54 protein-coding genes (1 of these 54 cut by a window edge) are annotated in these 55422 nt (G+C 71.4%); 20 read left to right on the plus strand and 34 right to left on the minus strand.

Going from position 1 to position 55422, the window contains the following annotated elements:
- Window positions 1–30: 30 nt before the first annotated feature.
- A complete protein-coding gene (locus ACJMNC_RS07190; protein WP_408947261.1) occupies window positions 31–1248 on the minus strand; it encodes an MlaD family protein in 1218 nt (405 codons plus the stop codon).
- 198 nt (window positions 1249–1446) lie between these two features.
- On the opposite strand from ACJMNC_RS07190, the gene ACJMNC_RS07195 reads away from it, so the two are divergent.
- Window positions 1447–1788: a hypothetical protein gene (locus ACJMNC_RS07195; RefSeq protein WP_408947262.1), complete on the plus strand. Its 342-nt coding sequence runs from the start codon at window positions 1447–1449 to the stop codon at window positions 1786–1788.
- Window positions 1789–1845: 57 nt separating this feature from the next.
- On the opposite strand, the gene ACJMNC_RS07200 is transcribed toward ACJMNC_RS07195, so the two are convergent.
- Window positions 1846–4848, minus strand: a complete 3003-nt coding sequence (locus ACJMNC_RS07200) for a UPF0182 family protein (protein WP_408947263.1) — start codon at window positions 4846–4848, stop codon at window positions 1846–1848.
- Window positions 4849–4954: 106 nt separating this feature from the next.
- Here ACJMNC_RS07200 and ACJMNC_RS07205 point away from each other — a divergent pair, with 106 nt between their 5' ends.
- Window positions 4955–5401 carry a PPA1309 family protein gene (locus ACJMNC_RS07205; protein WP_408947264.1) on the plus strand — a complete coding sequence of 149 codons (447 nt, stop codon included), beginning with the start codon at window positions 4955–4957 and terminating at the stop codon, window positions 5399–5401.
- Between the two features lie 7 nt (window positions 5402–5408).
- Here ACJMNC_RS07205 and ACJMNC_RS07210 read toward each other — a convergent pair whose 3' ends face one another.
- Window positions 5409–6461, minus strand: a complete 1053-nt coding sequence (locus tag ACJMNC_RS07210) for a PDZ domain-containing protein (protein WP_408947265.1) — start codon at window positions 6459–6461, stop codon at window positions 5409–5411.
- A 58-nt stretch (window positions 6462–6519) separates the two neighbouring features.
- Here ACJMNC_RS07210 and ACJMNC_RS07215 point away from each other — a divergent pair, with 58 nt between their 5' ends.
- The 3 genes from ACJMNC_RS07215 (at window position 6520) to ACJMNC_RS07225 (ending at window position 10330) form a co-directional block, all read left to right on the plus strand.
- Window positions 6520–7983, plus strand: a complete 1464-nt coding sequence (locus ACJMNC_RS07215) for a zinc-dependent metalloprotease (RefSeq protein WP_408947266.1) — start codon at window positions 6520–6522, stop codon at window positions 7981–7983.
- A 120-nt stretch (window positions 7984–8103) separates the two neighbouring features.
- On the plus strand, window positions 8104–9099 hold the full coding sequence (locus ACJMNC_RS07220; protein WP_408947267.1) for a hypothetical protein: 996 nt from the start codon (window positions 8104–8106) through the stop codon (window positions 9097–9099).
- Complete coding sequence (locus ACJMNC_RS07225) at window positions 9005–10330, plus strand: ABC1 kinase family protein (RefSeq protein WP_408947268.1); 1326 nt, start codon at window positions 9005–9007, stop codon at window positions 10328–10330. Before ACJMNC_RS07220 ends, ACJMNC_RS07225 begins: the two co-directional genes overlap by 95 nt.
- Window positions 10331–10393: 63 nt before the next feature.
- On the opposite strand, the gene ACJMNC_RS07230 is transcribed toward ACJMNC_RS07225, so the two are convergent.
- The 7 genes from ACJMNC_RS07230 to ACJMNC_RS07260 all read right to left on the minus strand — a co-directional run bounded on the left by ACJMNC_RS07230 (window position 10394) and on the right by ACJMNC_RS07260 (window position 21931).
- Window positions 10394–10657: a WhiB family transcriptional regulator gene (locus ACJMNC_RS07230; protein WP_408947269.1), complete on the minus strand. Its 264-nt coding sequence runs from the start codon at window positions 10655–10657 to the stop codon at window positions 10394–10396.
- A gap of 349 nt (window positions 10658–11006) precedes the next feature.
- Window positions 11007–12983, minus strand: coding sequence for an ATP-dependent DNA helicase UvrD2 (locus ACJMNC_RS07235; protein ID WP_408947270.1), 1977 nt, complete (start codon window positions 12981–12983; stop codon window positions 11007–11009).
- A gap of 37 nt (window positions 12984–13020) precedes the next feature.
- A complete protein-coding gene (locus tag ACJMNC_RS07240) occupies window positions 13021–13263 on the minus strand; it encodes a mycoredoxin (RefSeq protein WP_408947271.1) in 243 nt (80 codons plus the stop codon).
- Between the two features lie 43 nt (window positions 13264–13306).
- Window positions 13307–14221 (minus strand): NAD(+) diphosphatase, encoded by a 915-nt coding sequence (gene nudC / locus ACJMNC_RS07245; RefSeq protein ID WP_408947272.1) that lies wholly within the window; start codon window positions 14219–14221, stop codon window positions 13307–13309.
- The gene (locus ACJMNC_RS07250) at window positions 14218–15288 is read right to left on the minus strand and encodes a potassium channel family protein (RefSeq protein WP_408947273.1); all 1071 of its coding nucleotides are present in this window, start codon (window positions 15286–15288) and stop codon (window positions 14218–14220) included. Before ACJMNC_RS07250 ends, nudC begins: the two co-directional genes overlap by 4 nt.
- A gap of 42 nt (window positions 15289–15330) precedes the next feature.
- On the minus strand, window positions 15331–18645 hold the full coding sequence (locus ACJMNC_RS07255; protein ID WP_408947274.1) for a UvrD-helicase domain-containing protein: 3315 nt from the start codon (window positions 18643–18645) through the stop codon (window positions 15331–15333).
- Window positions 18638–21931 carry an ATP-dependent helicase gene (locus ACJMNC_RS07260; RefSeq protein WP_408947275.1) on the minus strand — a complete coding sequence of 1098 codons (3294 nt, stop codon included), beginning with the start codon at window positions 21929–21931 and terminating at the stop codon, window positions 18638–18640. The genes ACJMNC_RS07255 and ACJMNC_RS07260 overlap by 8 nt, the downstream gene beginning before the upstream one ends.
- Before the next feature lie 50 nt (window positions 21932–21981).
- Here ACJMNC_RS07260 and ACJMNC_RS07265 point away from each other — a divergent pair, with 50 nt between their 5' ends.
- Both ACJMNC_RS07265 and ACJMNC_RS07270 read left to right on the plus strand, forming a co-directional pair.
- Window positions 21982–22770 carry an alpha/beta fold hydrolase gene (locus ACJMNC_RS07265; protein ID WP_408947276.1) on the plus strand — a complete coding sequence of 263 codons (789 nt, stop codon included), beginning with the start codon at window positions 21982–21984 and terminating at the stop codon, window positions 22768–22770.
- A 4-nt stretch (window positions 22771–22774) separates the two neighbouring features.
- Complete coding sequence (locus ACJMNC_RS07270) at window positions 22775–23086, plus strand: MGMT family protein (RefSeq protein WP_408947277.1); 312 nt, start codon at window positions 22775–22777, stop codon at window positions 23084–23086.
- A gap of 25 nt (window positions 23087–23111) precedes the next feature.
- On the opposite strand, the gene ACJMNC_RS07275 is transcribed toward ACJMNC_RS07270, so the two are convergent.
- From ACJMNC_RS07275 to ACJMNC_RS07285, 3 genes are all read right to left on the minus strand, one after another.
- Window positions 23112–23963 carry a TIGR02569 family protein gene (locus ACJMNC_RS07275; protein ID WP_408947392.1) on the minus strand — a complete coding sequence of 284 codons (852 nt, stop codon included), beginning with the start codon at window positions 23961–23963 and terminating at the stop codon, window positions 23112–23114.
- A 71-nt stretch (window positions 23964–24034) separates the two neighbouring features.
- Window positions 24035–25237, minus strand: coding sequence for an adenylyltransferase/sulfurtransferase MoeZ (gene moeZ, locus ACJMNC_RS07280; protein WP_408947393.1), 1203 nt, complete (start codon window positions 25235–25237; stop codon window positions 24035–24037).
- Window positions 25238–25255: 18 nt separating this feature from the next.
- A complete protein-coding gene (locus ACJMNC_RS07285) occupies window positions 25256–26233 on the minus strand; it encodes a DUF3152 domain-containing protein (RefSeq protein ID WP_408947278.1) in 978 nt (325 codons plus the stop codon).
- Between the two features lie 101 nt (window positions 26234–26334).
- Here ACJMNC_RS07285 and ACJMNC_RS07290 point away from each other — a divergent pair, with 101 nt between their 5' ends.
- Window positions 26335–27000, plus strand: a complete 666-nt coding sequence (locus ACJMNC_RS07290; protein ID WP_408947279.1) for a TetR/AcrR family transcriptional regulator — start codon at window positions 26335–26337, stop codon at window positions 26998–27000.
- Window positions 27001–27016: 16 nt separating this feature from the next.
- Here the strand turns inward: ACJMNC_RS07290 and ACJMNC_RS07295 are convergent, their stop codons facing one another.
- Together ACJMNC_RS07295 and ACJMNC_RS07300 are read right to left on the minus strand one after the other, a co-directional pair.
- Window positions 27017–27250: a DUF3107 domain-containing protein gene (locus ACJMNC_RS07295; RefSeq protein WP_408947280.1), complete on the minus strand. Its 234-nt coding sequence runs from the start codon at window positions 27248–27250 to the stop codon at window positions 27017–27019.
- A 75-nt stretch (window positions 27251–27325) separates the two neighbouring features.
- Entirely contained in the window at window positions 27326–27970 is a 645-nt protein-coding gene (locus ACJMNC_RS07300; RefSeq protein WP_408947281.1) for a ferritin-like fold-containing protein, read from the minus strand.
- A gap of 228 nt (window positions 27971–28198) precedes the next feature.
- Here ACJMNC_RS07300 and ACJMNC_RS07305 point away from each other — a divergent pair, with 228 nt between their 5' ends.
- Entirely contained in the window at window positions 28199–29881 is a 1683-nt protein-coding gene (locus tag ACJMNC_RS07305; RefSeq protein WP_408947282.1) for a DEAD/DEAH box helicase, read from the plus strand.
- Between the two features lie 21 nt (window positions 29882–29902).
- Complete coding sequence (locus tag ACJMNC_RS07310) at window positions 29903–31171, plus strand: hypothetical protein (RefSeq protein ID WP_408947283.1); 1269 nt, start codon at window positions 29903–29905, stop codon at window positions 31169–31171.
- Between the two features lie 57 nt (window positions 31172–31228).
- Here ACJMNC_RS07310 and ACJMNC_RS07315 read toward each other — a convergent pair whose 3' ends face one another.
- Both ACJMNC_RS07315 and ACJMNC_RS07320 read right to left on the minus strand, forming a co-directional pair.
- The gene (locus ACJMNC_RS07315; protein ID WP_408947284.1) at window positions 31229–32023 is read right to left on the minus strand and encodes a ParA family protein; all 795 of its coding nucleotides are present in this window, start codon (window positions 32021–32023) and stop codon (window positions 31229–31231) included.
- 45 nt (window positions 32024–32068) lie between these two features.
- Window positions 32069–32497, minus strand: a complete 429-nt coding sequence (locus ACJMNC_RS07320; protein WP_408947285.1) for a hypothetical protein — start codon at window positions 32495–32497, stop codon at window positions 32069–32071.
- Window positions 32498–32563: 66 nt separating this feature from the next.
- Here ACJMNC_RS07320 and ACJMNC_RS07325 point away from each other — a divergent pair, with 66 nt between their 5' ends.
- Together ACJMNC_RS07325 and ACJMNC_RS07330 are read left to right on the plus strand one after the other, a co-directional pair.
- Window positions 32564–33532 carry a diacylglycerol/lipid kinase family protein gene (locus ACJMNC_RS07325; protein WP_408947286.1) on the plus strand — a complete coding sequence of 323 codons (969 nt, stop codon included), beginning with the start codon at window positions 32564–32566 and terminating at the stop codon, window positions 33530–33532.
- Between the two features lie 237 nt (window positions 33533–33769).
- Window positions 33770–34024, plus strand: coding sequence for a WhiB family transcriptional regulator (locus ACJMNC_RS07330; RefSeq protein WP_062393655.1), 255 nt, complete (start codon window positions 33770–33772; stop codon window positions 34022–34024).
- A 109-nt stretch (window positions 34025–34133) separates the two neighbouring features.
- On the opposite strand, the gene ACJMNC_RS07335 is transcribed toward ACJMNC_RS07330, so the two are convergent.
- Both ACJMNC_RS07335 and ACJMNC_RS07340 read right to left on the minus strand, forming a co-directional pair.
- A complete protein-coding gene (locus tag ACJMNC_RS07335; protein ID WP_408947287.1) occupies window positions 34134–35675 on the minus strand; it encodes a sensor histidine kinase in 1542 nt (513 codons plus the stop codon).
- A gap of 15 nt (window positions 35676–35690) precedes the next feature.
- Complete coding sequence (locus ACJMNC_RS07340; RefSeq protein ID WP_408947288.1) at window positions 35691–35909, minus strand: biotin/lipoyl-binding carrier protein; 219 nt, start codon at window positions 35907–35909, stop codon at window positions 35691–35693.
- A 96-nt stretch (window positions 35910–36005) separates the two neighbouring features.
- On the opposite strand from ACJMNC_RS07340, the gene ACJMNC_RS07345 reads away from it, so the two are divergent.
- On the plus strand, window positions 36006–36080 hold the full coding sequence (locus ACJMNC_RS07345; RefSeq protein WP_371865352.1) for a 50S ribosomal protein bL37: 75 nt from the start codon (window positions 36006–36008) through the stop codon (window positions 36078–36080).
- A 96-nt stretch (window positions 36081–36176) separates the two neighbouring features.
- Here the strand turns inward: ACJMNC_RS07345 and rsrA are convergent, their stop codons facing one another.
- Both rsrA and ACJMNC_RS07355 read right to left on the minus strand, forming a co-directional pair.
- Window positions 36177–36515, minus strand: coding sequence for a mycothiol system anti-sigma-R factor (gene rsrA, locus ACJMNC_RS07350; RefSeq protein ID WP_408947289.1), 339 nt, complete (start codon window positions 36513–36515; stop codon window positions 36177–36179).
- Window positions 36512–37249 carry a sigma-70 family RNA polymerase sigma factor gene (locus ACJMNC_RS07355; protein ID WP_408947290.1) on the minus strand — a complete coding sequence of 246 codons (738 nt, stop codon included), beginning with the start codon at window positions 37247–37249 and terminating at the stop codon, window positions 36512–36514. Before ACJMNC_RS07355 ends, rsrA begins: the two co-directional genes overlap by 4 nt.
- A gap of 131 nt (window positions 37250–37380) precedes the next feature.
- Here ACJMNC_RS07355 and ACJMNC_RS07360 point away from each other — a divergent pair, with 131 nt between their 5' ends.
- The 3 genes from ACJMNC_RS07360 to ACJMNC_RS07370 all read left to right on the plus strand — a co-directional run bounded on the left by ACJMNC_RS07360 (window position 37381) and on the right by ACJMNC_RS07370 (window position 39201).
- On the plus strand, window positions 37381–38118 hold the full coding sequence (locus ACJMNC_RS07360) for an SOS response-associated peptidase (protein ID WP_408947291.1): 738 nt from the start codon (window positions 37381–37383) through the stop codon (window positions 38116–38118).
- Window positions 38119–38126: 8 nt separating this feature from the next.
- Window positions 38127–38564 (plus strand): DUF5313 family protein, encoded by a 438-nt coding sequence (locus ACJMNC_RS07365; protein ID WP_408947292.1) that lies wholly within the window; start codon window positions 38127–38129, stop codon window positions 38562–38564.
- A 73-nt stretch (window positions 38565–38637) separates the two neighbouring features.
- The gene (locus ACJMNC_RS07370; protein ID WP_408947293.1) at window positions 38638–39201 is read left to right on the plus strand and encodes a dihydrofolate reductase family protein; all 564 of its coding nucleotides are present in this window, start codon (window positions 38638–38640) and stop codon (window positions 39199–39201) included.
- Here ACJMNC_RS07370 and ACJMNC_RS07375 read toward each other — a convergent pair.
- The 3 genes from ACJMNC_RS07375 to ACJMNC_RS07385 form a co-directional block, all read right to left on the minus strand.
- Complete coding sequence (locus tag ACJMNC_RS07375; RefSeq protein WP_408947294.1) at window positions 39174–40691, minus strand: flavin-containing monooxygenase; 1518 nt, start codon at window positions 40689–40691, stop codon at window positions 39174–39176. The genes ACJMNC_RS07370 and ACJMNC_RS07375 overlap by 28 nt on opposite strands.
- A 68-nt stretch (window positions 40692–40759) precedes the next feature.
- On the minus strand, window positions 40760–42130 hold the full coding sequence (locus tag ACJMNC_RS07380) for an FAD-binding oxidoreductase (protein WP_408947295.1): 1371 nt from the start codon (window positions 42128–42130) through the stop codon (window positions 40760–40762).
- A gap of 28 nt (window positions 42131–42158) precedes the next feature.
- Window positions 42159–42344, minus strand: a complete 186-nt coding sequence (locus ACJMNC_RS07385; RefSeq protein ID WP_408947296.1) for a hypothetical protein — start codon at window positions 42342–42344, stop codon at window positions 42159–42161.
- A gap of 118 nt (window positions 42345–42462) precedes the next feature.
- Between ACJMNC_RS07385 and ACJMNC_RS07390 the strand changes: the two genes are divergently transcribed.
- Window positions 42463–43635, plus strand: coding sequence for an aminotransferase class I/II-fold pyridoxal phosphate-dependent enzyme (locus ACJMNC_RS07390; protein ID WP_408947297.1), 1173 nt, complete (start codon window positions 42463–42465; stop codon window positions 43633–43635).
- 80 nt (window positions 43636–43715) lie between these two features.
- Here the strand turns inward: ACJMNC_RS07390 and ACJMNC_RS07395 are convergent, their stop codons facing one another.
- The 3 genes from ACJMNC_RS07395 to ACJMNC_RS07405 form a co-directional block, all read right to left on the minus strand.
- A complete protein-coding gene (locus ACJMNC_RS07395) occupies window positions 43716–44933 on the minus strand; it encodes an APC family permease (RefSeq protein WP_408947394.1) in 1218 nt (405 codons plus the stop codon).
- A gap of 295 nt (window positions 44934–45228) precedes the next feature.
- Window positions 45229–45711 carry an NUDIX domain-containing protein gene (locus tag ACJMNC_RS07400; protein WP_408947298.1) on the minus strand — a complete coding sequence of 161 codons (483 nt, stop codon included), beginning with the start codon at window positions 45709–45711 and terminating at the stop codon, window positions 45229–45231.
- Between the two features lie 9 nt (window positions 45712–45720).
- Window positions 45721–46107 carry a DUF732 domain-containing protein gene (locus tag ACJMNC_RS07405; RefSeq protein ID WP_408947299.1) on the minus strand — a complete coding sequence of 129 codons (387 nt, stop codon included), beginning with the start codon at window positions 46105–46107 and terminating at the stop codon, window positions 45721–45723.
- A 102-nt stretch (window positions 46108–46209) separates the two neighbouring features.
- Here ACJMNC_RS07405 and ACJMNC_RS07410 point away from each other — a divergent pair, with 102 nt between their 5' ends.
- From ACJMNC_RS07410 to rsgA, 3 genes are read left to right on the plus strand one after another with little or no spacing between them, the layout of a single operon-like run.
- On the plus strand, window positions 46210–46596 hold the full coding sequence (locus tag ACJMNC_RS07410) for a VOC family protein (protein WP_408947300.1): 387 nt from the start codon (window positions 46210–46212) through the stop codon (window positions 46594–46596).
- A 56-nt stretch (window positions 46597–46652) separates the two neighbouring features.
- Complete coding sequence (gene aroA / locus ACJMNC_RS07415) at window positions 46653–47951, plus strand: 3-phosphoshikimate 1-carboxyvinyltransferase (RefSeq protein WP_408947301.1); 1299 nt, start codon at window positions 46653–46655, stop codon at window positions 47949–47951.
- Complete coding sequence (gene rsgA, locus ACJMNC_RS07420; RefSeq protein ID WP_408947302.1) at window positions 47948–48985, plus strand: ribosome small subunit-dependent GTPase A; 1038 nt, start codon at window positions 47948–47950, stop codon at window positions 48983–48985. Before aroA ends, rsgA begins: the two co-directional genes overlap by 4 nt.
- A gap of 18 nt (window positions 48986–49003) precedes the next feature.
- On the opposite strand, the gene ACJMNC_RS07425 is transcribed toward rsgA, so the two are convergent.
- The 7 genes from ACJMNC_RS07425 to ACJMNC_RS07455 all read right to left on the minus strand — a co-directional run.
- Window positions 49004–49825, minus strand: coding sequence for a hypothetical protein (locus tag ACJMNC_RS07425; RefSeq protein WP_408947303.1), 822 nt, complete (start codon window positions 49823–49825; stop codon window positions 49004–49006).
- 82 nt (window positions 49826–49907) lie between these two features.
- Window positions 49908–50390 carry a TIGR02611 family protein gene (locus tag ACJMNC_RS07430; RefSeq protein WP_408947304.1) on the minus strand — a complete coding sequence of 161 codons (483 nt, stop codon included), beginning with the start codon at window positions 50388–50390 and terminating at the stop codon, window positions 49908–49910.
- A 17-nt stretch (window positions 50391–50407) separates the two neighbouring features.
- On the minus strand, window positions 50408–51622 hold the full coding sequence (locus ACJMNC_RS07435; RefSeq protein WP_408947305.1) for a fatty acid desaturase family protein: 1215 nt from the start codon (window positions 51620–51622) through the stop codon (window positions 50408–50410).
- Between the two features lie 74 nt (window positions 51623–51696).
- Window positions 51697–52989: a fatty acid desaturase family protein gene (locus ACJMNC_RS07440; protein ID WP_408947306.1), complete on the minus strand. Its 1293-nt coding sequence runs from the start codon at window positions 52987–52989 to the stop codon at window positions 51697–51699.
- A 196-nt stretch (window positions 52990–53185) separates the two neighbouring features.
- A complete protein-coding gene (locus tag ACJMNC_RS07445) occupies window positions 53186–54304 on the minus strand; it encodes a ferredoxin reductase (RefSeq protein ID WP_408947307.1) in 1119 nt (372 codons plus the stop codon).
- 94 nt (window positions 54305–54398) lie between these two features.
- Complete coding sequence (locus ACJMNC_RS07450; protein WP_408947308.1) at window positions 54399–54953, minus strand: DUF6912 family protein; 555 nt, start codon at window positions 54951–54953, stop codon at window positions 54399–54401.
- 7 nt (window positions 54954–54960) lie between these two features.
- Window positions 54961–55422 carry the final stretch of a wax ester/triacylglycerol synthase family O-acyltransferase gene (locus ACJMNC_RS07455; protein WP_408947309.1) on the minus strand. Its footprint extends 1035 nt past the window's final position, so only the last 462 of its 1497 coding nucleotides appear in the window; the start codon falls outside the window, past its right edge; it ends in the stop codon at window positions 54961–54963.

Below are 55422 nucleotides of genomic sequence, written 5' to 3' on the forward strand. Positions count from 1 at the left end.
GGCGTCGGCACCCTGCTGTAGCGGTTCTTCCTAGGCCTGTTCGAGTTGGACTTGGTTGAGCTTGTCCGGATCCTTCTTGGCGATGTCGTCCCACGGCTGCGGGTACGCCGGGTTGGACAGAACCGCCCGCTCACCGCCGCGCACGGACGTCGGATTGCCCACCGGAACCTTGCAGCCCGCCTCGGTGTTGAACGGGAAATCGTCGGTGTTGATGTCGAAGTCCGGGTTCTTGGCCTTGATGTCCTTGATCATCTTCGCGGTGCTCTCATAGCCCCGGGTGCACTCGGCCGGATTGTTCGTCTCCAGCACGATGCCGAAGTGGATCTGACCGTCGGGCGAGCCGGTGGTGTGGCTCGACGCCGACAGCGACGAGAGCATGTAGAACAGCATGCCGGTGGAGAAGGTTGCCGGTTCGATGGTGTGCACCGTCTCGCCGAGCTGATGGATCAGCGAGGTCGCATCGTCGCCGTGCTTCTGCAGGAACGACGACAGCTCCGTGGCGGTGAGCTGACCGTCGGAGAGGATGCGGCGCACCGCCGGATCCGACGACGCCAGCTGCGCGGTGATCAACTCCAGATTCTTCGACCAGTCCAGGATCGCGTCGGACTGTTCGGCCTGCGTGCCGAGCACCGGATCGGCGTTGCGGATCAGCGAGATGGTCTGATCCAGATCGTCCACACCGGTCTTCGACAGCTTCTCGAGCGAATCGATCAGCCGGGTCAGATTGTCGGCCTGCCCGTTGAAGGCCTTGCCCAGCTCGGTCACCACGGTGTGCAGATCATCGGTCGGCACCGACTCGGTCAGCGTGATGGCGTCGTCGACCACCTCATTGACCTGCGGCGGAGGGGTCATCCCCTCGATCCGCGAGCCGTCACGCAGATACGGCCCCGAATCGTCGGCCGGCTGCAGATCCAGGTACTGCTCACCGATCGCCGACCGGTTGGCCACCACGGCCACCGCATTTTCGGGAATGTCCCCGGCGCCCTTCTGCAGGACCAGCTCGACGTCGATGCCGTCACCGGCCAGCCGCAGGTCCGAGACCCGGCCTGCCGGAACACCGCGGTAGGTCACCTGCGCCTGCGGGAACAGACCGCCGCTGTCCTTGGCGTGCACGGTCACCGTGTACACGCCCAGACCGATCGTCTCCCCCACCCGCGCATACCGGAAGCCCGCATAGACGGCGGCCAGTAGACCGATGATCACGACGGTGACCAACTGAATCTTGACCAGACGACTCAAAGGCGGCATCGACAACTCCCGACATCGGCCCGGACCGGTGCGGCGGGCGAACCATTTGAGCCTAAATCCGGCAACTGCCACTCACCTAACGCGGACACCCCGCCGGTGAGGAACGGCCTAACCCCATCATCCTGTGATTTTTCTCACTTTAATCGATAGCATGGGGTCACCGGGCCGGCACCGGTCCGCGACCGCAAGGAGGACGTCATGGCTGCACACGCCCAGCATCATCACGAGAGTCACGGCAACCACCCGATGAGCCTCGTCGCCTTCGTCACGCTGATGACCGGCGGCCTGTTCGCTGCTCTCTGGGTGATCACGCTGGCCGAACTCCCCGACAACAAGCCCACCAACATCGCCTACGGCATCACCGCGCTGGTCCTGCTCACCAGCACCGCGGTCATCTACACCTGGCTCACCCGGCACCTGCACCATTCGCCGCTGATGCCCGACAACACGCCCGCCGAGATCGACCGCTACCTCGAGCATGTGGGCCGCGACGACGCCCCGCTGGTCAATGCGGGCGCCGCCGATCCGCAACAGCGCTGAGCGATCGCGCGATTCGTCACAGCAGTTCGGCAGGTGTCCCGACGCCGAGCGGCCCGGCTACTTGCGCAGCGCCTTGTACTTGTCGATCGCCTGCGCGAGCTGCTCGAAGGCCTTGGACAGCTGCCCCAGGTCGCCGCTGGTCTGCGCCTGCGTCACCTGATCGAGCGCGGAGTCGATGCCGTCGATCGCCGCACTGACCTCCGGGGTGTCGTCCGGTGAGCGCTCCGGCACCACGGTGGCCGGCTCGTCGTCACCGGTGTCGCCGTCCTCGGGCTGTGACTCGCTGCCGGGCTCGGCCGTCTCCCCCTTCTGGGTCGGGGTGGCCGCGCTCGGGTTGATGCCGACCTGCTTGAGCGCCTCGCCGACGGTGGCCGCGAAGCCCACCCGCACGCCGTCCACACCCGCGGCCGCGTTGTAGTACGTCAGCACCCGGTAGAGCTTGGGCATGGCCGAGTCACCGGATTTGGCTTCGGTGTACATCGGCTGCACGTAGAGGATGCCGTTGCCGCCCACCGGCAGCGCCAGCAGATTGCCGTAGGTCACATTGGTGGTGTCCTCGACCAGTTTTCGCGCATTGGCCACGGTGCCGTTGTTCTTCATGTTCTCGGCGGCCTGCCGCGGACCCACGGTCTGGTTGTCGGTGGGCAGCGTCTTCACTGTGATCCGGCCGTAGCCCTCCGGATCGGAGTCGGCGGTCATGTAGGCCGCCAGGTTCTGCCGCTTGAGGGCGGTCATCACGGTGGTGAGCTGGAACTGCGCGGTGTTCTGATCACCCGGCGCCGAGGCCGTGAAGTAGTACGGCGGCTGACTCAGGTTCTTCTGTTCATCGGTGCCCGGATCGTTGGGGACCGACCAGAAGTTGTTCGCCCGGAAGAAGGTCGGCGCATCGGCGACGTGGTACCGGGTGAGCAGCTGGCGCTGCAGCTTGAACAGATCCTCCGGGTAGCGCAGATGCGCCCTCAGATCCGCCTTCTCGTCGAGTTCCGCCTTGGGCTTGACGGTGCCCGGGAAGACCTTCATCCAGGTCTTGAGCACCGGGTCGGTGTCATCGGCCTGGTACAGCGTCACCTCGCCGGTGTAGGCGTCGACGGTGGCCTTGACCGAGTTCCGGGCGTACGAGACCTCCTCGGCGGCCTGCTGCCGTCCGGTGGTGCCCTGGTTCTCCACTCGCGAGTCGACGGTGGCGTCCTGCAACTGCATGCGCTGCGAGTACGGGTAGTTGCTCAAGGTGGTGTAGCCGTCGACGATCCACTTGATCGAGCCGTCGTCCATCACCGCCGGATAGGTCTTCGAGTCCACGGTGAGCCACGGGGCCACCTTCTTGACCCGGTCCCGCGGATCGCGGTTGTACAGGATCCGCGAGTTGTCGTTGAGAGCGTTGGAGAGCAGGAAGTTCCGCTCGCCGTACTTGAGGGCGTACAGCCCCTTGACCGCCCAGTTGCTCAGGGACACCCCCGAATCGGCGGTGTAGGTGTAGTCGGAGCTGTCGCCGTCGTACTCCTTGGCGTCACCGGTGGTGCCGACGATGGCGTAGTCCGGATCCACCTTGGCGATGAGTTCGCCGAAGTAGATGCGCGGCTGCTTGACCTTGAACGGCGCCTTGGCCTGGAACTCCGGGTTCTTGATCGTCTCGGTGTCGGCGACGATGAACACCGGCATGCCGCCGCGGTCCGAGTTCGAATCGCTGCTCGCCTCGTCGACGGTGTTGGCCTGCGCGGCGATGAAGCCGTTGCCGTGCGTGTAGACGGTGTGCTTGTTGATCCAGTTGGTCTGATTCTCCCCGAGACGCTCCGGATCGAGTTCGCGGGCGGCGACGACGAAGTCGCGCTGCTGACCGTCCACCTGGTAGCGATCCACCGCGAGCTGCGACGGGAATCCGTACAGGTTCTTGAGCGCCTGCCGCTGGTAGAACGCCTTGGACAGCACGTTCGGGTCGAGGATCCGGATATTGGACAGGGTGGCCTCGTCGGAGTTCACCCGCGCCGGATCGGCGGGAGTGCGCGTCCAGTTGGTCTCGTAGGTCACGTCCTGTTCCGGCCGGATCCGGTAGGCGTCGGTGGTGGCCGTGATGTTGCGCTGGATGTACTCGGCCTCCCGGTCCGCGGCGCTCGGCTTGACCGCGAACTGCTCCATCGCCGCCGGCCAGATCACGCCGATCGCCAGCGAGGCGACGATCATCAGCACGGCCGCCAGCGCCGGGATCCGCAGATCGCGCAGGAAGATGGCGGCGAAGAAGGCCGCCGCACAGATGATGGCGATCGCCATCAGCATGAGCTTGGCCGGCAGCAGGTAGTTCATGTCGGTGTACGTGCCGCCGGTGAAGATGTCGCCGCGCCGGTCGCTGCTCAGCAGGTCGTACCGGTCGAACCAGTAGGCGATGGCCTTGAGCAGGACGAAGGTGCCCAGCAGCACGGCGAGCTGAATCCGCGCCGGATTGCTCAGCCCGCCGCGGCGGCCGCCGCCGCCGAGCCGGATGCCGCCGAAGATGTACTGGGTGAGCAGGTTCAGCACGAAGGCGATGCCGACGGCCAGGAAGAGCAGATCGAGCAGCAGCCGGTAGAACGGCAGACCGAAGGCGTAGAAGCCCACGTCCAGATCGAACTCCGGGTCGCGGACGCCGAAGGTCTCCGCGTGCAGGAAGGCCTGGATGGTGTCCCAGGAGGCCTGTGCGACCAGCCCGGCGATGATGCCGACGATCAGCGCCGGCACCAGCGCGGTGAGCCAGGGACGCTTGCCGAGCACCGCCCGGTAGCGGGTGAGCGGATCACCCGGGCCGGTCTCCGGCACGAAGTCGGGGCGGGTGCGATAGGCGGCGTACACCGCACCGAAGATGATCGCGCCCACCAGGAGGGTGGCCACCAGGAAGACGACCACCCGGGTCCACACCATCGTCGACATGACGTTGCCGTAGCCGACGTCGGAATACCAGAGCCAGTCGGTGGAGAGCGAGACGACTCGCGGCCCGACCAGCAGCAGGACCAGCAGCACCACCGCGATGCCGATCAGGATCTTGGCTCTGCGTGACAGAGTCGGCCGGTTGATCGGCCCGCGGGCACTCACCACGTTCGTTACTCCCCTTGCGGGTCGGAGACATCGATGTCACCACCATACTGATTCGCCGAAAGCCGACACACACGGACAGCGGCCGCCGGTGGACAATGACGGGGTGAGCTACTCCGATGCCGACCTCGGCAATGCCCTGGCCCAGTGCGCTCTGTTCGCCGCCGACCGCCCCTGGGCCTCACCCGATCTGCTGTTCGCGCTGGTACCGACGTCGGAGCTGGCCGCCGCCGCTCCCGGGCTGGTGGACCCCGCCGATGCCAGCGCGCTGAGCCCGGTGCTGCAGGAGACCGACCCCGAGGCCGACCTCGAGGCGCTGCTCGCCACGCTGGCCTGGCCGGGGCAGGTGGCCGGCTGCGCGCTGGTCACCGAGATCACGGTGCAGTCGCCCGACGATCCGGAGCAGACCCAGAGGGCCCGGCTGATCGCCGGCGCCCTGCGCGGTGGCCGGCGGCTGGCGCTGCTGAGCCTGGAGAGCCTGCCCGACGAGCTGCGCACCCATCCCGAGCTCGCCCCGGACCTGCTCGGCGCGCTGGCCGCGACCTTCGAGTAGCGCTCGGTCAGCAGTGCGGACGCGGGGCGCCGGAGTCGAGGGCGCCGAGCGCGTCGACGGCCTCGCCGAGCTTCCCGACCTTGATCAGCTCGAGGCCGTCGGGGGCACCGTCCTTGGCTTCGGTGCAGTTCTCGGCCGGCACGAGGAAGGCGGTGGCACCGGCCTCCTTGGCGGCCTTGATCTTGTGCTGGATGCCGCCGATGGCGCCGACCGTGCCGTCCGGGACGATGGTGCCGGTTCCAGCGATGAACTTCCCGTGGGCCAGGTCGCCGGTGGTGAGCAGGTCGATCACCGCGAGCGTCAACATGAGGCCGGCCGAGGGACCGCCGATGCCCTCGACGTTGTAGCTGATCTTCACATTCGGATCTCCGCTGACCAGCTTGAAGGTGGTGCCCAGGTAGGCGACGGACGGATCCTCCGGCCGCGCCCCGAGGGTCACCTGCACGTCCTGCCGGCCGCCCTTGCGGTCGACGACCACCTGCACGGTGTCGCCCGGTTTGCGGGCGCGGACCGCGTCCACCAGTTCCTGACCGGTGCTCACCGGCTGACCGGCGAAGGACACGATCACGTCCCCGGGCTCGAGCCGGCCGACGGCCGGGCTGCCGTCGGCGACGGTCCGCACGCCGACGGCCACCGGGCGTTTGAGGTAGGTCAGCGCGGCCGCGGTGGCGTTGTCCTCCGAGCTGGTCATCTGCTCGGCGTTCTCCTGGTCGACCTCTTCGTTGGTCTTGCCGGCCGGGATGTACACCTCACGCGGCTGCAGCTCGTAGGTGCTCGAGAACCACATGCCGATGGCCTGGAACAGGGTGATCTCGTCCCGCAGCGAGACGGTGGTCAGGTTGAGGTGGCCGGCGTCGGCCTCCGAACGCTTCTCGTCGACACCGCCGGTCACCTCGACGACGGGTTTGCCCTTGAGCGTGCCGAGCGTGTTCACGGTGGGCCCGGGCGAGAGCGCCACATAGGGCACCCGGGCGAGCGAGCCGGCGAGGACGAACGCCACCAGGATGACTGTCGCGACGCCGATGGTCACCAGGCGACGGCGGGCCGGGTTGAGTTTCACCCCGTCGAGGATAATCGACGCACCGGGCGGTACCCCGCCGGACCGGTACCGTGGAGGCATGAGCGATCTGCCCTTCGGCTTCTCCTCGTCCGGCCGCGACGATGACGAGAACGACCGCGACTCCGGCTCCGGCGACACCTCCGGGGCCGGTGGCCGCGCCTCCGGTTCCGGCGGCGCCGGCTTCGGTTTCGATCCGTCCGTCTTCGGCGGTGCCGGCTTCGACCCGTCCCAGCTCGGCGGCGCCGGCTTCGATCCGTCTCAGCTCGGCGCGATGTTCACCCAGCTCGGCCAGATGTTCAGCGGCATGGGCTCCGGCGGCCAGGGCGGCGGCCCGGTGAACTACGAGCTGGCCGCCCGGCTGGCCCGGCAGCAGGTGGGCGACTTCAAACCGATGCTCGACAACGAGGAGCGGGCCGTCGCCGACGCGGTGCAGCTGGCCGAGCTCTGGCTCAACGAGGCCACCACCCTGCCGGCCGGTATCACCGCCACCGCCGCATGGACTCCGGTGGACTGGCTGGAGAACACCCTGCCCACCTGGCAGCGGCTGTGCGATCCGGTCGCCGCTTCGCTCGCCTCCGGCTGGCAGGACTCACTGCCCGAGGAGATGCGGTCGATGGCCGGACCGATGGTGGGCATGATGAGCTCGCTCGGCGGGATGATGTTCGGCACCCAGCTCGGCCAGGGGCTGGGGCAGCTGGCCAAGGAGGTGCTCACCTCCACCGACATCGGGCTGCCGCTGGGACCGGCCGGTACCGGGGTGCTGCTGCCCGAGGCCATCGCCCGGTTCGCCGAGGGCCTGGACCTTCCCGGCCAGGAGATCGTCGTCTTCTTCGCAGCCCGCGAGGCCGCCCACCAGCGTCTGTTCACGCATGTGCCGTGGCTGACGCAGCGCCTGCTCGGCGCCGTCGAAGACTATGCGCGCGGCATCCGGCTGGACATGAGCGGCCTCGAGCAGCTCGGGGCCGGGATCGACCCGCAGGAACTGCTGTCCGATCCGGCGAAGATGGAAGAGCTGATGGGCCAGGCGGCCAGCTTCGAGCCGCAGACCACCCCGGAGCAGCAGGCGGCGCTGGCCCGGCTGGAGACGCTGCTCGCCCTGATCGAGGGCTGGGTGGAGAACACGGTCACCGCGGCACTGGCCGACCGGATTCCGGCGACGGCCGCGCTCACCGAGACCATGCGGCGGCGCCGGGCCACCGGCGGCCCGGCCGAGCAGACCTTCGGCACGCTGATCGGGCTGGAGTTGCGGCCCCGCGAACTGCGCGAGGCCGCCGATCTGTGGCGCCGGCTGGACGAGGCGGCCGGCACGCAGGCACGGGACGCGGTCTGGGAGCACCCGGATCTGCTGCCCGACTCCGAGGACCTCGACAATCCGGCCGGCTTCGTCGACCGCGTGATCGGCGGCGGCACCAGCGCCTTCGACGACCCGATGGCCGAACTCGAACGGACCATCGCCGAGGAGCGCGAGCGCCGCGATCGCGGTGAGGACGAGGGCCGCGAGGACGGTCCGGCGTCCTCGTGATCGCAGCCTCCTGAGCTCCTCCTCCCGAACACGCCCCGGCCGCCACCGCGCCACCGCGCCGGGGCCGCCTGTGGACAACGCTCTCGACGGCGGCGCCCGCAGCTGGCAGCGTGGGCGCGTATGGGGACGATCGGGGCGGGGGACGTCGACGATGCGCAGGCCGCAGCGCTGCCGCGGCTGGCGCCCGGAGTGCCGGTCCTGGTCCGTCCCGATCATGCCGTGCACGTCGGCACGGCACTCGAGTCGGCGCTGATCTGGCCGGTTCCGCAGACTGCGGCCCCGGAGGCGGTGGCCGAGCTGATCGTCGCGCTGCGCGACCCGGCCGGCTGCGGCCGGCTCACCGAGGCCCGGCGCGCCGCCGGCCTCACCGCCGCCGACTGGACCGCCCTGCTGACCGCACTGGCCGCGGCCGGCAAGATCGCGCCCGCACCGGCGTCGTCGTCGCTGCAGATCCGGGTGAACGGAACCGGGCCGCTGGGCCGGTCGCTGCGCCGCAGCCTGAGCGGTGCCGGGCTGAGCGTGCTCGACGACCAGCGGACACCCGAGATCTTCGACGACGCGCCGGCGCGGGACTGCAACCTGCTGGTGCTGGCCGATCGCACCCTGATCGATCCCGCGGTCCGGCTGGCCCTGATGCGCTCGCGCACACCGCATCTGCTGGTGGGCACCGATGATCGCCGCGGCACCGTCGGCCCGCTGGTGCTGCCCGGCCTGAGCAGCTGCCTGCACTGTGCGGATCTGCATCGCAGCGAGATCGACCCGTACTGGCCGGTGATCGCGCCGCGGCTGAGTCAGGTGCCGCCGGCGGCCCGGCCGGAACTGTCCGAACTGACCGCGCTGCTGGCCCATCACGAGATCCTCGGAATAGCCGCCGCCCTGTCGGCACCGGACCATCCGGCACCCCAGACCCTCGATCATCGGCTGTCGGTGAGGACCGCCCCGGCGGGCACCCGGCTGATTCCCGCCCCGCGCCATCCGCGGTGTTCATGCCGCTATCCTCAAGGGGACGGAAGGGAATCCATTGAGCGAGATCACCCGCGGACAGGGCCGCCGCAATGCCAAGCTGGCCTCGCTTCCCCTCGGCATGGCCGGTCGCGCGGTCGGCGGCGTCGGTAAGCGGCTGACCGGAAAGAGCAAGGACGAGGTCAGCGCCGAGATGATGGGCAAGACCGCCGAGCAGCTCTTCTCGGTGCTCGGCGAGCTCAAGGGCGGCGCCATGAAGGTGGGCCAGGCGCTCTCGATCATGGAGGCCGCCATCCCCGACGAGTACGGGGAGCCGTTCCGCGAGGCGCTCACCAAACTGCAGGCGGAGGCCCCGCCGATGCCCACCGCGACCGTGCACAGGGTGCTCGATCAGCAGCTGGGCACCAAGTGGCGCGAGCGGTTCGCCTCATTCGACGACCAGCCGGCCGCCGCGGCCAGCATCGGCCAGGTGCATCGTGCGGTGTGGGCCGACGGCCGTCCGGTGGCGGTGAAGGTGCAGTATCCCGGCGCCGACCATGCGCTGCGCGCCGACCTGAAGACTCTGCGCCGGGTCTCCGGACTGATCCAGAAGCTCTCCCCCGGCACCGACGTGAAGGGCATGGTCGACGAGCTCATCGACCGGACCGACGACGAGCTCGACTACATCGCCGAGGCCGACAATCAGCGCGCCTTCGCCGCGGCCTTCGACGGCGACCCCGATTTCGTGATCCCCAAGGTGGTGGCGAGCGCCCCCAAGGTGGTGGTCTCGGAGTGGATCGAGGGCACCCGGCTGTCCAGGCTGATCACCGACGGCACCCGCGAGCAGCGCAACGATGCCGCCCTGAAGATGACGACCTTCGAGTTCAGTTCACCGGCCCGCGTGGGGCTGCTGCACGGCGACCCGCATCCGGGCAACTTCTTCATCCTCGACGACGGCCGGTTCGGGGTGCTCGACTTCGGCGCGGTGGGCCGCTACCCGAACGGGCTGCCGCCGCACACCGGCGAGATCCTGGCACTGGCCCGCGACCAGAAGTACGACGAGCTGCGCGAGCTGATGGTGCAGACCGGCTTCATCCAGCGAGCCTACGCCGACCGGGTGACCTCGGCGGACCTGGCCAAGTATCTGCAGCCATACATCGATCCGCTCTACACCGACACCTTCCACTTCACCCGCAAGTGGCTGCAGCGGGCGGCGGGCAAGGCCACCGACGTGACCGGCGACGTCTACAAGACGTCCCGCAACCTGAACGTGCCCAAGGAGTACGTGATGGTCTTCCGGGTGCTGCTCGGCTGTGTCGGCATCGCCGCCCAGCTCGACGCCGAGGCGCCGTACCGGGCGATCATGTACGAGTGGGTGCCGGGCATCGATGAGCAGGCCGGCTGACGAGACAGGCCTGATCGGGACCTCAACGGCAGACCCCGGGCGCACAGGCGCCCGGGGTCTGCCCTATCGGGCGTCCTTACGCGGCCGGCCGCGGGGGCGCTTACGGGCGATGACGGTGCCGCCGGAGAAGATCTCGCCGCCCCAGACGCCCCAGGGTTCGCGCCGGTCGACGGCCTCGGCCAGGCACGGCGCCTGCAGCGGGCACTGTGCGCACAGGCTTTTCGCCTGTTCGAGGTCGTCCGGTGATTCGGCGAACCACAGGTCGGCGTCGGCGCTCTGGCAGGGCAGTTCCAGGGCCGGTTTCCGGAGTTGTGGGGTGATGGTCATGTGGGGGCTTTCGCGGGAGAAGTGACTGTGGTCTTCGGTGCGAAATCCGCGGAGCCGATCCGGCGGGCGCCGGAACGAGAAAGGCCACGGGATTCGCTGGTGCGATTCGCCGTGGCCGGTGAGGTCCCTGATCGGGGCAGTCAGCTCCGTTTCCGGAGGACCTGGGAACTGCCGTCGGGCCGGGCCGCGGGGAATCGCGTGCGCGCTCGTGCCGCTGCGGGTACGCGCAGCGCGTGAGCGGCGTGCCGGTGATCGATCACGGCGATTCCCTTTCGGCTGGACAGCACAGCCCGACGACGTCGAGCTTCTTACCCCCGTCAGCGTACGGACCCCGCCGGGGGCACACAAGTTATTTTCTACCTGCGGTTTCGCGTCGGGAGGCGATCACCGAGAGCAGTTCGGCGCCGAAGGCGTCGATCCGCTCGGGCACCATCCCGGAGACCGCGGCGAGCTCGGCCGGGGTCTGCGGCAGCGACGTCGCCAGGTCGGCGAGCAGCCGCCGGCTGCACACATTGGCTTCGCGCAGTTCGTTGTCCCGGGCGTAGTCGGTGCGCCAGGCCAGCAGAGCCTTGAGCACCCGGGGATCGGGGCCGTCGTCGACGTCCCCGGCGGTGCCGGTGACCAGTCCGTCGAGGAAACGCGACCGGCCGCGGGTGGCCGACTGCCCCGCCGAGCGGGCCAGTGACCAGGACAGGTGCAGGTGCTCGCGGGCCCGGGTGATGCCCACGTAGAGCAGGCGCCGCTCTTCTTCGATCTCCTCGGCGGTGCGCGCCCGGCTCAGCGGCATGGCCCCCTCGTGCAGCCCGGTCAGCAGCACGGCATCCCATTCCAGGCCCTTCGCGGCGTGGATGGAGGCCAGGGTGACGCCCTGCCGGTCGGCGGGCTGCGGATTGCGGGCCCGATCGGCCAGCCCGGCGACCACCTCGGCGAAGCCCGCCGAGGGCTGGGCGGCGGCCAGGTCCGCCGCCAGGTCGGCCAGCCGGCGCAGCTGCTGCCAGCGGCCCCGCTCGTTGCGGCCGCGGGGCTCGTCGTCGGTCAGCCCGATCGGGCGCAGTGCATGGCGCACCGCCTCGGCGGGCGGCATCGGCGGCGGCGGGCCGTCGGCCAGCGCGGTGAGCCGGCGCAGGCCGGCGACGATCTCGGGACGTTCGAAGAAGCCGACGGCGCCGTGCAGACGGTACGGGATGCCCGCACCGGACAGTTCCTCCTCGAAGACCTCGGAGGCGGCGTTGATCCGGTAGAGCACGGCGATCTGCTCGGCCGGCACCCCCGACCGCATCAGCCGGCGGATCTCCGCCCCGACGCCCACGGCCTCGGCCTGTTCGTCCGGGTATTCGGCGAAGACCGGTTCGGGTCCGTCCGGGCGCTGTCCCACCAGCGCCAGCCTGCTGCCGGCCACCCGGCCGCGGGCCCGCCCGATGACCGCATTGGCCAGCCCCACCACCTGCGGGGTGGACCGGTAGTCGCGTTCGAGGCGCACCAGGGTGGCGTCGGGATAGTCGCGGGTGAAGCCGATCAGATAGTCGGGTGAGGCGCCGGTGAAGCTGTAGATGGTCTGGTTGGCGTCGCCGACCACGGTCAGGTCGTCGCGGCCGCCGAGCCAGGCGCGCAGCAGGTCCTGCTGGACCGGGGTGACGTCCTGGTATTCGTCGACGACGAAGCTGCGGTACCGGGACCGGAACTCCTCGGCGACCGCCGGCGCGGATTTGAGGATCTCCGCGGTGTAGATGATCAGGTCCTCGAAGTCGAGGAGCCGATCCCCGGCCGGACTCACCTTGCCGTTCTCGTAGGCGGCGAAGACGCGGGCAACGGTCTCGGCCGGCAGCGGCAGATCACGGCCGGCGGAGGCCTCGGCGTAGCCGGAGGGGCCGTGCAGACAGGACTTGGCCCATTCGATCTCGCCGGCGAGGTCACGGACGAGTTCCCGGTCGGCGGTGTCCAGGCCGGTCTCGCCCATCGCCCGGCGCACCATCGGGAACTTGGTGTCCATCAGCTCCCAGCGCATCTCGCCCATCACCTGCGGCCAGAAGTAGCGGAGCTGACGCAGCGCCGCCGCGTGGAAGGTCTGCGCGGCCACCGCACCGGTGGGACCGATCACGCCGAGGGTCCGCAGCCGGTCGCGCATCTCGGCGGCGGCCCGGGAGGTGAAGGTGACGGCCAGTACCTGGCTCGGGTTGACCTGCCCGCCGTCGATCAGGGCGGCGATGCGCCGGGTGATGGTGCGGGTCTTGCCGGTGCCGGCGCCGGCGAGCACGCACACCGGTCCGCGCGGCGCGGTCACGGCCTGCAGCTGGGCCGGGTCGAGGCCCTCGGTGATCGCACTCATGGCTTCACCGTCTCATCCGGGTCTGACAGCGCCGGGCTCACACCAGGCCGAGTGCGCTCATCACTTCGCCGACCGACGGATTGGTGGCGGTGGTGCCGTCCGCGTAGAGCACGGTGGGCACCACGTGGTTGCCGTTGTTGACGCTGCCGACGAACTCGGCGGCCTCCGGCTGCTCCTCGATGTCGATCTCGGTCCACTGCACGCCGTTGCGTTCGAGGCCGGCCTTGAGGCGGTGGCAGAACGGGCACCAGCTGGTGGTGTACAGAGTCAGCTCGGTCATGCCGTCGAGCTTACCGGCCGGTGCGCGGCGGACTCGGCCGCGGTCAGCGCTGCGGGCCGCCGGCCCAGCCGGCGATCAGGCTGCGCGCGATGGACACGCTCGGCGGCAGCAGCAGCTCGGCGCCGTCGTCGGCGCCCCACTCCCCGGCCAGTGCGGCACGCACCTGCTCGCGGTGGAACCAGCGGGCCTCGGCCAGCTCGCCGTCGACCGGGGCGATCGGCTGCCCCGGATCGGCGACGGCCTCGAAGCCGAGCATCAGTGAACGCGGGAACGGCCACGGCTGCGAGCCCAGGTAGCGCGGCGAGTGCGCGCTCACCCCGGTCTCCTCGGCCACCTCGCGCAGCACGGTCTGCTCGGCGGATTCTCCGGGTTCGACGAAGCCGGCCAGCGTGGAGAACCAGCGCTGCGGCCATACCTGCTGGCGGCCGAGCAGCACCTGGTCAGCGCCGTCGTGCACCACCATGATCACCGCCGGATCGGTGCGCGGGTACTCCTCGTGACCGGTCGACGGATTGCGTCGCACCCAGCCGGCCTTGTCGACCGTGGTGCGGCTGCCGTCGACCGGTGAGAACTCGGCGCTGCGGTGCCAGTTGAGCAGACCCAGCGCGGTGGCCAGCAGGCCGGCATCGTCGGCGCCGAGCAGGTGGGCGCCGGTGCGCAGCTCCCCGACCGGTTCGGCCAGGTCGTCCACGGCCAGCGCCCAGCGGTGCGTCCCGGCCACCCCGAGGAAGATCGCGTCGGCCGGCGGTGCGGCCGCCACCTCGGCGGCGGCGCTCCAGCGCAGTGCCCCGGCAGCGTCCACCGGATAGCGGCCGCGCCGGTCGATCAGCAGGATCTGGGCTGCGGGCCAGCCGTCGGTGAGCGCCGCGGGGTCCGAGCGCAGCGCGTCGGCCCGGTCGAAGACGGCCCGCGAGAGCAGCGGCGGCTCCGGGAAGTCGAAGGAACCGGTGCCGCTCATCCGCGCTCCCCCTGCCGCACGTAGAGCAGTCGGTCGCCGGTCTCGATGGCTTCGACCTGCTCGTCGCCGACCCGGTACAGGGTGCCGTCGCGGACCACGCCGAGCACCAGGTCCTTGGTGTGCGCCGGCGAACCGCCGGTCTCGGACGGTTCCACCTCCCGCTCGGCGATGGCGTAGCCCTCTTCCGGGCTGAGCAGGTCTTCGACCACCTCCACCACGGACGGGGTGATGGTGGCGATGCCGAGCAGCCGGCCGGCGGTCTCCGAGGAGACGACCACCGAGTTGGCGCCGGACTGGCGCATCAGATGGATGTTCTCGGATTCGCGGATCGCGGCGACCACCTTGGCGCGCGGATTGAGTTCGCGGGCGGTGAGGGTGACCATCACCGCCGTGTCGTCGCGGTTGGCGGCGATGACGATGGCGGCGGCGTGCTGGACTCCGGCCAGCCGCAGCACGTCGGCCTTGGTGGCGTCACCGCGCACGGTGACCAAGCCGTCGGCGGCCGCGGCCTCGAGGGCGGCGGTGTCCTCGTCCACCACGACGATCTCGCCGGGCCGGCCGCCGTCGGCGATGACCGCGGCGGTGGCGGTGCGGCCCTTGGTGCCGTATCCGATGACGACGGTGTGGTTGCGCACCCGGGTCCTCCAGTTCTGGATCTTGATCGCCTGACGCGACCGTTCGGTGAGCACCTCGAGGGTGGTGCCGATGAGCACGATCAGGAAGAGCACGCGCAGCGGCGTGATGAAGACGACGTTGATCAGCCGCGCGGATTCGGAGATCGGCGTGATGTCGCCGTAGCCGGTGGTCGAGAGGGTGACCGCCGAATAGTAGAGCGAGTCGAGGTAGGTGAGGGTGCCGCCTTTGGCATCCCGGTAGCCGTGCCGGTCGAGGAAGACCACCAGCGAGCACACGAACAGTGTGATCAGCGCCCACAGCACACGCCGCCCGATGGCCCGGGTGGGGCTGGTCTCGCTCTCCGGGATGCGGACGATGCCCACCAGGGCGTAGTCGGGTTTGTCACCGAGCCCGTCGCCGCGGCCCGCCGCCCGGAGCAGCCGCTCACGCATGTCGCCGCCCCGACGCCGATCGTATGGTCACAGCTTTGCAGGCTACTCGATCACCGACGGTGCGGCGGAGAGCATCTCGCCCAGTGCCTCCGCGTCGGGCAGCGACTCGGGTTCGAGCGTGTAGCCGTGGCGGACGTAGACGAAGGCCGCGCGCACCTGCGCCGGGTCCACACCGGCCAGCCGCGCCCAGGCCACCCGGTAGGCGGCGAGCTGGATCTCCAGCGCCGGGCGGCGGGCCGGTTCGGGCACCGCTCCGGTCTTCCAGTCCACCACCAGCCAGCCGTCGCCGTCGGCGAAGACCGCGTCCATCCGGCCGCGCACCACGGCCCGGCCGATCACCGTCTCGAAGCCCACTTCCACGTCGACGGGGGTCCGGTCGGCCCACGGCGAGGCCAGGAACGCCGCCCGCAGCACGTCGAGGTCGTCGTCGACGGCGGTGTCGTCGGCGGCGCCGGGAAGTTCGTCCAGGTCCAGCAGCCGGGTGGCGCCGAACCGCCGCTCCACCCAGGCGTGGAAGGCGGTGCCGCGGCGCGCCATCGGATTGGGCCGGAAGGGCACCGGCCGGCGCAGCCGGGCGGCGAAGGCGGCCTCGTCGGCCCGCAGATCCACCAGCTGGCTCACCGACAGCTGGCCCGGCAGCGGCACGTCCACCACCCCGGAGCCTGTCCGCCGGTGCTCGTCGAGCAGCCGGTCCACCTCGTCGCGCCAGGCCCGGATCTCCGGATCGTCGGTGTCGGGCGCGGCGGCGGCCCGGGCGGCGCCGACCGCGGCGGCGGCCTCGGCGAGGGCGGCCCGGCGCGGTCCGTCCGGTTCCGGCGGCCACGGCGCGGTGACCGGTTCGGCGGCCAGCGGGTTGAGCGCCCCGTCCTCGGGTGCGGGAGCGTCGACCGCGATGCGCAGCCGATGCGGCTCTCGCGCCGCCGCGACCAGCTCGGCGAGTTCGAGGTAGAAGTCGGAGCCGCCGCGCGGCTTGTCCCCGGTCTCGGACCAGTGGTGGGCGGAGATCAGCAGGGTGTCCTTGGCCCGGGTGAGCGCCACGTAGAGCAGCCGGCGGTCCTCGTCGAGCCGGCGGTCGGCGATGTCCTCCTTGTGAGCGGCCAGCGCCTCCTCGAGTTCCCTGCGGTCGCCCACCGCTCCCAGGTTCAGTGCCGGGAAGCCCGCCTCGTCGCCGTGGGCGACGTCGCCGCGCAGCTGCGCCGGCAGCTCGCGCGGCGAGCCCAGCCAGGTGCTGTCGGATTTGCCGCTCGGGAAGATGCCGCGCGCGAGATGCGGCAGTGCCACCACATCCCATTCCAGGCCTTTGGCGGCGTGCACAGTGAGGATCTGCACCCGCTGCTCGGCCACCTCCACCTGACCGGCCTCCAGACCCTTCTCGACGCTTTCGGCGGCGTCGAGGAAGGCCAGCAACCCCGGCAGGGTGGCGCCGGGCCGATCGGCGTAGCCGGCGACGTACTCGGCGAAGGCGTCGAGATGTTCGCGTCCGGTGGTCCGGCCACGCATCCTGTGTGCCCGCACCTGGGCCTCCACGGCCACCCCGATGGTCTGTTCGACGTCGGCGACCAGTTCGGGCAGCGGCTGACCGATGCGCCGGCGCAGCCGCTCGAGTTCCCGGCCGAAGGCGACGATGCGCCGGTGGCCGTCGGGGCTGTAGCGGTGCTCCTCCCCCGGGTCGGCGAGGGCGTCGGCCAGGCCGGCGGTCTCCACCGATTCGGCGGGCAGGGCGGCGGCGAGCGCCTCGTCGAGCTGTTCCCGGCTCTCCACGGCACCGCCGGCGACCACCGTGCGGGCCGCCGCCAGTTCCCGGGCCCGCCGCCACAGCGCGGCCAGGTCGGCGGCGCCGAGCCGCCAGCGGGCACCGGTGAGCAGCCGCATGGCGGCGCTGCCGGCGAGCGGATCGGCCATCAGGCGCAGGGTGGCGACGATGTCGGTGATCTCCGGGACGTGCAGCAGGCCGCCGATGCCGACCACCTCGGCCGGGATGCCGCGTTCTTCCAGGATCGCGGCCAGCGGTGCCGAATCGTCGTTGCGGCGCACCAGGATCGCCACGGTGGGCGGGGCCTGTCCGTCGGCGTCGGCGGTCCGGTAGCAGTCCTCGATGCGGTCGGCGATCCAGGTGCGTTCGTCGAGGACGGTCTCGGTCAGGGCCAGCTCCACCCGTCCGTCGGGGGCGTCGGGGCGGGCCCGCAGCACGCTGACCGGCACCCCGCGCGCCCGCAGCGCCGCCGACGCCTCGTTGGCCAGGTACAGCGCGCTCGCGCAGTTGCGCCAGCTGGTGAGCAGCTCCCGGCGGGGGGCCGGGCGCCCGTCCGGGCGCGGGAAGTCGTGGGCGAAGCGCGGCAGGTTGGCCGCCGAGGCGCCGCGCCAGCCGTAGATGGACTGGATCGGATCGCCGACGGCGGTCACCGCGACCGGCACCTGCCCGCTCGGCGGCAGCCCGCCGAAGAGCGCCGAGAGCAGCACCCGCTGACTGTGCCCGGTGTCCTGGTATTCGTCGAGCAGCACCGCCTTGATGCCGGCCCGTTCGGCGGCCACCACCTCGGGATGCCCGGTGACCAGGCGGGCGGCCAGCGACATCTGGCTGCCGAAGTCCAGGGCGCCCTGTTCGGCCATCACCGCACGCAGCCGCTGCACCAGCGGCAGGAAGAGCCGGCGTTCGTCGATCACCGCCTGCACGTCACGCAGCTTCTTGCTCGGTTCGGCCCGTTGCCGCGGTCCCTTGGGCAGGGTGTCGATGAGCCGGTGCAGGTCGTCGCCGGCCGCGGCGAGCGCCTCGTCGTCCACCAGATGTTCGGCCATCTCCGAGTACAGGTGCAGCACGGCCTCGGTGACCGTGGCCGGCACCTTGGCGGTGTCGAGTTCCTCCGGCCAGGAGGCGACCACCGAGAACGCCAGCTGCCACAGTTCGGTCTCCGAGAGCAGGGTGGCCGACGGCTCCACCGGCAGCAGCAGGCCGTAGTCGGCGATCAGCCGGCCGGCGTAGGCGTGGTACGTGCTCACCTCGGCGTCGGCGCTGCGCAGCACCGCGGCCAGTTCACCGTCGGGATGCCATTGCCGCAGTGCCGGACTCGCCGCCAGCATCGACAGCCTGCGGCGGATGCGGGCACCGAGCTCGCTGGCCGCCTTGCGGGTGAAGGTGAGACCGAGGATCTCGTCGGGGGCGACGATCCGGTTGGCCACCAGCCACACCACCCGCGAGGCCATGGTCTCGGTCTTGCCCGCGCCGGCGCCGGCGACCACCAGCATCGGTTCGCTGGGAGCCTCGATCACCGCGACCTGTTCGTCGGTGGGCGGCGGCAGGCCCAGGGCGGCCGCGAGGGCCCGGGCGCCGATGCGCGGGCCGGGGACGGGGTCAGTCATCGGTGACCGCCTTTCCGCGCAGCTGGGCCGGGCAGGAGGTCTGCAGGGCGCAGTGGGTGCAGCCGGGGTTGACGGTGGCGGTGAACCGCGGACCGATCCCGGCCCGCGCCGCCGAGCGCACCACCCCGATCCACTCGTCGACCTGCTCGGGGGTGAGCGGGTCCTGGCTGCGCTGGGCGGCGCCGGTCTTCTGGTTGGGCTGGGCCACGTAGACCAGCCGGCCGCCGCCGGCGGTGCCGGCCGGCACGCCTTCGACCCCGCCGAGCAGCAGGGCCAGCTGGTAGGCGGCCAGCTGCGGATGCTCCTGCGCGTCGGCGGCGGTGATCACCGTCTTGCCCGTCTTCACGTCCACCACCACCGGCCGCCCGTCGCGATCGGTCTCCAGCCGGTCGATGCGGCCGATGAGGGTGACGGGCAGTTCGTCACCGGGTTCGCCCGCCGGCACGGCGGCCTCCAGGCCCACTTCGACGCCGAGTTCGCTCAGCTCGGCCCGGGAGGTGGTCAGCCACTGCCGGAAGTTGACCAGCATGGTCTCGGCGCGGGCCAGTTCACGGGCGCTGAACCAGGCGGCCGGCGAGTCGACCCGGTCCCAGATGGCGCGCAGCGCGGCGGTCACCTCGGTGTGGTCGAGCCGGCCGGCCACGGCCTGCGCGAGGGTGTGCACCAGCGTTCCGGTGACCGCCTGCGCGGCATCGCCGTCGCGGCCGCCGTACCGTTCGAGCATCCAGCGCAGCGAGCAGCGGCTCAGCGATTCGACGTTGGACGGCGACAGTGCCAGCGGCCCGTCCTCGGGCCGCCACAGCGGGGCCTCGGTGCTCACCGGCGCCAGGCCGTACCAGTCGGCGGGGTCGGCGCCGGGCACCTGTTCGGCGGCCAGCCGGGCCAGCAGCCGCGCGGCCTCGCCGCGGCGCGGACCGGCCGCATCCGGGTCGGCGAGCACCGACCGCAGCTCGGCCACCATCGACGGCAGCGCGAGCAGCCGCCGGATCCCGGAGTCGACCGGCACCTGGTCGGGTGTCTCGCCGTGTTCGTCGGCGCCGTCGCCGTAGCCGCCGAGGGCGTCGGCGATCTCCGGGACGAAGCGCGACGGCGAGGCATCGCCGGTGCCGTCCTCGACGGCGGTCACCAGCAGCCGGCTCCGGGCCCGGCTGCACGCCACCAGCAGCAGCCGGCGTTCCTCGGCCAGCATCACCGCGCCGCGGGAGACGGTGTCGGCCCCGTCGGGCGCGACTCCGTCGAGCAGGTCCATCAGGGCCGGGGTCGACAGCACGCTGCCGCGGCTGCGCAGTGACGGCCACAGTCCGTCGAGCACCCCGGCGACGGCCACCACCTCCCATTCCCGGCCGGCCGCCGAATGCGCGGACAGGATCGACACGGCCTCGCCCGCCACGGTGGGCACCCGCGACTCCCGCGGGATCTGCAGCTGCCGCAGGTAGTGCAGGAAGCCGCCGATCCCGGCGGCCGGGGCGGTGTCGGCGAAGGCGGCGGCGGCCTCGAAGAGGGCCATCACGGCGTCGAGGTCGCGGTCGGCCTGCTCCCCGGACCGGTCACCGCGCAGCGAGCGGGCGGTCCATGTGCGTTCGAGTCCGCTGGCCTGCCAGGCCGCCCACAGGGTCTCTTCGATACCGGCGCCGGAGCGTTCGGCGCGCCGCGCCGCCTGCACCACCGCCGCGGTCTGCGCCAGCGGCCGCACCTCGAAGTCGGTGAGCCCGGCCAGCGCCGTCTCGAGCCGCTGCGGATCGGCCAGCGCTTCGGCGAGCAGGGTGAGCGAGTCGGGGGCGTCGTCGCCGGCCAGCCGGCGCAGACCCCGCCGCAGCCGGCGCAGCTGCCCGGGGTCCGCGCCGCCGATCGGCCCGGACAGCAGCGTGGTGGTCTCCTCCGGCGGCAGCGGCCGGTCGTCGTCGGCGGCCTGGAGCGCCAGCATGAAGGCCTCCACGGCCCGCTGCCGGTGCAGCGGCAGATCGCTGGCCGGAGTCACCACCGGCACCCCGGCGGAGCTGAGCGCCCGGCGCAGGGCCGGCAGCGCCCGCGGGACCGACCGGACGATCACCGCCATCTCCGACCACGGCACCTGGTCGAAGAGGTGGGCGCGGCGCAGGGTGTCGGCGACGGCGGTGGCCTCCTTGGCCGCCGAGGCGAAGACCCGCACCGCGGCGTGACCGTCGCGCTGCGGGCCGCCGCCGGCCGGCACCGGATACGGGTGCCGGCGCGCACCCGGCAGCCGGGCCGCGAGCGCCGCACCGGCCGCGGCCACCCGCCCGGTGCTGCGGTGGCCCACGGTCAGGGTGAGGTCGCGGTCGGTGCCGGCGGTGGGCAGCTCGTCGACGAAGGCATCGCTGGCACCGCGGAAGGAGAACACCGACTGATCCGGGTCGGCGGCGATCACGGTCAGATCGGTGCCGGTGCCGATCAGCTGCACCAGCCGGGCCGCCTGCGGATCCAGATGCTGGGCGTCGTCGACGAGCAGCACCCGGATCCGCGCGCGCTGCCCGGCCATCAGCGCCGCGTCCGTGAGCAGTGCCGAGAGCGCCGAGCCGACCAGCTCGGCCGGATCGACCGCGGCGGTCATCGCCTCCGGGGATTCGTGGCCCACCGCCGCGCGCAGGAGCATGGTCTGCTCGTACTGGGCGTAGGCCCGGCCGGCCGCCACCCATTCGGGGCGGCCGTGCCGGCGGCCCAGGGCGCGCAGATCCTCCGGGCCCAGGCCCCGTTGGGCCGAGCGCATCAGCAGATCGCGCAGGGCCTGGGCGAAACCGTCGGTGCCCAGGGCGGGCCGCAGCGACTCCGGCCAGTAGCCGGCGCCGTCCTCGATGTCGCCGGCCAGCAGCTCGCGCAGCACCACGTCCTGCTCGGAGCCGGTGATCAGCCGCGGCGGTGGATTCCCGCGGTCGGAGGCCTGCAGCCGCAGCACCGCGAAGGCGTAGGAGTGCACGGTGCGCACCAGCGGCTCGCGCAGGGCCGCACCGGTCTGACCCCCTCCCCCGGCATCCGTCAGCAGCCGGGCGGTGATCTGCTCGCGGACCTCGGCGGCGGCGCGGCGGCTGCCGGTGAGCACCAGCACCGATTCCGGGTCGGCACCGGCGGCCAGCCGGGCGACCGCGGTGTCGATCAGCAGGCTGGTCTTCCCGGTGCCCGGCCCGCCGTGCACCAGGTACGGCTGCCAGGGCGTCTCCGGCGAGCCGCTGTGCGGTCCGGCGATCAGTGCGGCGACCGGCTCCGGCCACGACCGCGGCGCCGGCGGCGGCGGTGCCGGCGCGGCGACGAGGCGGGTGGTGGTTCTGCTCACGCCCCCATGGAAGCACGGGCCTGCGACAGGTCCGGGATTAGGCTGACCACATGCTCCACACCCATCTCTTCGGTCCGGACGACGGCCCCGCCGTCCTCGCCCTGCACGGGCTCACCGGGCACGGCCGGCGCTGGGAGTCGCTGCAGCGCGAGCAGCTCCCGCAGGCCCGGGTGATCGCCCCGGATCTGCTGGGCCACGGCCGTTCGCCGTGGACGCCGCCGTGGGGCCTGGCCGATCACGCCGCCGCCGTCGGACAGGTCCTCGACGCGCAGTCGCGGCCGGACGAGCCGGTGGTGATCGTCGCCCACTCCTTCGGCGCACTGGTGGCGCTGACCCTGGCCCACGACCGGCCCGATCGCATCGACGCCCTGGTGCTGCTCGATCCGGCGCAGGGACTCGACCCCGAGCACGCCGGGGCGATGGCCGAGGCGACCGTCGCGCACTGGGGCTATCCGGATCCGGCGGCCGCGGCCGCCGCCAAACGCGCGGAGGGCTGGGGCGCGGTGCCCGAGGCGGTGCTCGCCGCCGAGATCGACGAGCATCTGGTGGCCGGGCCCGACCGGCACATGTGGCGGGTGTGCGTGCCGGCGACCAGCGTGGCCTGGTCGGAGATGGCCCGTCCGCCGCTGCTCCCGCCGGCCGGGGTGCCCACCGACATCGTGGTGGCCGACCGGGTGCAGCCGCCCTTCCTCTCCGCCGATTTCCTCAGCGCCGCGGCGCAGCTGCCCTCGGTACGCGTTCACCACGTGGACACCGAGCACATGGTGCCGCTGCTGGCCCCGGAGCGCTGCGGCGAGCTGGTGCGGGCCGCGCTGACTGCCGCAGCCGCGCGGAGCTGAGCCGATGGCGGCGATCACCGAGGAGCAGGTGGAACTGGTGCGGGCGCTGATCGCGGCCATCCCGCCGGGCCGGGTCCGCACCTACGGCGACATCGCCGACGAGGCCGGCCTGCCCAGTCCGCGGCTCACCTCGTGGGTGCTGCGGACCGACGGCGGAGATCTTCCCTGGCATCGGGTGATCACCGCATCGGGTCGGCCGGCGGCCCCAGTGCGTCGACGTCAGCTCGAACTGCTTGCCGCCGAAGGGGTTCCCATCGTCGACGATCGAGTCGTGTTGCGCCGGTGCCGGATCGGCGTCGACGGCGATGGTCCGTAGCCGGACCGGTCTCGGCGGCGAGGGCTCAGACGAGCAGCCGGACCTGGTCCACCACCCGCAGCAGGCCGGGCAGCGCACCGGCCGTCGACCGCGGGTGCAGAGCGTGCACGGCGAGCCGGAACATGGTGGCGCGCAACAACATCTGCGGCCAGTCCGGATGATCCGTCCAGCGCTCGATGAGTTCCTCGTCGGCACCGCCCCAGGCCAGCGCGTCGACGACGGTCACCGCCGCCCCGTACGACGCCGGCCGCCAGTACGGCACGATGTCGGTGATCGCGGGGGCCGCGGCACCGGCGAACAGCACCGTGCCGAACAGATCCCCGTGGATCACCTGCGAGGGCAGCTCGACCGGCCGGCGCAGTCCGGCCAGGGTGCTCAGCACCGCGACCGACTGCCGGCCGTCCTCGCTCTCCGGCGGCGCGATCCCGGCCGCCCGCGCCGAGCGCATCGGGTGTTCCTCCCAGGCGGCGCGATCGGCGGCCACGAAGACGTCGACGTCGGTGAACGGCGGCGCCGGCGGCTGCAGCAGGAAGCGCGGGCGCTCGAGCTTGGCGAGCGCCTCGTGCAGACGGTCGGCCACCGCCACCACCTCGTCGTGCCGCGGCTCGGGACTGCCGGCCACATAGGTGTCGGCCCGCCAGCCGGACACCACGTAGCGGCCGTCGGTGGCCCGGATGGGCCGCGCGATCCGCATCCCCTCGACGTACAGGTTCTCGCGGACCGTCGCCGACCAGGCCGCACGCGCACGGTCGGGCACCATGGTCAGGACCACCTCGCCGACCCGCCAGCCACCCAGACCGCTGCCGTCCATCGCGATCGGCGGATGTGCGGTCAGGCCGAAGGTGGTGAGCACCTGGGCGGGCGGTTCGGCGATCATGGTCACGCGGTCAGATTACCCAGGACAACGCCCTGTTCCTGGTAGCGACACCGCGACAGCGGCCACGCCGCTCAATAGGCGGGCAGCCCCGGGTCGACCTGCGCGGTCCAGGCGGCGATCCCGCCCTGCAGATGCCGCACCTGCCCGAAGCCTCGGCGGCGCAGCTCCGCGAGCGCCTCGGCCGAGCGGATCCCGGTCTTGCAGTAGAGCACGATCGGCCGGTCGTGCGGCAGCTCGCCGAGCGCCGCGCCGGAGAGGATGCGGTCCCGCGGGATCAGCCGCGCCCCGTCGAGGTGCACGATCTCCCACTCCACCGGTTCGCGCACGTCGATCAGCACCGGCGGGTCGGCGGCGGCCAGCTCGGCGGCCAGCTCGCGCGGGCTCAGCGCGGCGCCGTCGGCTGCGGCGGCCACGTCGTCGGGGACCACCCCGCAGAAGTCGTCGTAGTCGATCAGCCCGGTGACCGGGGCGCCGCCGGGATCCTTGCGCACCGTCACGGTGCGGAAGCTCATCGCCAGCGCGTCGTAGATGAGCAGCCGGCCCAGCAGCGGCTCCCCGATCCCGCAGATCAGCTTGATCGCCTCGGTGCCCATCACCGAGCCGACGGTGCCGCACAGGATGCCCAGCACGCCGCCCTCCGCGCAGGACGGCACCATGCCCGGCGGCGGGGCCTGCGGATACAGATCCCGGTAGTTCAGGCCTCGGCCGTCCGGGGCGGCCTCCCAGAACACGCTGACCTGACCGGTGAACCGGTAGATCGAACCCCACACGTAGGGGCGTCCGGCCAGCACGGCCGCATCGTTGACCAGATACCGGGTGGCGAAGTTGTCGGTGCCGTCGAGGATCAGGTCGTAGCGGGAGAACAGGTCGACGGCATTCTCGGCATCGAGCCGCTCCTCGTGCAGCACCACGGTCACCAGCGGATTGATCGCGGCGATCGACTCACGGGCGCTCTGTGCCTTGGGCCGGTCCAGGTCGGCCACGCCGTGGATGATCTGCCGCTGCAGATTCGATGCGTCGACGACGTCGAAGTCGACGATGCCCAGGGTGCCGACGCCGGCCGCGGCCAGGTAGAGCAGGGTGGGCGAGCCCAGGCCGCCGGCCCCGATGACCAGCACCCGGGCGTTCTTCAGCCGGCGCTGCCCGGTGGTCCCGACGTCCGGGATGATCAGGTGCCGGCTGTACCGGGCGATCTCGTCGCGGCTCAGTTCCGGGCCGGGCTCGACCAGCGGTGGCAGCGCGGGCACCGGCGGCGGTGAGGGGACGGGCGGCATGGCGGGCACGGCCACCGGCTACTTGTCCGGGTAGGGCCAGGCGTTGGGCCGGCAGGTGAGCGAGCGGTCGGCCGCCATGTCCGTATCGAGCGCCATGATCTCGCTGTTGGCGGTGCCGAAGGTCTGCTGCATCATGATCGGCGCGAGCGCGCCCTCGTGCTCGCACGGCCGGTGGTGCTCATAGCCGATACCGTGGCCCACCTCGTGGTTGATCAGATAGCGCCGGTAGGTCAGGTCGTCGCCGCCGAAGGCGGTGGCCCCACGGATCCACCGGGCCTCGTTGAGCACCACCCGCCCCTCCGGCGGATAGAAGCAGGAGGTCTCCAGCTTGATCTGGTAGCCGCACAGTTCGCGGGCCGTGTCCGTCGAGATCAGTGAAATCCGCAGATCCGGCTCGCCGGAGTCGATCCGCCGGAACGCCACCTTGCCGTCGCCGATCCAGCTCTTCTGGTTCGACAGGGTGGTGTCGACCAGCTTCGCGAAGGCCTGGTTCCCGCCGTAGTCGGTCGGATCGAGGCCCTTCTCCACCTCGACGGTGTAGGTGTAGACCTCGCTGCCGGTACCGATCTTGCCGGTGGTGCCGCGCACCACGCTGTAGTCCTTGTCTCCGGCCCGGGTGAACGGCCCGCCGTCGGGCAGCTGCCCGGCGGGCAGCGCCGCATCGTTGATCGGACCGGTGGGTGCGCCGATCGCGGTGGTCTCGGTGGTGACCTCGGTGTTGCGCAGGTTGGGGTCGGTCGGCGCGGCCTCGCTGCCGCCGTCGTCTCCGGCGTTGACGGCGGTGACCACGATCAGCGCCACGGTGAGCACCGCGAGCACCGGTACGGCGTAGGCGCGCCAGCCGAAGTCGTGGAAGAAGCGCACCACCGGATTGCCGGCCCCCGACCGCTCGGCGGCGTCGTCGCGCTCGGCGATCGGGTCCCAGCGGGCGCGCAACGGCTGGTCGGGCCGTGGGCGTCGGGGCCGCGTCGGCCCAGGCTGCGAAGTTCCGGTCACTTCACAACTGTCTCACAGCCGCCCCCTCGTCTCACATGAGCATCCCGATGGCGGGGGTGCGCGGGGGCCGGGCCTCACCGGGCACCGAGTACGCTGTCTCCATGCCGACTGCCGATTCCACGGCTCCGGGCGCCTCCTCCGGTGCCCGTCCGAACACCCGCCTGCCCCGCAGCGCGCGGCGCCGTCAACTGATGGAGGCCGCCAGCGAGATCTTCGTCGAACGCGGATACCACTCCGCCGGGATGGACGAGATCGCCGCCGCCGCGGGAGTCAGCAAACCCGTGCTCTACCAGCACTTCCCGTCCAAGCTCGACCTCTACATCGCGGTGGTCGACTCGCATGCCGAGAAGCTGGTCTCCGATGTGAACCGGGCGCTGCTGACCACCACCGACAACCATCAGCGCGTCCGCGCCGCGGTGGGCGCCTTCTTCGACTTCATCGACGAGGACAACTCCGGCTACCGGCTGATCTTCTCCTCCGATGCCAAAGACCCGGCGGTGATCCGCCGGGTCGAGGGTGCCACCGAGGCCTGCGTGGACGCCGTGCACGGGCTGGTCATGACCGACTCGGGCCTGGACCCGTACCGGTCCCGGATGCTCGCGGCCGGACTGGTCGGCGCCAGCCAGACCAACGCCCGCTACTGGCTCGAGGCCAACCGTCCCATCGACAAGGCCTCCGCGGTGGAGACCACCGTCACCCTGCTGTGGTCGGGACTGGCCGGCGTCCCGCGGAACCGGCTCGAGGGCGGCGACTCCGACCAGGCCTGAGTCGCCGCCGCCCCGGTCAGGACGCGCCGAAGCCCACCTTGCGGGACTCGGTGCTGCCGACCTCCACGTAGGCCACCTTGGCGGCGGGCACCAGCACCCGCACGCCCTTGTCGTCGGTCAGCTCGAGAACCGCGGTCTTCCCGTCGAGGGCCGCGGCGACGGCCTTGTAGACCTTGTCCTCGGCTTCCTTGGACACCAGGGCCAGCTCACGCGGGCTGTTCTCAATACCGATCTTGACCTCAACGCTCATGCCGCAGATGGTATCTCAGCGCGCCGATGCCCACGCGCGGGCGGGCCGGGCCCCGGGCCCGGGCCGTAGCGGGGCTCAGGCCAGCGACAGGTCGGCCATCCGCGCGGCGTGCCGCTGGGCCATCGAATCGAAGAAGCCGGCCACGCTGGTCAGCGATCCGGCGCCGGCGAACAGGAAGTCGGTGACCTCCTCGTCCTCGGCGAGCACCCACTGCATGTGGGTGATCGCCTCGCCGAGCAGCCTGCGACCCCACAGCGCCAGCGGCGCCGCCACCGCGGGGTCGGCGGCCACCGCCGCCCGCACCGCGTCGCGGGCCCAGTCCGACGAGGTGGTCTGCCCCATCACCGAGGCGAAGATCTCCCGGGAGCCCTCCGGCAGCACCCCGGCCACCTCGGCGAAGAAGTCGGCCGCCAGACCGTCGCCGATGTACATCTTCACCAGCACCTCGAGCCAGGTGCTCGGCGTGGTGACCTGGTGATACTTCTCAAAGACCTGCACATGCCGGTCCACCGCCGCGTCCACCGCGTGACCGGCCTCGCGCACCTTCTCGGCGAGTTCCTCGAAATGCGCGCACTCCGACGCGATCAGCCGGGTCACCGCGATCCGGTCGGCCGTCGACGGCGCCATCGCGTACTCGTCGATCAGCCGATGCACGGCCGCCGCCTCGCCCGCCAGAAAGATCTCGTACAGCTTCACCGCAGCATCGGAGGAGTTCGCCATGGGTGTCAGCCTAAGCAACGCGGTACACTCTCACCAGACGCAGGTCGCCCCCGGCACGATCGGGGGCCCGCCGCCCACGCGGCGACACCGATGAAAGCACCCGCGTCCCGCTATGAGCGCGCACCAGCAAGAGCGCACGCCGGCGATCCTCTCCTGCATCGGGACCGGGGTTCCGCCCGCGCCTGCCATGTGTGCGTGCACGCACCATGAGAGGCACCAACTTCACCCATGACCACTGAGATCCCCGCTACCGATTCCGCCGAGACGACAGCCGCCGGGACGGCGGCCGCCGACCCCACCGAGACCGTCACCACCGAGGGCGCCGACGGCGTGCAGACGACGATCGTCGCCGAGGACCACACCGCGCCGACCTTCGCCGAACTGGGCGTGGACGATGCGATCGTGGCGGCGCTGCTCGCCGACGGCAAGACGCACACCTTCGCCATTCAGGAACTGACCCTGCCGCTGGCGCTGGGCGGCAGCGACCTGATCGGCCAGGCCCGCACCGGTATGGGCAAGACCTATGGCTTCGGTGTTCCGCTGCTGCACCGCCTGGTGCACGCCGAGCAGAGCGGCGTCCGCCCGCTCGACACCACCCCCCGCGCGCTGATCATCGTCCCGACCCGCGAGCTGTGCATCCAGGTCCACGAGGACCTCGAGGTGGCCGCCAAGGGCGTGACCGTCACCCTGGCCGACGGCACCGAACGGCCGATCAAGCTCACCGCCATCTTCGGCGGCCGGCCGTACGACTCGCAGATCGCCGACCTCCAGGCCGGCGTCGACGTGGTGGTCGGCACCCCGGGCCGTCTCCTCGATCTGGCCCAGCAGGGCCACCTGATCCTGGGCAAGGTGGAGATCCTGGTCCTCGACGAGGCCGACGAAATGCTCGACCTGGGCTTCCTGCCCGACATCGAGCGCATCATGGGTGCGCTGCCGGCGGGCCGCCAGACCATGCTCTTCTCGGCCACGATGCCCGGGCCGATCGTCACCCTGGCCCGGACCTTCCTCAACCGTCCCACGCACATCCGGGCCGAGCAGGCCAACGATTCGGCGGTGCACGAGCGCACCACCCAGTACGTCTACCGGGCGCACGCCCTGGACAAGGCCGAACTGGTGGCCCGCATCCTGCAGGCCGAGGGCCGCGGCGCGACGATGATCTTCACCCGCACCAAGCGCACCGCTCAGAAGGTGGCCGACGATCTGGCCGAGCGCGGCTTCAAGGTGGCCGCCGTCCACGGCGATCTGGGCCAGGTGGCCCGCGAGAAGGCGCTCACCAAATTCCGCGACGGCACCGTCGACGTGCTGGTGGCCACCGACGTGGCCGCCCGCGGCATCGACATCGACGACGTCACGCATGTGATCAACTACCAGTGCCCCGACGACGACAAGACCTACGTGCACCGGATCGGCCGCACCGGCCGCGCCGGCCGCACCGGTATCGCGATCACCCTGGTCGACTGGGACGAGCTGCATCGCTGGGCGCTGATCGACAAGGCCCTGGACCTGGGCCGGCCGGAGCCGGCGGAGACGTACTCCACCTCGGCGCATCTGCGCGAGGAACTGGGCATCCCGGAGAGCGCCACCGGCCGGATCGGGAGTTCCACCCGCACCGACGAGGAGCGCAAGCGCGCCCGCGCCGAGCGCAGCAACCGCCCCCAGCGGAGCCGGCAGCGCACGCGCGGCGGCAAGCCCGCGAGCGACCGCCCGGCCGGCGGCACATCCGGCGGCAGCGCGGCGGACAAGCCCGCCGGCGGTCCGGCCGGCGAGCAGAATGCCGAGCAGGGGTCCGGCGAAGGCCCGTCGCGTCCGCGCCGGCGTCGCCGCCGCCGCTCCGGCGGCAGCGGTAAGCCGGCCCAGTCCGGCAGTAGCCAGTCCGGCACCGCCCAGTCCGCGCCCGCCGGCGGCGAGTAGTCCCCCGGCGACGCCGCACGGATGGCTGCCCGCATCGCGCCCGAACGGCGTACCCGGCTGGATCTGATCATCACCGCGGTGATCGTGGTGTGCGTGCTGGTGGCCGGGCTGCTGCTCTGGCTCACCAGCCCGGCCCGCAAGGCCGAACTGACCACGGCCACCACCACCCCGACCGCTCCGGTCCCGGGTGATCAGCCGCCATTCGAACTGCACGAGCTGTGGCGGGCGAAGTCGGCGGCCACCGATCTGCCGGCGGTGGCCCAGGCCTCGGTGGTGATCGCCGACGGCCACTCGGTGACCGGACGGGCGATCGACACCGGCGCCGTGCTCTGGCGCTACCGGCGGGCCGAGCCGCTGTGCGCGGCGATCGCCGCCTGGCCGGGCGGCGACAACGAGGCGCTCGCCGTCTTCCGGAACAGCCGCGGCTGCAGCGAGGTGACCGCCCTGAACGCGAGCTCTGGTCTGCGTCTGGCCACCCGCACCAGCGATGCCGACTCCCGCGTGCAGCTCAGCACCGACAACAGCTGGGTGCTCGCCGCGGGCGACCACCGGCTCGAGACCTGGGGATCGAATCTGGTGCGCGGCATCGAGTACGGGCGGGTGACGGCCCCGGTCAATCCGGACGTCAGTCCCGACCGCCGCAACTGCGAGTTCTTCTCCGCCCTGCCCGGCGAGGGCCGGATCGCGGTGATCGAGCGCTGCGACGGCGACGCGGGCTACCGGCTCACGGTGCTCGGCGCGAGCCTCGACAGCGACGAGGCCATCACCGAATGGGGCTCGGAGCCGATCACCGCCACCTCCTCGGGTCCGCCGCCGGCCCTGATCTCGGTCGGATCGAGTGCGGTGACCGTCTACGACGGAGGGGCCGATGCGCCCGCCCCCGGCGCCTCCCCCAGCATCCGGGTGTTCACCCCGGAAGCCGTTCAGGTCAGCACCCACCAGGTGGCCGGCACCCCCGGGGCACCGGCCGGCAGTCACCCGATCACCTCGCAGTATCTGGCGACCTTCTACACCGGCGCGGCCACCGTCGTCGTCGACACCACCACCGGGCAGGCGCGCTATCAGCTGACCGATGCGATCGGTCCCGGCGAGTACTCGAGCGCGCTGCTGGTGCCGGTTCCCGGCGCGGTGAGCGTGCGCGACGCCGCCGACGGCAAGCAGGTGCGGCGCATCCCGGTGGACCGCGGCGACTACACCGGCCCGGTCTCACTGCGGGTGATCGGCCCGTACGTGGTGGAGCAGCGCGGCGACGAGGTGGTCGTGCTCGGGCCGGACGCGCCGCAGTCCTGACCCGCACACACCGGCGCCGCGGCCGGGCCGCCGGCGGCTCTGTGCGGCCCGCCCGGCTCAGACGGCGAGTTCGAAGGTGCCCAGCGGGGCGCCGTTCCAGTGCTCCCACAGGTTCTTGGCAAGGGCGCGATAGGCGGTGGCGCCCTTGTTCTTCCGGCCCCGCATCACCGATGCGCCGGAGGCCGAGGCCTCGGCGAAGCGCACCGTGCGCGGGATCGGAGGATCGAGCACAGGCAGCTCGTACCGGTCGGCCACATCCGAGAGCACGTCCCGGCTGTGCGTGGTGCGGGCGTCGAAGAGCGTGGCGACGGCGCCGAGCATGGTCAGCTCCGGGTTGGTGATCTGCTGCACCTCGGTGACCGTCCGCAGCAGCTGCCCCACCCCGCGATGCGCGAGGGTCTCGCACTGCAGCGGCACCACCACCTCGTCGGCCGCGGTCAGGCCGTTGAGGGTGAGCACGCCCAGCGACGGCGGGCAGTCGATCAGCACCACGTCGTAGTCCTCGGACACCTCGGCCAGCGCCCGCTTGAGGGCGTATTCGCGGCCCGGCCGCATCAGCAGCAGCGCCTCGGCACCGGCCAGGTCGATCGTGGCCGGCAGCAGCGTCACCCCGTCGTCGGTGTCGAGCAGCACATCGGCGATGTCCTCGGCCCCGAGCAGAACGTCGTGCACCGACGTGGTGAGCTGGTCGGGGTCGTGCCCGAGCGAGAAGGTCAGACAGCCCTGCGGATCCAGATCCACCACCAGCACCGAGACGTCCAGGTCGGCCAGGGCCGCTCCCACGGACGCGGCGGTGGTGGTCTTGGCCACTCCGCCCTTCTGGTTCGCGATGGCCAGTGTGCGCGTCGTCATGGCTCAACCATACGGTGACCGTGCACGCATCGCGGGCCGGGGAGCCTACGCGTCGGGCGGCAGATCCTCACCGGCCAGCCAGGCCAGCGATGCCGGGGCGAACAGCATGACCAGCGTCGCGAGCACCACCACCAGCAGCGGCCCGCCGATCCAGGGCTGCCCGCTGCTGGTGAGCAGGGCGTAGGCCACGGGAATGAGCAGGATCTGGGCGATCAGACCCACGCCCCGGCCCCAGCGGCGGCCGCGGGTCAGTGCGATACCGCCGGCCAGCACCCCGCCGCCGATGATGCCGAACCAGGCGGCCGATCCGTAGCCGCTGATGGAGGCCTCGTGGTGGCCGCTCGCCTCCCGGACGATGTAGACGATCGCGACGACGACGCCGGCGAGCCCCTCGACGGCGATGGTCCCGCCGGCCCAGCGCAGTGTGGACGGCACCGGCACCGGCCGGTCGTCGTGGGCTGCGGGAGTAGTCACACGCTCAAGCCTAAGGGGCACGCCGGATGCGGCACCTTCCGGGGACCACCGGTATCGTGGTCACCCGTGCGCGTCATGCTGGTCACCAATCCCTTTGCCACCTTCACCACCCCGGCGGGACGGGACGCGCTCGACAACACCCTCGCCGCGCGCTATCACGTCGACGTCGAGCACACCACGCACCGCGGCCACGCCGGCGAGCTCGGCGCCCGGGCCGCGGCCGAGGGCTACGACGCGGTGGTGGTGCACGGCGGCGACGGATCGGTCAACGAGGTGGCCAACGGACTGCTCGGCCACCCCGACCGCAGCGACCTGCCCCCGTCGGCGAGCCTGCCGGCACTCGGCGTGGTGCCCGGCGGCAGCGCCAACGTCTTCGCCCGGGCCCTGGGCATCGACCGCGATCCGCTGGTGGCCACCCGGCAGCTGATGGACATGCTCGACGCCCGCCAGCGCCGCACCATCAGCCTCGGCCACACGCTGGGCCGCTGGTTCCTGTTCAACGCCGGCATGGGTATGGACGCCATCGTGGTGCGCCAGATGGAGGACAAGCGCCAGGCCGGGAAGAAGGCCACCGCGCAGCGGTACCTGTTCACCACGGTCGCCTCGTTCTTCTCCTCGGCGCACCCCTCGCCCACCTTCACCGTCGAGGTGCCCGAGCACGAGCCGCTGACCGGTGTGCGGTTCGGCTTCGTCAGCAACACCGGCCCGTGGACCTATCTGGGCGCCCGGCCCATCCGCACCAATCCGGGCACCGACTTCGATCACGGTCTCGGCGTCTTCGCGGCGACCTCCATCGGTGTGCTGCGCAACTCGGTCCTGGGCAGCAAACTGCTCACCGGATCGAAGGATCCGCGGGCCGGACACCTGTTCCGCGACGACGACGTCGAGTGGGTCCGGTTCACCAGCGAGGAACCGGCCGACGTGCAGATGGACGGCGATTACCTGGGCCGGCACAGCGAGATGCTGTTCGGCTGCCGCCGCCACGTGCTGGACGTCGTGGCGCCGCCGGCCACCGTGTTACCCATGGGTAAATAAGAATTCGCCTGATTGCAACCACTTGTGATCTATCCGGCAATCCGTCGTCACCTCTAGCCAAGCGTCGTCGCAGGGTAGTACAACTGTTGCAGACCACAAACACCACCCCCCATGTGCGCTGCTTCAGCGCGCTCTGCTAGGTGCGAGATTTGTCGGTTCCAGCCCATAAGGACCAACGGCTTCACACGTGCCGCGCGTACCGGCACGCACAGAGTCATGCTTTGAAGGAGATATGTCATGGATTGGCGCCATAAGGCCATCTGCCGCGATGAGGACCCGGAACTGTTCTTCCCGGTGGGAACGAGCGGCCCGGCCATCGCGCAGGTCGCCGATGCCAAGCTCGTGTGTCAGCGCTGTCCGGTCACCGCCGAGTGCCTGAGCTGGGCCCTCGAGACCGGCCAGGACGCCGGCGTCTGGGGCGGCATGAGCGAGGACGAGCGTCGCGCCCTCAAGCGCCGCAACGCGCGCACCCGCGCCCGCAGCGCCGTCTGACACACGTCGGGCCCGCTCGCCGGGCCCACCTGCACCTGGCAGAAGGAACCCGGCCGCCGAGGCGGCCGGGTTCCTTCTGTGCCGGGCGGGGTCGGGCTCGAGGAAGAGGTCAGTGCAGCGGGAGGGTCAGGGTCACCCGGGTACCGGTCCCCTGCGGGCCGGCGAAGCCCTCGCCGGCCGGACCGATGTCGATGGTCCCCTGCAGGTCGTTGGCCACCAGGGTCCGCACGATCTGCAGTCCCAACCGGTCCGAGGCGGCCAGATCGAAGTCCGGGCCGACGCCCTTGCCGTTGTCGGCGACCCGGACGGTCAGCCCGCGCACGTCCCGCTCACCGTCGATCACGATCCGCGGCGTCGGCGCCTCCCCGGTGTATCCGTGCTCGATGGAGTTCTGGATCACCTCGGTGAGCACCATTACCAGCGGCATCGCCAGATCGGCCGGCAGCACGCCGAGCCGGCTGACCCGCTCGACGCGGACCGGCTCGGCGCTGTCCTGCGGCGAGCCGACGTCCACCAGGGTGGGTACCAGCCGATCGACCACGGCGTCGAGGTCCACCTCTTCGTCGACGCTGCCGGAGAGCATCTCGTGCACCAGCGCGATGGAGCTGACCCGGCGGACCGCCTCGGTGAGCGCGGTGATCGCCTCCGGGTTCCCGGACCGGCGCGCCTGCAGCCGCAGCAGCGCCGAGACGCTCTGCAGATTGTTCTTCACCCGGTGGTGGATCTCCCGGATGGTGGCGTCCTTGCTGAGCAGCGCCAGATCTCGGCGCTTGACCTCGGTGACGTCCCGGATCAGCAGGATCGCCCCGCGGATACTGCCCTGGCAGCGCAGCGGCACCGCCCGCACCAGGATGCTGGCCCGCCGTGCATCGAGCTCCATCCGCAGCGCGGTCTCCGGGTCGGGCAGTTCGCTGTGCCCGGCCGTGCCGCAGGCCGCCGCGACGGCGTCGGCCACGTCGTCCGCTTCGAACGGGTCGGTGAGCACCTCGCCGAAGGCCGCGGCGATCGGCACGCTTCCCAGGTCGGTGGTCCAGCCCATCCGATGCATCGCCGAGAGCGCATTGGGGCTGGCATAGGTCACCCGCCCGTCCTGGCCCAGTCGGATGAAGCCGTCACCGGCGCGCGGCGTCGACAATCCCAGGGTGTTGGCCTCCACCAGCGGGAAGGTGCCCTCGAGGACCATCTGGCAGAGCGCATCGGCGGCATCGCGGTACGCCGATTCGAGTGGCGACGGCGGCAGGCTGCCGGATGCGTCGCCGGCCCGGCCGAGTACCGCGATCACCTCGCCGGCATAGCTGACCGGGACCGCGATCCGCTCGATGAGCAGCGCCCCGAACCGGGTCGGCAGGCTCTCGCGCTCGATGCGGCCGGTGCCGAAGGCCTTCCCGATCAGCGGATTGCCGCCCTGTGGGCTGGCCGGGGAGTCCACCCGGTGCCCCACCTCGTCCTGCTGGAAGAGCGTCGAGGCGGTGTTCGGCCGCACCTGGGCCACATACACCGGCACCCCGTCCTCGCCGCGCACGGCGAGCACGTAGTCGGCGAACGACAGGTCCGCGAGCAGCTGCCATTCGGCGACCAGCCGCTGCAGGTGCCCGGCGGCGCCGTCGGAGAGGGTGGTGTGCTCGGCGAGCAGGTCGTGCAGGGTGGCCATCGGTGCCGCGCCGGTTCAGTCGCGGTAGCGGGCGATCACGTCGCCGGCCTGGATCACATCGCCCGGGTTCACCGTCACCTCGGCCAGCACCCCGGGGTCCTCGGCGAGCACCGGGATCTCCATCTTCATCGATTCGAGCAGAACCAGGGTGTCGCCGACCGCCACCCGCTGCCCCGCCTGAGCGGAGACCTCGAGCACGGTGGCGACGATTTCTGCGACCACGTCTTCTGCCATGGCGAGCATCGTATCGCCTGAGGCGATTAACGCTGACCGGCGCAAGCGTGAAAGAATCGCACGGAACGTCGATCGATCATCAAGAGGAGGTCCGTCATGGGTAAGCGCGGACGCAAGAAGCGCAGCCGGAAGAAGAACGCCGCCAACCACGGCAAGCGGCCCAACGCCTGATCCGGCCCTACGGCCATCGCGTGCCGGCCGGCACGGACGACAGCGGCCCGGCCCCCTCACGGGGTGCCGGGCCGCTGTCGTCTGCCGGGCTGTCTCTCAGTTCTCCTCGCCCGGGGCCGGTGCCTCCTGCGGCTGCACCCGGATGGTGGTCTGCCGGACGGTCACGCTGCGCCGGATCTCCACCCGGAGCCGCTCGCGCAGTCCCTCCGGAGCCGCGTCGCCGCCGCATTTGCGGCCGATGAGCTCTTTGAGCTGCCGCTGGATGCCGTAGTGCTCGAGGCACGACGGGCAGCCCTGCACATGGCTCTGCAGGCGGGCGCGGGCGTTCTGGTCGCATTCGTTGTCCAGCAGCAGCCAGATGTCGGCGAGTACCGCCGAGCAGTCGAGCTGGTACTCCTCGTCGTCACCGCCGGGGGTGATCTCGCTGGTGCTCATCGGTTCGCCTCGCTCGGCTCGCTGCGGTCGACGCCGATCCCGCGTTCGCGGGCCACGTCGGCCAGCAGATCCCGCAGCTGCTTGCGGCCGCGGTGCAGACGCGACATGACGGTCCCGATCGGCGTGTCCATGATCTCGGCGATCTCCTTGTACGGGAGCCCTTCGACGTCGGCGTAGTACACGGCCATCCGGAAGTCCTCCGGCAGTTTGCCCAGAGCCTCCTTGATGTCGTCGTCGGGCAGCGCGTCGAGGGCCTCGATCTCCGCCGAACGGAGGCCGGTGGACGAGTGCTCGGCCGAGGCCGCCAGCTGCCAGTCGGTGATCTCGTCGGTGGGGTACTGCGCGGGCTGACGCTGCTTCTTGCGGTACGAGTTGATGTACGTGTTGGTCAGGATGCGGTACATCCAGGCCTTGAGATTGGTACCGGCCTTGAACGAGGAGAACGCCGAGAAGGCCTTCACATAGGTCTCCTGCACCAGATCCTCGGCGTCGGCGGGGTTGCGGGTCATCCGCAGCGCCGCACCGTAGAGCTGGTCGATGAGCGGCAGCGCGTCGCGTTCGAAGCGGGCGCTGAGCTCCTCCGGAGTCTCCTGGGGAGCCTCCTGGCCGGGCTGCTCGGCAGGCTGATCGGCGGGTGCCACCTGGTTCCCTTCGCTGGCGATGTATTCGGCCAATTCTAGCGATCGGCCCCCGGCCCGGCGCCGTCCGGGCCGTTCGATGGTGGTACTGCCCACGTGTCGCACCTGCTTTCCGTCACACCTGCACCGATCGCGGGACGACCGGCGGTTCGTTGCATCCCAACAACCCCGGCGGCCCGGTTGTTCCGCGCGTGACAGGATGGAGTGATCGAGGAGGTGGCCCGACGATGTGCGGACGCTATGCGGTGAGCACCGATCCGGCCCGTCTCGCGGTGGAGATCGACGCCCGCAACGAGGTGCCCGACGGGCTGATCGGGCCGGACTACAACGTGGCCCCCACCGAGACGGTGATGGCGGTGGTGCGCCGGCACGAGCACGGCCGGCCGGACGACGACCCGGCGCTGCGGGTGCGCGCCATGCGCTGGGGTCTGGTACCCCCGTGGACCACCGAGCTGGGCGCGGGACCGCTGCTCGTCAACGCCCGGGCCGAGACGGTGCTGAACAAGCCGGCGTTCGCCAGGTCGGCGCGCGGCAAGCGGGCGCTGATCCCGATGGACGGCTGGTACGAGTGGCGGGCCGGGCCGCCCGGTCCGGGTGGGAAACCCGTCAAGGTCCCGTACTACATGTCCCCGGCCGACGGCAGCCGGCTGTTCATGGCCGGACTGTGGAGCGCCTGGCGTCCGCCCGCGGCCCGCGCCGCCGGCGATGACACGGCGTGGGTGTCGTCGGCGACCATCATCACCACCGCCGCGGTCGGAGCCCTGGCCGGGATCCACGACCGGATGCCGTTGGTGATGCCGGTCGAATTCTGGGATGCTTGGCTGGATCCGGATGCGCCGGCCGATCCGGCGCTGCTGCATCCACCGGCCCGCGAGCTCGTCGACGCGATCGAGATCCGCGAGGTGTCCCCGCTGGTCAATCGGGTGAGCAACAACGGACCCCGACTACTCGACCCCGTGGAGTGAGCAGCACCGTGAGTGAGAACCGTCCCGGCCCGATGCAGCGCGTGGGCTATCTGCTGGGCCGGCCGCTGCCCGAGTCGATGCGCGACTGGGTGGCGCGCGATGTGACCGGCCCGGGCAATCTGCGGCGCTACCTGGTGCGCGGGCTGATCCCGTTCGTGCCGATCGCCGTGGGCCTGGCCTTCATCCCCGGACCCCCGCTGATCCGGGTGCTGATGATCCTGCTGCTCCTGATCCCGCTGGTGTACTTCCAGCTGGCGCTCAGCCCGATCTACCGTCGGCACCTGCTGCGCAACAACGGACTCGATCCGGCCCTGGCCGACAAGGTGAAGATCGAGCGGATCAGCGCCACCGCCCAGGACTACCGGGCGCGCTACCAGCTGCCCGATACCGATACCGATACCGATACCGGCGCCGAGCCCACCGACCGCACACCGCGCGAGCGCTAGCAGTACCGGTGACTTCAGGCCGTCGCGTCGGCGGCCGCCCCGGTGTCGGACCGGTGCTCTACCGTTGTCGGACATGAGCCGGATCGTCTACGACACCGCGACCACCCTCAACGGCTGGATCGCCGACGAGCAGGACAGCCTGGACTGGCTGTTCGCGGTTCCGGGCGGCGACGAGCCTCCGGAGGGCACCTACCCGGAGTCGGCGACGGTGCTGGTGATGGGCTCGCACACCTACGAATGGGTGCTGCGGCACGAGGATCTGCTGACCCGCCCCGAGCGCTGGCAGGAGTGGTACGCCGGCAAGCACACGTTCGTGTTCAGCAGCCGCGCACTGCCGATTCCCGACGGCGCCGACATCACCCTCGTGTCCGGCCCGGTCGCCGATGCGCTGCCCCGGCTGCGGGCTGCGGCCGGCGGCGCGGACATCTGGGTGATGGGCGGCGGTGACCTGGCCGGCCAGTTCCTCGATGCCGGCGCCCTCGACCGCATCGCCGTCTCGGTGGCCCCGGCGGCGCTGCCCGGCGGTGCCCCGCTGCTGCCGCGCCGGGTGGGACCGGATCGGCTGCGGCTGGTGTCCGCCGAGGCCGTCGGCCCGTTCGCGCGGCTGGTCTACGAGGTGGGCCCGGCCGCCGAATAGCGGTAGTCCTCGAGCGGGAACGAGGCCTGCTCGCGGAGTGTGGTCAGGGTGGCGTTGGGCCGCAGCAGGGTGGCTTCGCCGTGCTGGTTGAAGTAGTAGCTGCGCGAGCCCGTGCAGTCGCCGGCGTAGAAGACCGAGGACTGCAGCCGCTCGGTGGCATCGGCGAGGAAGTCGTCGTTGGCCTGTTCGGTGACCTCGAAGACGTCCGCACCGCGACGGCGGAGTTCGGTGAAGAGCCGGCGGATGTGCTTCATCTGCCCCTCGATGGTGGTGAAGTACGACAGTCCGCTGTACGAGTACGGGCTGTTCAGGCTCAGGAAGTTGGGGAATCGCGGGACGGTGATGCCCTGGTAGGCCTGGAAGCGCCCGGACCGCCACCAGGCGCCGAGCTCCCGGCCGCCGCGGCCGGTGATCTCGAAGGCCGGGAAGTTGGTGTCCCACAGGTTGAATCCGGTGGCCAGCACCAGGGTGTCGATCGGAACGTGGGTGCCGTCGGCGGTGACGATGCCGTCGGCCACCACCTTCTCGATGGGCGAGGTCTGCAGGGTGACCGTCGGCTGGTTGAAGGTGCGGAAGTAGTCGTTGGAGAAGGTTGGCCGCTTGCAGCCGAAGTCGTAGTCCGGGGTGAGCGCACGCCGGGTGGCCGCGTCGCGGACCTGCGCCCGCAGATGGGCCCGGCCCAGCAGGGCGGCCGCGGCATTGCCCAGCCGGGCCTGCTTGAAGTGCAGCACGCCGCCGATCATCAGCAGTTCGAGCAGCGAGGTGCTGACCAGCCGGGCCGCCTTCTGGGTCAGCGGCACCCGGGCGAACAGGGTTTGGACCGGAGCGGGGATCGGGAAGTCCGGTTTGGGGACCACCCAGATGGGCGTGCGCTGGAACACCGTCAGCGCCCGGGCCCGGCGGGCGATCTCCGGGATCAACTGCACCGCGGTCGCGCCGGTGCCGACGACCGCGGCGCGGAGGCCGGTGAAGTCGTAGCCGTCCTCCCAGGCGGTGGTGTGGATGATCTTCCCGGCGAAGTCGTCCATCCCGGGAAAGTCGGGGGTGCGCGGCTGAGACAGGAAACCGGTGGCGGTCACCAGGTAGCGCGCGCTGTGTTCGGCGCCGGCGGCCGTGCGGACCCGCCAGCAGCGTGCCTGCTCGTCCCATTCGGCGCTGGTGACGCTCACGCCGAACTCCATGTGCCGGCGCAGATCGTAGGTGTCGGCGACGTGGTCGGCGTACTGCTTGAGTTCGGCGCCGGGCGCGAAGATCCGCGACCAGTGCGGGTTGGGTTCGAACGAGTACGAGTAGGTGACCGAGGCGATGTCCACCGCCAGTCCCGGGTAATGGTTGACATGCCAGGTGCCGCCCAGATCCTGCTCGCGTTCGAGGATCGCGATCGAGTCGATGCCGAGCTCTTTCAGTGCGATGGCCGCGCCCATGCCGCCGAAGCCCGCGCCCACGATCAGCACCTCGTGATCGAGCCGGCCGCGTCCGTCGTCGTCCATCGAATCCACTCCTGCCCGTCGGCGATACCCCCGAAACTAACTGTGACCCGATTCCACAGTAACGTCGATCACCCGAAAAGCACACCGGGGTTGAGCAGGCCGTCCGGGTCGAAGGCGGATTTGACCGCGCGCATCACCGCCACGTCCGCATCGCTGCGGCCCAGGCCGAGCCACGGCGTCTTGATCCGGCCCACCCCGTGTTCGGCGCTGATGGATCCGCCGAGCCCGGCCACCGCCCGCAGGATCGCATCGGTCAGTCCGGCCGCGGCCGGCACGGGTACGTCGAGCACGTTGACGTGCAGGTTGCCGTCGGCCAGGTGGCCGAACGGGATCAGCCGTCCGCCGGCCTGCCCGGCCAGCGCCCCGACCCGGTCCAACAGCTCGGCCACGGCGCCGCCGGGCACCGAGACGTCCAGTTTGACCACCGGGGTGCCGCTCGCCCGGGCGATCGCCTCGGTGTGCCCCTCGCGCACCGCCCACAGCGCCTCCGCGGGCCCCTCCTCGACGGCGGCGTCGATCAGCCCGTCCACCCCGGCCAGGACCTGCGCCAGACCTTCGGCACCGGTCCCGGCCGCCTCCACCAGCACCAGATACGGGGCCGGTTCGGCCAGCGGGCGCCGCATTCCGTGGGCGGTCAACAGGTCCACCCCGGCCGCGGTCATCAGCTCGGCGGCCACCGGCACCAGTCCGGCGTTCTCCACGGCGGCCACCACCTGCCGCGCCTGGTCGACCCCGGCCACGCCGGCCACCGCGACCGCGGTGCGCGCCGGGGCGGCGACCAGCCGCAGGAGCGCCGCGGTGATCACCGCCAGGGTGCCCTCGCTGCCGGCCAGCAGGCCGGGCAGGTCGTAGCCGACGTTGTCCTTGCGCAGCGGCCGCCAGCGCCGCAGCACCTCACCGGAGGCGAGGACGGCCTCGATGCCGAGCAGCTGCGCACGCATGCTGCCGTACCGGATGACGTGGATGCCCCCGGCATTGGTGGCGATCAGCCCGCCCACGGTGGCGCTGTCGCGGGCCGCCAGATCCACACCGAAGGCCAGCCCGGCCCGGCCGGCGGCGTCGTGCAGCCGGGCCAGGGTGACCCCGGCGCCGGCGGCGATGCAGCGATCGTCATGGTCCACCGGCCCCAGATCGGTGAGCCGGGTGGTCGACAGGACGACTGCGGGCCTGCCGTCGGCCGGCGGGACGGAGCCGCCGACCAGGCCGGTGTTGCCGCCCTGCGGGCAGATCGCGATGCCGCGCCCGGCGCACCAGCGGACCACCGCGGCGGTCTGCGCGGTGTCGGCGGGCCGGACCACGGCCAGCGCGCGCCCGGTGTGCGCACCGGTCCAGTCGGTGAGGTGGCCGGCGGTCAGATCCGGGTCGGTCAGCACGTGTGCGGTGCCGACGATCGCGCCCAGCCGGGTGCGGACGTCGTCGGCGGTCGGTTCAGCGGGCACGCCGTCCACGCTAACGCCTCACCGGCCGCTACTTGCCGCCGAAGGCCTTGATCACGGTGAAGGCACCGACCACCGCGAGCACGACGAAGGCGATCCACAGCACGCTCTTGATGATGGCGCCGGCCAGCGAGGCCAGCACCAGCACGCCGACCACGATTGCGATGATCGTCCAGATCGAGGTGCCGGAGGACTTGTCCTGGGTTGAGGTACTCATGTCTCCACCGTGCCGGACCGGGCGCCGGAAAGCACGGTTCAGCAGTGGAAATGGGGAACAACTCAGGGTCCTCCCCCACGGTGGCCGCCCGCCGGGGCGCGCGGCCTAGGGTTGAGCCATGAAGTTCTCCGCGCGCTCGCAGGCCGTCACCCCGTTCTACGCGATGGAGTTCGGGAAGAAGGCCGCCGCGCTCGAGGCCGCCGGCATCCCGGTGGTCAAACTGAACATCGGCGAGCCGGACTTCGGTGCGCCGCCGGCCTTCCTGGCGCAGGTGCGCCGGATCTGCGACGGACGGCCCCTGCCGTACACCGGCGCACTGGGGCTGCCGGAACTGCGGGCGGCGATCGCACAGTTCTCGGCGAGCCGGCTGCACGCACCGGTGGATCCGGACCGGGTGGTGGTGACCACCGGGGCGTCGGCGGCTCTGCTGCTGGCCTGCGCGGCGCTGATCGATCCGGGCGACGAGGTGCTGGTGGCCGATCCGTCGTATCCGTGCAACCGGCGTTTCGCCGATAGCTTCGGCGCGCGGGTACGGCTGCTGCCCACCGATGCCGCCAGCCGCTTCCAGCTGACCGCGGACATGGTCGACGACGCCTGGGGACCCGACACCCGCGGGGTGATGGTGGCCTCCCCGTCCAATCCCACCGGCACCAGCCTGGCCTGGCCGGAACTGACCGAGCTCACCGCGCGGGTGGCCGGCCGCGGCGGCTGGCGCATCGTCGACGAGATCTATCTGGCGCTGGCCGACGACGGGCCGGGTGGTCCGGCGCGCAGCGTGGCGCAGCACGATCCGGGCGCGGTGGTGGTCAACAGCTTCTCCAAGTACTTCGGGCTGACCGGCTGGCGGCTGGGCTGGGCGGTGCTGCCGCCGGAGATGGTGCCGGTGGCCGAGAAGCTCGCGCAGAACTACTACATCTGCCCGCCGACCCCCGCCCAGATCGCGGCGCTGACCTGCTTCGACCCGGAGACGATCGCCCTGGCCGAGGACCGGCGCGCGGTGCTGCGCGAACGCCGCACGCTGGTCTGCGAGGCACTGGCGCGGATCGGGCTGCCGGTGCCGGTGCTGCCGGACGGCGCGTTCTACGTGTACGTCGACGTCGCCGGCACCGGGCTGACCGCCTCCGAGTTCTGCGAGCTGGCGCTCGATCGGGCACGGGTCGCGCTGACCCCGGGCAAGGACTTCGGGGAGGCCGGGGCCGAGCGGTACGTGCGGCTGTCCTATGCCACCGCCGACGATCAGCTGGCGCTGGGCCTCGAACGGCTCGGCGAGCTGATGGCCTCGCTGGGCTGACTCGATTCAGGACTCGATCCGGTAGCGCACGTCGGCGCCAGGCCCCGCTGCGCTACCCGATCCGGAGTGCCCGCGACGGATCAGCCGTCGGTGACCGCCGCCTCGGCGTCGAGCGAGGCCTGACTGATCCGCAGGTGCCGGCCGGTGATCCTGCGGTAGCCGGCTTCGGCCGCGAAGCTGAGCACCAGCACCGCGATCAGCGTGATCCACGTGCTCGCCGGACTCGAGGTGATCGAGTAATAGAGCAGCAGCGCGAACAGCGCCAGATTGAGCAGTACCGCGACGATCAGAATGGCCGGATGCGCCCCGGTCTCCCTGTGCACGCGCAGATGGCCGGCGCTGACCATGCCGTACACGATCAGGAAGGCCAGGCTGGCCATCTGACCCACCGACGAGAGCGGGAAGAAGACGACGAAGGCACAGGTGAGCACGCCCGCACCGATCAGGCCCCAGGTGCCGCTGCGCCAGATCCCGCGCGCGAAGTCGGCGGGCAGCTCCCCCTCTTTGGCGACGGTGAAGGCCAGGTTGGCATCGCCGTACAGGGTGGCGTTGACCCCGGAGGCGGTGGCCAGCAGGGCGGCGACACTGATGATGATGAAACCGGTCTCGCCGAGCACCGACCGTCCGGCCTCGGCCAGCACGTGGCCGGCATCGGCGTCGATCTGGTGCAACGGCATCACCATCACCAGCATCGCGGCCACCACCACGTACACCAGCATGACGATCGCCAGCGCCTGGTACATCGATCGCGGGAGCTGCTTGCGCGGCCGGGCCATGTCGCCCGCCGAGTTCGTCACCACGCCGAAGCCCTCGTAGGTGACGTAGAGCAGCCCGGCCGCGAAGAGCACACCGAGGAAGCCGTCCCCACCGCCCTGACCGGTGAAACGGTCCGGCTCGGCCTTCAAGGAGGCGGCGACGACGAACCCGACGATGATGACCAGTTCCACGCCCACCACCAGCAGCTCGGACCGGCCGACCAGCTTGGAGCCGATCACGTTGACCCCCATCAGGACCAGAACCAGTCCCACCCCGACCGCTTTGCCGACCCACTCGTTGTCGGTGCCGCCGACCAGGTGGAGCACATAGCCGGAGAAGCCGCTGGCGTAGAGCGCCATCGCGATGATCCAGCCCAGGAACTGGAAGACGTTGAGTCCGCCGGCGATCAGACCGTCGCCGAAGCAGCGGATGAGGAACTCCGCGGCCCCGCCGCGGCTGGGATAGCGTGCCCCGAGTTTGGCGTACGAGTAGACGCTGAAGAGCGAGACCGACCGCCCACCAGGAAGGACACCGGCAGCCAGACGCCGGCCGAGCCGGCTGCCAGCCCCACCAGGGTGTACAGCCCGGCGCCCATCATGCCGCCGACCCCGATCGCGGTGGCCGCGGCCACCCCCACCGAGCCCTTGCCCGGCGCCGTCGGGCCGGTCCTCCCGTGCCCGCCGCCGCTCGCCGCGGCGCCGCCGGTTCCCTCCGACTGAGCCATCGCCGGTCTCCTCCCCACCCGAGCCCCGCCGCGGACCGTGCGCGCGGGGCGATAGCCCATCGACAGTAGCCGATCCGCGCGCATCGTCCGGGCCGAACGGCCGGTCCGGACCGTCAGCCGGCGGGTGGCCCGGCGTCGGTCACCTGTGCGCGCAGCCGGTCGAGGAATGCGGCCTGCGCCGGATTGATCCGCTCGGCGGCCTCGGCCAGGCCGAACCACTGCCCGCGGTCGCATTCCGGGAACACCGCGAGCCGCCCCGAGCGCGGCGGCCAGATCATCTCGAAGGTGTTGCTGCGCAGCGTCTCCGGATCCAGGTCGCCTTCGGCGGCGAACCCGGTGACCGTCTTCCCGCCGCGCTGACGGATCTCACCGAGTTCGCGCAACGGTCCGGCCGGCGCGCGATGGCCGGTCTCCTCGGCGAACTCCCGCCGCGCGGCGGCGGCCGGGTCCTCACCGGCGGTCAGCTCTCCCTTCGGGAGGCTCCAGGCCCCGGCATCCTTGTTCTTCCAGAACGGTCCGCCCGGATGCACCAAGAGCACCTCCAGCCCGCCGGCCCCACGGCGGTAGAGCAGCAGTCCGGCGCTGGCGGCGACCATGACCGGAACCTACTGGCTCGGCAGCGTCGGCATCCCCGACGGCACGTTGCTGGGCAGGAGCTTGTCCTGCTGATCCGGGCACAGGCCGACGACCGCGGCGCTGGACATGGCCGCCGATCGGACCGCGTCCTGCCCCTGGCCGTCGATCACCTCGGTGATCGGCGTGCCGGCCTTCAGGTCGGCGCAGATCTGCTTGCCCTCGGCGATCAGGGCGTCGCGGTCGCTGATGTCCACGCCCGAGGCCTGCAGGATCTGCAGGAAGGTGCCCTCGCCCGAGGACGGGGTGGTCGAGGCGGCCGCGGAATCGTCCGACGAGTCGTCGCCGCAGGCGCCCAGCAGCAGAGCGGCGGCGGCCGCGAGCGGCAGCATGAGCAGACGGTGGCGGGCGGCGATCATGGGCGGTCTCCTCGACTCTCCTCGGGCGCGCCGCGCGAGCGGCGACGGGTGGAACCTGAAATGTACCGAACCGCCGGCGCCGCCGGATCGTAGGCTGGTCGGGTGGAGATCGTCACCAGCCGAACACTTCTGGTGTCCGCCGACCCGGATGCCCTGACCGCCTTCTACCGTCGGACCCTGGGTCTGCCGGTGGCCCGGGAGTACCCGGGCGGCACCGTCTTCTACGCCGGCAACGGGATCATCGAGGTGCCGGCTCACCTGCGCGCCGATGCCGCCACCGCCCCGGCGGACGTGCTGTGGCTGCAGGTCCGCGATGTGGCCGCCGCCCGCGACGAGCTCGCCGCGGCGGGTGTGCCGATCGTCGCCGAACCGGAGACCAAACCGTGGGGGCTGATCGAGATGACGGTGCACGATCCGGACGGGCGGTCGCTGATCCTGGTGCAGATCCCCGCCGATCACCCGCTGCGCCGCGACGTGCGCGGCGACTGAGCCGCACCGGGCCGGACCGGGGCGGATGAGAAACGGTGCATGAGAGACTGGGGGCCATGAACTCCTGGCCGGCACCGTCTGTCACCGCACCCGTCGTCGCCACCGTCGAACTGCCCGGCTCCAAGTCGATCACCAACCGCGCACTGATCCTGGCGGCCCTCGCCGACGGCCCGGTACAGGTGGCCGGCACCCTGCGCAGCCGGGACACCGACCTGATGCTCGACGGTCTGGCCGCCCTCGGAGTGGGGGTGGCCGCCGATCCCGGCGATCCCACGCTGGTGACGATCACTCCGGCCCCGCTGCACGGCGGCCGGATCGACTGCGGGCTGGCCGGCACCGTGATGCGATTCCTGCCGGCGGTGGCGGCCCTGGCCGACGGCCGGGTGGACTTCGACGGCGACGAGCAGGCCCGCAGCCGGCCGCTGGGCACCGTGCTGGGCGCGCTGCGCGAGCTCGGCGCCGCCGTCGACGGCGACGCCCTGCCGTTCACCGTGCACGGCACCGGCGCCCTGCGCGGCGGACCGGTCACCATCGACGCCTCGGCCTCGTCGCAGTTCGTGTCCGGGCTGCTGCTCTCCGCCGCGCGGTTCACCGACGGGGTCACCATCACCCACCAGGGGCCGCCGGTGCCGTCGATGCCGCACATCGACATGACCGTCGACATGCTGGGCGCAGCCGGGGTGCCCGTGACCGTCTCGGCGGGTCCGGACGGGGTGGCGAGCCGCTGGCAGGTGGCGCCCGGCCCCATCCGCGCCGTGGACACCACGGTGGAACCGGATCTGTCCAACGCCGCCGCCTTCCTGGCGGCCGCCGCGGCCACCGGCGGCACCGTCAGCGTGCCGCGCTGGCCGGAACACACCACCCAGCCGGGGGCGCAGATCGTCGACGTACTGACCCGGATGGGTTGCACCGCAACGCGATCGGCCGACGGTCTGCTCACCGTGCAGGGCCCGCAGCGGCCGGCCGCGGTGGATCTGGACCTGCGGGCGATCGGCGAGCTGACGCCGACCATCGCCGCGCTGTGCGTGGTCGCCGACGGCACCTCCACGCTGCGCGGCATCGCGCATCTGCGCGGCCACGAGACCGACCGGCTGGCCGCGCTCACCACCGAGATCGGCCGGATCGGGGGCCTGTGCGTCGAGACCGCCGACGGCCTGCAGATCACCGGCGTGCCGGCCGGCGATCTGCGGCCCGCCCTGTGGCACAGCTACGCCGACCACCGGATGGCCACCGCCGGTGCGCTGCTGGGACTTCTGGTGCCGGGCACGTCCGTCCAGGACATCGCCACCACCGGCAAGACGCTGCCGGACTTTCCGGGCATGTGGGCCGCGATGATCGGGGAACACGACCGGTGAGCCGCTCGGCGCGGTCCTACGACGAATCCGATGTCCGGATCCGTCCGGGCAAGGGCACCCGGCCGCGCACCAAGACCCGGCCGAGTCACAAGGACGCGCACAGCGCGATGGTGGTGTCGGTGGATCGCGGCCGGTGGGGCTGCGTGCTCGACGGAGATCCGGAGCGGCCGGTGGTGACCATGCGGGCCCGCGAGCTGGGCCGCACCCCGATCGTCGTGGGCGACCGGGTGGACGTGGTGGGCGACCTGTCGGGCCGGCCCGACACCCTGGCCCGGATCGTGCGGGTCGCCGAGCGGTCGACGGTGCTGCGGCGCACCGCCGACGACACCGATCCGTATGAGCGGATCGTCGTGGCCAACGCCGACCAGTTGCTGATCGTCACCGCCCTGGCCGATCCGCCGCCGCGCACCGGCTTCGTCGAACGGGCGCTGGCCGCCGCCTACGCCGGCGGCCTGTCGCCGATCCTGTGCCTGACCAAATCGGATCTGGCCGACCCCGCCGGGTTCGCCGCGCACTTCGCCGATCTGGAGCTGCCGGTGGTGCTCGGCGGTCGCGACGACGGCCTGGCCGAACTGCAGGAGCGGCTCGACGGCCGGCTCACCGCCCTGATCGGGCACTCCGGTGTCGGCAAGTCCACGCTGGTCAATCGGCTTGTGCCGGACGCGGATCGGGCGGTCGGACGGGTCTCCGGCGTCGGCAAGGGCCGGCACACCTCCACCCAGTCGGTGGCGCTGCCGCTGCCCGGCGGGCGGCGCGGGGACCGGGGCTGGGTGGTCGACACCCCGGGAATCCGGTCCTTCGGGCTGGCGCATGTGACGCCGGACGAGATCGTCGATGCCTTCGGCGACCTGCGCGAGGCGGTGGCGGACTGTCCGCGCGGGTGCACCCATCTGGGTCCGCCGGCCGATCCGGAATGCTCCCTCGACGCGCTCACCGGAAGCTCGTATCGGCGCGCGATGGCCGTCCGGGAGCTGCTCGCCGCGGTCCGCGACACCGGCTCCGAAACCGACGAACCGGTCGAGCCCACCCCGTAGGGCAGCGGCCGGGTGCGGCTACTCGCGCAGGCCCGCCGGTTCGGCGGTGCGGCCGGCCCCGATACCGCCGAACGTGCCGCTCAGGTTCGCCGCGGCGACGACCTGCTGCACGAGTTCCCTCCGCGGACCGGTCATCAGGTAGACCTTGACCTCCCGCGGCCCCGGCCCCCGGTAGACCTGATAGTCCTCGAGCCACCGGTAGATCGCGCCGCAGTCGGCATCGAGGAGCGCAGTCGCCGCCCGCACCCCGTAGAGCGCCGCATACCGCCGGTAGGTCAGATCGGCGCGCCAGGCCTGCTCGAGTGCGTCCCGGACCACCTCCTCCGGGATCATCGCCGCCGTCACCGCCGGTACGCGGATACCGTTCTGCATAACGGTGCCTTCGTCACGATTGAGCCTCCGCACCAGCCTGTCCCTGGCGTCGTCGAGGTCGGCGGCGGCGAGCAGCCACGCGAGCCGGGCCTCGTCGACCGATTCACCGCTCTCCCCCACCCGCCACAGGTACGGCCAGAACTCCTCGCGGGTGGCCGCCGACCAGCGGTGCAGACCGAAGGCGGCCAGCACGATCAGCACCGGCGCCACAGTCACCACCGCGAATGCGACGGCGGCAGCGGCCGCCGTCAAGGCGGCGTACGTCACGTCGACGACCACGTGCCGCCCGCCCGACTGCAGGTACTGCCACACCCCGGCCGCCACCGCGACCGCCATCAGGGCCGCGACGAGTGCGGCCCCGGCGATCCGGGCCGGACGGCGCACCACCGACAACACCCGCTCGACGGCGAGTCCCCAGACCCAGAACACCCAGAGCAGTACGCTGACGCCGCCGACGATCAAGATCATGATGCTGAGCCTAGGAACCGGCATATCGGGCGGCAATGGGGAGTTCTCCCCATTGCGGATCAGGCGCGTACGGTCCCAGAGCTCAGGCGAACGGGGAACGCAGCCAGTCCGCGTCCCAGCCCACCCAGCCGGCCATCACACCCAGGAAGCCGGTCAGCCAGACGGTGAGGATGACGATGGCGCACGTGGCCACACCCAGCACCACCTGCGCCAGGCGGTTGCCGTCGATGTAGCGCGAGTAGAAGGCGTTGAGCCGGCTCATGACGGCCAGCCGCAGCCTCGCGGCCCACTCGAACTCCTGCGAGAGGATCAGCAGACCGAGGAAGACGATGGCCCAGCCCGGACCGGGGTACGGAATGGCGACGATGCCGGCCAGAGTGACCACCGTGCCCACCGCGATCGTCACATAGCGGAGCACCCAGCCGAGCCGGTGATTGTGCCGGATGTGGTGGTAGCGGCGGCCCAGCCGCCGCACCCCGTCGTTGAGTCCGCCCAGCAGGCTGCGCCGCTGGTCGGCGCGCCCGTCCGCCGCGTCGCCGGTGCTCACCTCGCCGTCGATGCCCATCGGTCGTCCCGGCCCGGTCAGGCCCGCGCCCGTCGTCGTTCCCGGCGGGTCTCCCGCAGCCGGCGCAGGGCCGTCTTGAGCCCGGACGCCCGCGGCGTCATCCCCGCGAAGCGGCGCTCGGAGGCGGTCTCCGGGGCGTCGTCGGCCGAATCGACCAGGAAGCGGTCCGGAAGCGCGAGCTTGTTGATGGTCCGCAGGGTGCGCAGATACTGCATGCCCAGCGAGCCGGTGTTGTACGGGAGGTCGTACTTCTCGCACAGCTCCCGCACCGCCACCGACACCTCGGCCATCCGGTTGCTCGGCAGATCCGGGTAGAGGTGGTGTTCGATCTGGTACGAGAGGTTGCCGCTCATGAAGGCCAGCGCCGGCCCGGCCCGGAAATTGGCGCTGCCGAGCATCTGCCGCAGGTACCACTGGCCCTGCGTCTCGTCCTCGAGGGTCTCGGCGGTGAACTTCTCCGCACCGTCCGGGAAGTGGCCGCAGAAGATCACCACATAGGTCCACAGGTTGCGGGCCAGGTTCGCGGTCAGGTTGGCGGTCAGGGTGTGCCGGAAGTTGCGACCGGTCAGCGCCGGGTAGATCAGGTAGTCCTTGCCCAGCTGCCGAGCGGCCTTGCGCAGGAAGAGCTTGATCTGCGGGATCGCCTCCTGTGTGGACTTGCGTCCGGCGGCGACCTCCTTGAGTTCGAGGTCGTGCAGCGCGATACCCCATTCGAAGGTGAGCGCCAGCAGCACGTTGAACAGCGGCTGGAAGGCCCGCCGCGGCTCCCACGGCTCGTCGCGGGTCACCCGCAGGATCTTGTACCCCACGTCGTGATCCATGCCGATCACGTTGGTGTACTTGTGATGGATGTAGTTGTGCGAGTGCTTCCAGTGCGGAGACGCGCACACCATGTCCCACTCCCAGGTGGTGGAGTGGATCTCGGGATCGTTCATCCAGTCCCACTGGCCGTGCATCACGTTGTGCCCGAGTTCCATGTTCTCGATGCACTTGGCCAGGGCCAGCGCCGTGGCGCCGAGCAGCCAGAGCGAGCGCCGGTTGCTGCCGAACAGCGCGAGCCGGCCGGCCACCTCCAGTCCGCGCTGCGCGGCGATGGTGCGGTGCAGGTAGCGGACATCCCGCTCACCGAGGTCGGCCTCGATCCGCCGGCGCAGCGCGTCGAGCTCCTCCCCGAGCGCCGCCACATCGGCGTCCGTCAGGTGCGCGTACTCATTGATGTCCGAAATTGCCATCGCTGCTCATTATGCCCGTCGCTGCAAATCGTGCCCGGTGAGACGTACCGGCCTCGGTCGTCTCCCCCGCTACGTTACGCTGCGCGGCGCTCCTGCCGCGGGGCGGGGAACTGGGCGACGCCGCGCCGGCGTTCCCGCAGCCCGCGGATGGCCGACTTGAGGCCGCGCCGGCGGCCGCTGCGCGGGTCGACGGTGGCCACCAGGCGCTGCTCCGGATCGGTCTTGAAGCGCAGCTCCGAGGCGGTCTCCGGGGCATCGTCCTTGGTGGCGGTCAGGTACTTGTCCGGCAGGGACAGCTTGGCGATGGTCCGCCAGGACTTGGCGTACTGCAGCGGGAACGAGCCGGTGGTGTACGGCAGGTCGTAATCGGCGCAGATCGCCTGCACCCGCACCGAGATCTCGGCGAGCCGGTTGCTCGGCAGGTCCGGGAAGATGTGGTGCTCGATCTGGTACGAGAGGTTGCCGCTCATGAAGCCCAGCACCGGGCCGGACCGGAAGTTGGCGCTGCCGAGCATCTGACGCAGGTACCACTCGCCGCGGCTCTCGGTCTCCATGTCCCGCTTGGTGAACTTCTCGGCGCCGTCCGGGAAGTGGCCGCAGAAGATCACCGCATTGGTCCACAGATTGCGGATCACGTTGGCCAGCACGTTGGCGGTCAGGGCCGTGCGGAAACCGCGGCGCGAGCGGGTGGCCGCACCGACGATCGCCGGGTGGACCACGTAGTCCTTGGCGGCCTGACGGCCCACCTTGGCGCCCACCTCGCGCAGCGAGGCGCGCAGCTCGGCCCGGTCCTCCTCGGTCTTGCGCTTGCGTCCGAGTTCGAGGTGCTGGGCGGCGACGCCGTACTCGAAGCCCACCGCGAGCAGCGTGTTCCACACCAGGTTGCCCAGATAGAACGGCCGCCAGCGCTGGTCCCGGGTCACCCGCAGCAGGCCGTAGCCCACGTCGTCGTCCATGCCGAGGACGTTGGTGTACTTGTGGTGGATGAAGTTGTGCTGGTGCTTCCAGTGCGCGCTCGGGCCGGTGTTGTCCCACTCCCAGGTGGTCGAGTGGACCTCGGGATCGTTCATCCAGTCCCACTGCCCGTGCATCACGTTGTGCCCGAGTTCCATGTTCTCGACGATCTTGGCCACACCGAGCGCCGAGGCGCCGGCCCACCACAGGCTGCGCTTGCGCGATCCGAAGATCAGGGCGCGTCCGGTCAGTTCCAGGCCCCGCTGAAAGGCGATGGTCCGCGCGATGTAGCGGGCGTCGCGCTCGCCGCGGTCGGCCTCCACGTCGGCGCGGATGGCATCGAGCCGGACCGCGATGGCCTCCACGTCGTCATCGGTCAGGTGCGCGTACTCCGGGATGTCGGCGATCGCCACGACGTCTCCTTTACCTACAATTGCGTAACTTACGCAATCGTAGGTTACGGCGCCGTAGGTTGTCCAGGGGCCCTCGCACCGTTTCGTGCCGAACCGCCCCCGGAGCATCGACCCCCCAGACGACAACCGGTTCCCGAGACCGTTCGATCAGTCGCGGGAACCGGAATCGGTCTCGGGAACGGGGCGGCGCCGGACGTCAGACGTCGAGGGTGCAGTCGCCGGCGGCGGCGGTCACGCAGGTCTGGACGCGCTCGCCGGCGATGTGCTCGGCGCCGGTCCGCAGATCCCGGACCGCCCCCTTGTCGAGCATCACCACGCAGCTCTGACAGATGCCCATCCGGCAGCCGAAGGGCATCAGCACGCCGGCCTGCTCCCCCGCCTCGAGCAGCGTGGTGGCGCCGTCGGCCTCCACCTGCCGGTCGGGAGTGCCGAAGGTGATCACGCCGCCCTGCGCGTCGCTGGCGCCGCGTTCGAGGGCGAAGCGCTCGATGTGCAGCTGCTCGAGCCGGTCGTCGTCGCCGTAGGCGGCGGTGAGCATGTCCAGGAAGCCGCCGGGGCCGCAGGCCCAGGTCTGCCGCTCGAGGAAGTCGGGACAGACCGCGGCCAGGTCGTCGACGGAGAGCTTGCCGGACTCCCGGGTGAGCCGCAGGGTCAGGTCGATCAGCCCCTCGGCGGCCATCGACTCGAGCTCCTCGGCGAAGAGCACGTCGTCGGCGGTGGGGGCGGAGTGGATCACCTTGATGTCGCTGCGCTCGCCCCGGCGGCGCAGGGTCCGCAGCATCGACATGATGGGCGTGATACCGCTGCCGGCCGTGGCCAGCAACAGCCTCGGCGGCAGCGGCTCGGGCAGCACGAACTCCCCGGAGGGCGCGGCCAGCCGCACCACGGTGCCCGGCACCAGGCCGTTGACCAGATGCGAGGACAGATAGCCCTCGGGCATCGCCTTGACCGTGATCGCGACCGTCTTGTCGCCGTGCGAGGAGTCCGGAACGCTGGTCAGCGAGTAGGAGCGCCAGGTCCACCGGCCGTGCAGCAGCACGCCGATACCGATGTACTGGCCGGCGCTGTAGTCGAACGAGAAGCCCCAGCCGGGCCGGATGACGATGGTCGCACTGTCAGCGGTCTCGGTGGTCACCGAGACCACCTTGCCGCGCAGTTCGCGGGCCGACCACAGCGGATTGGCCAGGTGCAGGTAGTCGTCCGGCAGCAGCGGGGTGGTCACCCGGGCCAGTGCGGCCCGGGCCATCTGCGCGCGCCGGCTGCCCGCCACCGAAGCGGCGCCCGGCGGCGCGAGCCGCTGAATCCACGACGTCATCTCGACCTCCGATCGTCGTCGGCGCCCGTGCGCCTCAAATACCTACGCTACCGTAACCTACGGTTGCGTAATAATCGTCGACGGGCCGCGCCGGTCACAGCAGTTCGAGCAGGAAGGGCAGCTCCTGGGTGGCGTACCAGCCCAGATCGTGGTCCTCGGCATCGCCGACGGCCAGTTCCGCATCCTCGTCGCCCAGATCCGCCGCGTCGATCACCGCGACCGCCGCCCGCACGGCCGGTTCCGCGTCGGCGCCGTCCACATGCACCGCGGCCACCTGCGACAGGCTCACCTCACCGGGCAGCCGGACCACCGCATCGTCGAGATCCGGCCGCGCCTTCGCATCCGGGACCTCGGCGACGACGACCACCCGGCGCACCGGTAGCCCGTTCGCCGCGGCCCCGTCCGCTGCGGCCCCGTCTGCTGCGGTGTCGGCGGTGGCGGCCGCCGGGTCGTCGGCGGCCAGCAGCCGCAGACTGGCCCGGGCCGCCTCACGCATCGCCACCTCGGACAGTTCCTCGTCGTCGCCAGAGGTGTAGCTCTCCCGGAGTGCGGGCGTCACCGCGAACGCGGTGCCCGAGACCGGACGCCACGAACCGCCGGCCAGCAACTGCTCGACCATCGCCAGGGTGGCCGGTGCGTAGACCCTCATCACAGCCTCACTCTCCCGGCGACGGATCGCCGTCACCGGCGCCCGCGGATCCGGACGTCGGCCGCACCGGCGGGAAGCCGCCGGTGACGAGTTCTTCGAAGGACTCGGCCACGTACCCGGCCATGGCCGGCAGGTCACCGAGCACATTACGGTCCGCGACGAAACCGAACTGCACCTGATCGCCGTACTCGACGACGCTGATCGCCAGCGCCCGCTGCGCCAGCAGGGTGGGCAGGACGTACAGGTCGGTGATCGGCACGCCGCCGAGATAGCGGGGCGCCACCGGCTGCCCGCACATCCGGATCGGCACGTTGTAGGAGCGCTGGAAGATCTGGTTGAAGGCCCGCACCGAGACATCGGCGAAGGGCACGATGCCCAGATCCGGCAGCAGCGGCCGCACCCCGGAGGTCATCCGGCGGGTCGACTGCGAGTAGCGGTCGGCCAGTCCGGCCACCTGCATGAGCCGCAC

This window comes from Gordonia sp. VNK21 (assembly GCF_046098115.1).
GTDB lineage: Bacteria > Actinomycetota > Actinomycetes > Mycobacteriales > Mycobacteriaceae > Gordonia.

What these genes read in the sequence shown, in the direction of transcription:
- ACJMNC_RS07255 (WP_408947274.1), bottom strand. Translation starts at nt 18,645, where the DNA reads ATGACTGACCCCGTCCCCGGCCCGCGCATCGGCGCCCGGGCCCTCGCG.
- ACJMNC_RS07195 (WP_408947262.1), top strand. Translation starts at nt 1,447, where the DNA reads ATGGCTGCACACGCCCAGCATCATCACGAGAGTCACGGCAACCACCCG.
- ACJMNC_RS07275 (WP_408947392.1), bottom strand. Translation starts at nt 23,963, where the DNA reads ATGATCGCCGAACCGCCCGCCCAGGTGCTCACCACCTTCGGCCTGACC.
- ACJMNC_RS07300 (WP_408947281.1), bottom strand. Translation starts at nt 27,970, where the DNA reads ATGGCGAACTCCTCCGATGCTGCGGTGAAGCTGTACGAGATCTTTCTG.
- ACJMNC_RS07370 (WP_408947293.1), top strand. Translation starts at nt 38,638, where the DNA reads ATGAGCCGGATCGTCTACGACACCGCGACCACCCTCAACGGCTGGATC.
- rsrA (WP_408947289.1), bottom strand. Translation starts at nt 36,515, where the DNA reads ATGAGCACCAGCGAGATCACCCCCGGCGGTGACGACGAGGAGTACCAG.
- ACJMNC_RS07405 (WP_408947299.1), bottom strand. Translation starts at nt 46,107, where the DNA reads ATGATCGCCGCCCGCCACCGTCTGCTCATGCTGCCGCTCGCGGCCGCC.
- ACJMNC_RS07305 (WP_408947282.1), top strand. Translation starts at nt 28,199, where the DNA reads ATGACCACTGAGATCCCCGCTACCGATTCCGCCGAGACGACAGCCGCC.
- ACJMNC_RS07430 (WP_408947304.1), bottom strand. Translation starts at nt 50,390, where the DNA reads ATGGGCATCGACGGCGAGGTGAGCACCGGCGACGCGGCGGACGGGCGC.
- ACJMNC_RS07190 (WP_408947261.1), bottom strand. Translation starts at nt 1,248, where the DNA reads ATGCCGCCTTTGAGTCGTCTGGTCAAGATTCAGTTGGTCACCGTCGTG.
- ACJMNC_RS07400 (WP_408947298.1), bottom strand. Translation starts at nt 45,711, where the DNA reads ATGGTCGCCGCCAGCGCCGGACTGCTGCTCTACCGCCGTGGGGCCGGC.
- ACJMNC_RS07385 (WP_408947296.1), bottom strand. Translation starts at nt 42,344, where the DNA reads ATGAGTACCTCAACCCAGGACAAGTCCTCCGGCACCTCGATCTGGACG.
- moeZ (WP_408947393.1), bottom strand. Translation starts at nt 25,237, where the DNA reads ATGCCGCCCGTCCCCTCACCGCCGCCGGTGCCCGCGCTGCCACCGCTG.
- ACJMNC_RS07375 (WP_408947294.1), bottom strand. Translation starts at nt 40,691, where the DNA reads ATGGACGACGACGGACGCGGCCGGCTCGATCACGAGGTGCTGATCGTG.
- ACJMNC_RS07220 (WP_408947267.1), top strand. Translation starts at nt 8,104, where the DNA reads ATGGGGACGATCGGGGCGGGGGACGTCGACGATGCGCAGGCCGCAGCG.
- ACJMNC_RS07290 (WP_408947279.1), top strand. Translation starts at nt 26,335, where the DNA reads ATGCCGACTGCCGATTCCACGGCTCCGGGCGCCTCCTCCGGTGCCCGT.
- ACJMNC_RS07425 (WP_408947303.1), bottom strand. Translation starts at nt 49,825, where the DNA reads ATGATCTTGATCGTCGGCGGCGTCAGCGTACTGCTCTGGGTGTTCTGG.
- ACJMNC_RS07390 (WP_408947297.1), top strand. Translation starts at nt 42,463, where the DNA reads ATGAAGTTCTCCGCGCGCTCGCAGGCCGTCACCCCGTTCTACGCGATG.
- ACJMNC_RS07310 (WP_408947283.1), top strand. Translation starts at nt 29,903, where the DNA reads ATGGCTGCCCGCATCGCGCCCGAACGGCGTACCCGGCTGGATCTGATC.
- ACJMNC_RS07340 (WP_408947288.1), bottom strand. Translation starts at nt 35,909, where the DNA reads ATGGCAGAAGACGTGGTCGCAGAAATCGTCGCCACCGTGCTCGAGGTC.
- ACJMNC_RS07240 (WP_408947271.1), bottom strand. Translation starts at nt 13,263, where the DNA reads ATGACCGAGCTGACTCTGTACACCACCAGCTGGTGCCCGTTCTGCCAC.
- ACJMNC_RS07230 (WP_408947269.1), bottom strand. Translation starts at nt 10,657, where the DNA reads ATGACCATCACCCCACAACTCCGGAAACCGGCCCTGGAACTGCCCTGC.
- ACJMNC_RS07270 (WP_408947277.1), top strand. Translation starts at nt 22,775, where the DNA reads ATGGCGGCGATCACCGAGGAGCAGGTGGAACTGGTGCGGGCGCTGATC.
- aroA (WP_408947301.1), top strand. Translation starts at nt 46,653, where the DNA reads ATGAACTCCTGGCCGGCACCGTCTGTCACCGCACCCGTCGTCGCCACC.
- ACJMNC_RS07450 (WP_408947308.1), bottom strand. Translation starts at nt 54,953, where the DNA reads ATGAGGGTCTACGCACCGGCCACCCTGGCGATGGTCGAGCAGTTGCTG.
- ACJMNC_RS07435 (WP_408947305.1), bottom strand. Translation starts at nt 51,622, where the DNA reads ATGGCAATTTCGGACATCAATGAGTACGCGCACCTGACGGACGCCGAT.
- ACJMNC_RS07330 (WP_062393655.1), top strand. Translation starts at nt 33,770, where the DNA reads ATGGATTGGCGCCATAAGGCCATCTGCCGCGATGAGGACCCGGAACTG.
- ACJMNC_RS07215 (WP_408947266.1), top strand. Translation starts at nt 6,520, where the DNA reads ATGAGCGATCTGCCCTTCGGCTTCTCCTCGTCCGGCCGCGACGATGAC.
- ACJMNC_RS07265 (WP_408947276.1), top strand. Translation starts at nt 21,982, where the DNA reads ATGCTCCACACCCATCTCTTCGGTCCGGACGACGGCCCCGCCGTCCTC.
- nudC (WP_408947272.1), bottom strand. Translation starts at nt 14,221, where the DNA reads ATGAGCGGCACCGGTTCCTTCGACTTCCCGGAGCCGCCGCTGCTCTCG.
- ACJMNC_RS07315 (WP_408947284.1), bottom strand. Translation starts at nt 32,023, where the DNA reads ATGACGACGCGCACACTGGCCATCGCGAACCAGAAGGGCGGAGTGGCC.
- ACJMNC_RS07360 (WP_408947291.1), top strand. Translation starts at nt 37,381, where the DNA reads ATGTGCGGACGCTATGCGGTGAGCACCGATCCGGCCCGTCTCGCGGTG.
- ACJMNC_RS07235 (WP_408947270.1), bottom strand. Translation starts at nt 12,983, where the DNA reads ATGAGTGCGATCACCGAGGGCCTCGACCCGGCCCAGCTGCAGGCCGTG.
- ACJMNC_RS07335 (WP_408947287.1), bottom strand. Translation starts at nt 35,675, where the DNA reads ATGGCCACCCTGCACGACCTGCTCGCCGAGCACACCACCCTCTCCGAC.
- ACJMNC_RS07295 (WP_408947280.1), bottom strand. Translation starts at nt 27,250, where the DNA reads ATGAGCGTTGAGGTCAAGATCGGTATTGAGAACAGCCCGCGTGAGCTG.
- ACJMNC_RS07445 (WP_408947307.1), bottom strand. Translation starts at nt 54,304, where the DNA reads ATGACGTCGTGGATTCAGCGGCTCGCGCCGCCGGGCGCCGCTTCGGTG.
- ACJMNC_RS07250 (WP_408947273.1), bottom strand. Translation starts at nt 15,288, where the DNA reads ATGCGTGAGCGGCTGCTCCGGGCGGCGGGCCGCGGCGACGGGCTCGGT.